41 protein-coding genes, 2 tRNA genes and 2 pseudogenes are annotated in these 50,535 nt (G+C 58.7%); 8 read left to right on the forward strand and 37 right to left on the reverse strand.

The window, feature by feature from the left end:
• On the forward strand, window positions 1-351 hold a 351-nt coding region (locus B3F77_RS13595), incomplete at its 5' end, for a hypothetical protein (protein WP_293605467.1).
• Between the two features lie 55 nt (window positions 352-406).
• Here the strand turns inward: B3F77_RS13595 and glgA are convergent.
• From glgA to dnaQ, 11 genes and pseudogenes are all read right to left on the reverse strand, one after another.
• Entirely contained in the window at window positions 407-1,921 is a 1,515-nt protein-coding gene (glgA, locus tag B3F77_RS13600; protein WP_293605468.1) for a glycogen synthase GlgA, read from the reverse strand.
• Window positions 1,918-3,188 (reverse strand): annotated as a pseudogene (gene glgC / locus B3F77_RS13605) (glucose-1-phosphate adenylyltransferase). Before glgC ends, glgA begins: the two are co-directional and overlap by 4 nt.
• 32 nt (window positions 3,189-3,220) lie before the next feature.
• Window positions 3,221-4,756, reverse strand: a complete 1,536-nt coding sequence (gene malQ, locus B3F77_RS13610; protein ID WP_293605469.1) for a 4-alpha-glucanotransferase — start codon at window positions 4,754-4,756, stop codon at window positions 3,221-3,223.
• Complete coding sequence (gene glgX, locus B3F77_RS13615) at window positions 4,753-6,981, reverse strand: glycogen debranching protein GlgX (protein ID WP_293605470.1); 2,229 nt, start codon at window positions 6,979-6,981, stop codon at window positions 4,753-4,755. Before glgX ends, malQ begins: the two co-directional genes overlap by 4 nt.
• A pseudogene (gene glgB, locus B3F77_RS13620) lies at window positions 6,978-8,849 on the reverse strand (1,4-alpha-glucan branching protein GlgB); the annotation flags it as partial. The pseudogene glgB and the gene glgX, both read right to left, overlap by 4 nt.
• 55 nt (window positions 8,850-8,904) lie before the next feature.
• A complete protein-coding gene (locus tag B3F77_RS13625) occupies window positions 8,905-9,219 on the reverse strand; it encodes a chaperone modulator CbpM (protein ID WP_293605471.1) in 315 nt (104 codons plus the stop codon).
• Complete coding sequence (locus tag B3F77_RS13630) at window positions 9,216-9,707, reverse strand: DnaJ C-terminal domain-containing protein (protein WP_293605472.1); 492 nt, start codon at window positions 9,705-9,707, stop codon at window positions 9,216-9,218. The genes B3F77_RS13625 and B3F77_RS13630 overlap by 4 nt, the downstream gene beginning before the upstream one ends.
• Entirely contained in the window at window positions 9,689-9,940 is a 252-nt protein-coding gene (locus tag B3F77_RS13635; protein WP_293605473.1) for a DnaJ domain-containing protein, read from the reverse strand. Before B3F77_RS13635 ends, B3F77_RS13630 begins: the two co-directional genes overlap by 19 nt.
• Window positions 9,941-10,801: 861 nt before the next feature.
• A complete protein-coding gene (locus B3F77_RS13640; protein ID WP_422662095.1) occupies window positions 10,802-11,569 on the reverse strand; it encodes an IS110 family transposase in 768 nt (255 codons plus the stop codon).
• A gap of 88 nt (window positions 11,570-11,657) precedes the next feature.
• Window positions 11,658-11,732: transfer RNA gene (locus B3F77_RS13645), tRNA-Val, on the reverse strand.
• 67 nt (window positions 11,733-11,799) lie between these two features.
• Entirely contained in the window at window positions 11,800-12,507 is a 708-nt protein-coding gene (gene dnaQ, locus B3F77_RS13650) for a DNA polymerase III subunit epsilon (protein WP_293605475.1), read from the reverse strand.
• Between the two features lie 252 nt (window positions 12,508-12,759).
• On the opposite strand from dnaQ, the gene B3F77_RS13655 reads away from it, so the two are divergent.
• Window positions 12,760-13,530: an FTR1 family iron permease gene (locus B3F77_RS13655; protein WP_293605476.1), complete on the forward strand. Its 771-nt coding sequence runs from the start codon at window positions 12,760-12,762 to the stop codon at window positions 13,528-13,530.
• A 244-nt stretch (window positions 13,531-13,774) separates the two neighbouring features.
• Here B3F77_RS13655 and fdx read toward each other — a convergent pair whose 3' ends face one another.
• The 8 genes from fdx to uvrB all read right to left on the reverse strand — a co-directional run bounded on the left by fdx (window position 13,775) and on the right by uvrB (window position 21,765).
• Window positions 13,775-14,113, reverse strand: a complete 339-nt coding sequence (fdx, locus tag B3F77_RS13660) for an ISC system 2Fe-2S type ferredoxin (protein WP_293605477.1) — start codon at window positions 14,111-14,113, stop codon at window positions 13,775-13,777.
• 41 nt (window positions 14,114-14,154) lie between these two features.
• Complete coding sequence (gene hscA / locus B3F77_RS13665; RefSeq protein ID WP_293605478.1) at window positions 14,155-16,017, reverse strand: Fe-S protein assembly chaperone HscA; 1,863 nt, start codon at window positions 16,015-16,017, stop codon at window positions 14,155-14,157.
• 32 nt (window positions 16,018-16,049) lie between these two features.
• Window positions 16,050-16,526, reverse strand: coding sequence for a Fe-S protein assembly co-chaperone HscB (gene hscB / locus B3F77_RS13670; protein WP_414703015.1), 477 nt, complete (start codon window positions 16,524-16,526; stop codon window positions 16,050-16,052).
• 183 nt (window positions 16,527-16,709) lie between these two features.
• The gene (gene iscA, locus B3F77_RS13675; RefSeq protein ID WP_293605480.1) at window positions 16,710-17,033 is read right to left on the reverse strand and encodes an iron-sulfur cluster assembly protein IscA; all 324 of its coding nucleotides are present in this window, start codon (window positions 17,031-17,033) and stop codon (window positions 16,710-16,712) included.
• A gap of 37 nt (window positions 17,034-17,070) precedes the next feature.
• Entirely contained in the window at window positions 17,071-17,457 is a 387-nt protein-coding gene (gene iscU, locus B3F77_RS13680) for a Fe-S cluster assembly scaffold IscU (protein WP_293605481.1), read from the reverse strand.
• Between the two features lie 66 nt (window positions 17,458-17,523).
• Window positions 17,524-18,741 (reverse strand): IscS subfamily cysteine desulfurase, encoded by a 1,218-nt coding sequence (locus B3F77_RS13685; protein ID WP_293605482.1) that lies wholly within the window; start codon window positions 18,739-18,741, stop codon window positions 17,524-17,526.
• Window positions 18,742-18,838: 97 nt separating this feature from the next.
• Window positions 18,839-19,375, reverse strand: coding sequence for a Fe-S cluster assembly transcriptional regulator IscR (gene iscR / locus B3F77_RS13690; protein ID WP_293605552.1), 537 nt, complete (start codon window positions 19,373-19,375; stop codon window positions 18,839-18,841).
• Between the two features lie 269 nt (window positions 19,376-19,644).
• Complete coding sequence (uvrB, locus tag B3F77_RS13695; protein ID WP_293605483.1) at window positions 19,645-21,765, reverse strand: excinuclease ABC subunit UvrB; 2,121 nt, start codon at window positions 21,763-21,765, stop codon at window positions 19,645-19,647.
• 172 nt (window positions 21,766-21,937) lie between these two features.
• Between uvrB and B3F77_RS13700 the strand changes: the two genes are divergently transcribed.
• Entirely contained in the window at window positions 21,938-23,134 is a 1,197-nt protein-coding gene (locus B3F77_RS13700) for an amino acid aminotransferase (protein WP_293605484.1), read from the forward strand.
• Window positions 23,135-23,251: 117 nt separating this feature from the next.
• Here the strand turns inward: B3F77_RS13700 and ygiD are convergent, their stop codons facing one another.
• Complete coding sequence (gene ygiD / locus B3F77_RS13705) at window positions 23,252-24,106, reverse strand: 4,5-DOPA dioxygenase extradiol (RefSeq protein WP_293605485.1); 855 nt, start codon at window positions 24,104-24,106, stop codon at window positions 23,252-23,254.
• A gap of 303 nt (window positions 24,107-24,409) precedes the next feature.
• On the opposite strand from ygiD, the gene B3F77_RS13710 reads away from it, so the two are divergent.
• Entirely contained in the window at window positions 24,410-25,861 is a 1,452-nt protein-coding gene (locus B3F77_RS13710; RefSeq protein ID WP_293605486.1) for a polyhydroxyalkanoate depolymerase, read from the forward strand.
• A gap of 53 nt (window positions 25,862-25,914) precedes the next feature.
• Window positions 25,915-26,619 (forward strand): electron transport complex subunit RsxB, encoded by a 705-nt coding sequence (rsxB, locus tag B3F77_RS13715; protein ID WP_293605487.1) that lies wholly within the window; start codon window positions 25,915-25,917, stop codon window positions 26,617-26,619.
• Window positions 26,620-26,639: 20 nt separating this feature from the next.
• Here rsxB and B3F77_RS13720 read toward each other — a convergent pair whose 3' ends face one another.
• The 10 genes from B3F77_RS13720 to scpA form a co-directional block, all read right to left on the reverse strand.
• The gene (locus tag B3F77_RS13720) at window positions 26,640-27,053 is read right to left on the reverse strand and encodes a cyclic nucleotide-binding/CBS domain-containing protein (protein ID WP_293605488.1); all 414 of its coding nucleotides are present in this window, start codon (window positions 27,051-27,053) and stop codon (window positions 26,640-26,642) included.
• 85 nt (window positions 27,054-27,138) lie between these two features.
• Window positions 27,139-28,194, reverse strand: coding sequence for a 2-oxoacid:ferredoxin oxidoreductase subunit beta (locus B3F77_RS13725; RefSeq protein WP_293605489.1), 1,056 nt, complete (start codon window positions 28,192-28,194; stop codon window positions 27,139-27,141).
• Window positions 28,191-30,041, reverse strand: coding sequence for a 2-oxoacid:acceptor oxidoreductase subunit alpha (locus B3F77_RS13730; protein WP_293605490.1), 1,851 nt, complete (start codon window positions 30,039-30,041; stop codon window positions 28,191-28,193). The genes B3F77_RS13725 and B3F77_RS13730 overlap by 4 nt, the downstream gene beginning before the upstream one ends.
• Window positions 30,038-31,876: an FAD-dependent oxidoreductase gene (locus B3F77_RS13735; protein ID WP_293605491.1), complete on the reverse strand. Its 1,839-nt coding sequence runs from the start codon at window positions 31,874-31,876 to the stop codon at window positions 30,038-30,040. Before B3F77_RS13735 ends, B3F77_RS13730 begins: the two co-directional genes overlap by 4 nt.
• A 185-nt stretch (window positions 31,877-32,061) precedes the next feature.
• Window positions 32,062-32,571 (reverse strand): VOC family protein, encoded by a 510-nt coding sequence (locus tag B3F77_RS13740; protein ID WP_293605492.1) that lies wholly within the window; start codon window positions 32,569-32,571, stop codon window positions 32,062-32,064.
• The gene (locus B3F77_RS13745; RefSeq protein ID WP_293605493.1) at window positions 32,571-34,619 is read right to left on the reverse strand and encodes an acetyl-CoA carboxylase biotin carboxylase subunit; all 2,049 of its coding nucleotides are present in this window, start codon (window positions 34,617-34,619) and stop codon (window positions 32,571-32,573) included. The genes B3F77_RS13740 and B3F77_RS13745 overlap by 1 nt, the downstream gene beginning before the upstream one ends.
• Window positions 34,619-34,930, reverse strand: a complete 312-nt coding sequence (locus B3F77_RS13750) for a cupin (protein WP_293605494.1) — start codon at window positions 34,928-34,930, stop codon at window positions 34,619-34,621. The genes B3F77_RS13745 and B3F77_RS13750 overlap by 1 nt, the downstream gene beginning before the upstream one ends.
• Window positions 34,927-36,459 carry an acyl-CoA carboxylase subunit beta gene (locus B3F77_RS13755; RefSeq protein WP_293605495.1) on the reverse strand — a complete coding sequence of 511 codons (1,533 nt, stop codon included), beginning with the start codon at window positions 36,457-36,459 and terminating at the stop codon, window positions 34,927-34,929. Before B3F77_RS13755 ends, B3F77_RS13750 begins: the two co-directional genes overlap by 4 nt.
• Window positions 36,460-36,480: 21 nt before the next feature.
• The gene (gene meaB / locus B3F77_RS13760) at window positions 36,481-37,518 is read right to left on the reverse strand and encodes a methylmalonyl Co-A mutase-associated GTPase MeaB (protein WP_293605496.1); all 1,038 of its coding nucleotides are present in this window, start codon (window positions 37,516-37,518) and stop codon (window positions 36,481-36,483) included.
• A complete protein-coding gene (gene scpA / locus B3F77_RS13765) occupies window positions 37,515-39,671 on the reverse strand; it encodes a methylmalonyl-CoA mutase (RefSeq protein WP_293605497.1) in 2,157 nt (718 codons plus the stop codon). The genes meaB and scpA overlap by 4 nt, the downstream gene beginning before the upstream one ends.
• 155 nt (window positions 39,672-39,826) lie before the next feature.
• Between scpA and B3F77_RS13770 the strand changes: the two genes are divergently transcribed.
• Entirely contained in the window at window positions 39,827-40,462 is a 636-nt protein-coding gene (locus B3F77_RS13770; protein ID WP_293605498.1) for a GntR family transcriptional regulator, read from the forward strand.
• Window positions 40,463-40,901: 439 nt separating this feature from the next.
• Here B3F77_RS13770 and B3F77_RS13775 read toward each other — a convergent pair.
• From B3F77_RS13775 to B3F77_RS13785, 3 genes are all read right to left on the reverse strand, one after another.
• Window positions 40,902-40,978 (reverse strand) — tRNA-Val (locus tag B3F77_RS13775).
• 94 nt (window positions 40,979-41,072) lie between these two features.
• A complete protein-coding gene (locus B3F77_RS13780) occupies window positions 41,073-43,334 on the reverse strand; it encodes a RelA/SpoT family protein (protein WP_293605499.1) in 2,262 nt (753 codons plus the stop codon).
• Between the two features lie 28 nt (window positions 43,335-43,362).
• Entirely contained in the window at window positions 43,363-44,292 is a 930-nt protein-coding gene (locus B3F77_RS13785) for an alpha/beta fold hydrolase (RefSeq protein ID WP_293605500.1), read from the reverse strand.
• Window positions 44,293-44,419: 127 nt separating this feature from the next.
• On the opposite strand from B3F77_RS13785, the gene B3F77_RS13790 reads away from it, so the two are divergent.
• Entirely contained in the window at window positions 44,420-45,202 is a 783-nt protein-coding gene (locus B3F77_RS13790) for a 3-hydroxybutyrate dehydrogenase (protein ID WP_293605501.1), read from the forward strand.
• Between the two features lie 2 nt (window positions 45,203-45,204).
• Here the strand turns inward: B3F77_RS13790 and B3F77_RS13795 are convergent, their stop codons facing one another.
• The 3 genes from B3F77_RS13795 to B3F77_RS13805 all read right to left on the reverse strand — a co-directional run bounded on the left by B3F77_RS13795 (window position 45,205) and on the right by B3F77_RS13805 (window position 48,278).
• Window positions 45,205-46,302 (reverse strand): NAD(P)/FAD-dependent oxidoreductase, encoded by a 1,098-nt coding sequence (locus tag B3F77_RS13795; protein WP_293605502.1) that lies wholly within the window; start codon window positions 46,300-46,302, stop codon window positions 45,205-45,207.
• The gene (locus B3F77_RS13800) at window positions 46,303-47,349 is read right to left on the reverse strand and encodes a histone deacetylase family protein (RefSeq protein WP_293605503.1); all 1,047 of its coding nucleotides are present in this window, start codon (window positions 47,347-47,349) and stop codon (window positions 46,303-46,305) included.
• 83 nt (window positions 47,350-47,432) lie between these two features.
• Entirely contained in the window at window positions 47,433-48,278 is an 846-nt protein-coding gene (locus tag B3F77_RS13805) for an N-formylglutamate amidohydrolase (RefSeq protein WP_293605504.1), read from the reverse strand.
• A 254-nt stretch (window positions 48,279-48,532) separates the two neighbouring features.
• Between B3F77_RS13805 and B3F77_RS13810 the strand changes: the two genes are divergently transcribed.
• Window positions 48,533-49,126 (forward strand): outer membrane beta-barrel protein, encoded by a 594-nt coding sequence (locus B3F77_RS13810; protein ID WP_293605505.1) that lies wholly within the window; start codon window positions 48,533-48,535, stop codon window positions 49,124-49,126.
• A 427-nt stretch (window positions 49,127-49,553) separates the two neighbouring features.
• Here the strand turns inward: B3F77_RS13810 and B3F77_RS13815 are convergent, their stop codons facing one another.
• On the reverse strand, window positions 49,554-50,417 hold the full coding sequence (locus B3F77_RS13815; RefSeq protein WP_293605506.1) for a metallophosphoesterase family protein: 864 nt from the start codon (window positions 50,415-50,417) through the stop codon (window positions 49,554-49,556).
• Window positions 50,418-50,535 lie beyond the last annotated feature (118 nt).

A 50,535-nucleotide genomic window follows, 5' to 3' on the forward strand; every position in this document is an offset into this window, starting at 1 on the left:
AGCCAGCATCGCGTTTCAAACTTTCTCTGTCAAAGCACTCAGCATAGACCAGCGGGCGGCTTGACCGTCAACGCGACAGAACCTTTTTCGAGTGGTAACGCTGTTCATTTTGAATCGGCACAATCAGCTTTAGATGGTCAATATGAGGTCGGCAGCAACCGTCCGGAGTCAATCGCTTCGCGATTCAACCCCGGTGGGAATTTGTTTGACTTTTGTGGGGAAGCCCTTGTAGCGACAGAACCTGCGGTCCCGCACCGCATAAAAAACCACAAACACCCAATCGCGCTGGATCGCCGAGCGCAGGTCTTTGCCGACCGCGTAAATCAGCCGGTTCGAGATGGACCGGCGTAACGCGTCAGCGCTGTCGACAGGCTTGTCATATTCAAAACAATGGCTGGGGACATGGCTAATTCCTCCTGGAAAGTACGCGTGCTCTTGATTTTGCACCCGGTTTGAGGGACTGGTAAATGGCGAGGTAGTGCTGCGCCGCAGTAAGCCAGTCAAATCGCAGCCCCATCCCTCGTCTTTGGGCCGCCGTCCATTCATCAGGGCGCCGGGACAAGGCAAAAGCCCGGCGCAAGGCGCTGAGCAACCCCTTTGCGCTCAAATCGTTAAACACAAAACCGGTGGCTGTGCCGTCGTCCAGATTCTCCAGCGTGCAATCGACCACGGTGTCGGCCAGACCACCGACTCGGCGAACCAGCGGCAGGGTGCCGTAGCGCAAGCCGTAAAGCTGGGTCAGGCCACAAGGCTCAAACGCCGATGGCACCAGAATCACATCGGCGCCAGCGATAACGGCATGGGCGGTGACTTCGTCGTAGCCGATCCGCACGCCGACCTGTCCGGGGTGTCGGATGGCCGCATCGACAAACGCCTGCTCCAGCGTGGCATCCCCCTGGCCGAGCAGGGCTAATTGCCCGCCAGCCTGAACCAGATCAACGATTACCTGGGGCAACAAATGCAGTCCCTTTTGTTCAGTCAGACGGCTCACGACACCAAACACCAAGGCATGCGGACGCGGTTCCAGTCCGAAGCTCAACTGAAGTGTGCGTTTGGCGCTTGACTTCTTCGCCAGCGCGTCTATATCGTAAGGTGTGGGCAGAAAACCATCCGTGGCTGGACTCCAAACTTGGTAGTCCACCCCATTGAGAACCCCTGACAGCAAATGAGCGCGCTCACGCAACAGGCCATCAAGCCCGCAGCCCTGCGAGGGATCAAGTATTTCCCGGGCATAAGTCGGACTGACCGTGGTAACCCGGTCGGCGTAGCGAATAGCCGCCTTCATGAACGAAACCTGACCAAAAAACTCAAGACCGCCGACATCAAAGTAGGCCGCAGGCAGCCCAAGTTGAGCGAACACGGCCCTTGGAAACAGGCCCTGATAGGCCATATTGTGAATGGTGAATACGGTCGAGGGCGTGGCGCCGCCCGCATCAGCGAAGGCGCGGACATAAGCGGGGGCTAGGCCGGTATGCCAGTCATGGCAGTGAATGACATCAGGCACCCAGTCCGGGTCAAGTCCCTGGCCCAGCGTAGCTGCAGCCCATCCCAGTGCGGCAAAGCGCCGCGCATTGTCGCCCCAATCTTTGCCATTCGGACCGAGGTATGGACTTCCAGGGCGCTCATATAAGGCGGGGGCCTGTAGCAGGTAAAGCGGCATTTTCAGACCTGGCAGGGTTGCCAAGGCCACCTTCGCTGTCGGCAGGACGGGAGCTTTGCCCCATGGCAGGGGTCCGTCAGGCAACAAGGCTACTGGCCGCGTCGAATTGACTGCACTGGCGATGGCGGGAAAGGCGGGCATTAGCAAGCGCACCTCACATCCCAAGGCCTGCAGCGCCGGGGGCAGGCCGGCACTGACGTCGGCCAGACCACCGGTCTTGAGAAACGGGAAAAGCTCAGCGCAAACGTACAAAACTTTCATTCCCGCCTCTCCCCCAACGCCTTCACCATGGCACTCGTCACCAGCACAACACCGTGCGGACTGCGGTAGAAGCGCCGCGCATCCGCCCCGGCGTCAAATCCGATCGTCATGCCATCGGGGATCCGGCAGCCCTCGTCAATCACCACCTTGCGCAAACGACAATGTCGCCCGATGTCCGCGCCGGGCAGGATGATGGCCTCTTCAACGCTGCTGAAAGAATGGACGTGAACCCCGGTGAACAATACCGAGCGCCGCACCTCAGAGCCCGAAACAATGCAGCCGCAAGCCACCAGGGAATCCACCGCCATGCCGCGCCGCCCGTCATCATCAAAGACAAACTTTGCCGACGGCAAGGTGTCCTGGCAGGTCCAGATCGGCCACTCCCGATCGTACAAATCGAGCTCAGGAATGGTCGCGGTCAAATCGATATTGGTCGCCCAGTAGGCATCTACCGTACCCACATCGCGCCAGTAGGAGGGTGCCTCGGGGCTGGTTTTGACACACGACAGGTCAAACGGATGGGCGATGGCCTCGCCACGTAACACCATGGACGGGATCAAGTCCTTGCCAAAATCGTGGCTGGATAACGGATCTTTGATGTCGGCCTCCAGCGCAGCAAAAAGATACTCGGCGTTGAATACATACACACCCATGCTGGCCAGCGCCAGTCCCGGCCGAACCAGACTGGCCTGGGGTTGGATGGGCTTCTCTTCAAACCGGGTGATGCGGCGCGCGGAGTCGACCGTCATGACCCCGCATGCAGAGGCTATCGCCAAGGGAACCTCAATACACGCCACCGTACATTGACCACCCTGTGCGACATGGTCTTCGATCAGACTGGCGTAGTCCATTTTGTAAACATGGTCCCCGGCCAAAATCAGGATGTATTTTGGTGATGACTGCGCAGGATGTCCAGATTCTGATAGACCGCGTCGGCGGTTCCCCGGTACCAGAACTCTTCGTCGACGCGTTGTTGCGCCGGCAGCAGATCAATGAACTCGTTGAATTCGTTGCGCAAAAATGACCAGCCATGTTGCAGATGACGCAACAAACTGTGCGACTTGTATTGCGTCAACACGCCAATGCGGTGCACGCCCGAATTCAGACAGTTTGACAACACAAAATCTATGATCCGAAATTTACTGCCAAAGAACACAGCAGGTTTGGCGCAATGTTCGGTCAGGGCGTGCAGCCTTGAACCACGGCCACCTGCCAGGATGAGGGCAATCGTTTGACGAACCGGTTGGTGTTGATCAGCGTTTTTCATGAGACTCCTCGCAAGCGAAAGGGTTCAGTTACTTAAGTCAGCACCGTCAGGTTGCGGCCGTGTGCACGGGTGAGATTTACCAGACGTCGGGCCGGCTCCTCCCCCACTTGACGCCAGTCAAAGCGCCATTCCCAGCACCCGTGCGCCACGCCGGGCGTGTTCATGCGGTGCGTGCCATCCAGACCCAACACATCCTGCAACGGAAAGATCACTGTGTTGGCTACCGATTGCGAGAGGGATTGCATCATGGCCCAATGAATTTCGACGTCGGCTTGAGGTCCAAGATAACAGCGGGCGGCGTGGCGTTCCGTGGCGCTGGCCGTCTGCCGCCATCCCAGTGATGTGTCGTTGTCATGTGTACCTGTGTAGGCCACGGTTTGCGTTTCGAAATTGTGCGGCAGATAGGGGTTGGCCGACGTGTCGCCAAAAGCAAACTGCATCACGCGCATACCAGGGAAGCCACATTCCTGACGCAAAGCGCTTACGGCCGGAGTGATTTGCCCCAAGTCTTCCGCAATGATGGGCAAGGGTCCGGTCTTTCCGCTTAGGTCATGGCCTGTGGTGAGTGCATCAAACAATGCTTTTCCTGGCCCATCACGCCAGTGACCAGCGGCTGCCGTGGGCTCGCTGGCGGGGATCTCCCAATAGGACTCGAAACCGCGAAAATGATCCAGCCGCACCACGTCCACCAGCGCCAGCAGGTGCGTCAGCCGGGCTTTCCACCAGGCAAATCCGTCATCTGCCATCACGTCCCAGCGGTACAAAGGATTACCCCAGCGCTGGCCCGTATCACTGAAATAGTCGGGCGGCACGCCAGCCACCACGGTGGGCTCACCCTGCGCATCGAGACGGTACAGGTCCGTATTGATCCATACGTCGGCACTGTGATGCGCTACAAAAATAGGAGCATCTCCAATAATAACGACGCCGCGTACACGGGCATATTCCCGTAAACGATGCCACTGCAAGCTGAAGCGCCACTGGATGAAACTGAGAAACCCCAGGTCGTCCGCCATTTGTCCCGCCACTTCAGCCAGCGCCACGGGCGCGCATTGCGCAAGCGCCGCGGGCCACTGCGTCCAGGGCTTGCCATGCCGTGCCTCCAGCGCCATGAAAAGGGCATAGCCCTCCAGCCAGTGCGCCTGCTGCGCACGAAAATTCTCGAACTCTGTCCAGTCGGATGGCTGCACTGTATGCAAAAAACCCTGCCACGCTTCACGCAACCGTCCCATGCGGTAAGGCGCCACGCGCTCAAAGTCGCAGCGCCCGGGCTCAAACTCGTTATCGGGCCGGGGTGACAGCCAGCCGCAACGCACCAGTTCATCCATATCCACCAGCAGAGGGTTGCCAGCGAAAGTCGAAGGGCTGTGATAAGGCGAGTTACCCGGCCCCACCGGGGAGAGCGGCAAGATCTGCCACAACCGCTGCCCAGCCGACACCAGCCAGTCCACGAAATGGTAGGCCTCGGCCCCCAAGTCACCCGAACCGTATGCGCCCGGAAGCGAGGTGATATGCAACAGCACGCCACTGGTACGCTGCGAAAAAATCGAAGCGTGTACCAGGTTCATGGGCTTTGCGGCGCAGTGGGAAAGACTGGCGCGCCCAGTGTCTGGACCAGTCCAAAGATCGAACGGGGTGACAGCGTGATGTCGTCAACGCATGCTTTGGCCGACCCCCATTGCGCTTGCGGCAACACCAGGGCCGCTGCACTGTCCAGCACGTGCAGCCAGCGCCCCGGCGGCAGCGCAAAAGACAGCGATTGACCGGACGCATGAAACATCAGTAACCACCGCTCTGTCGGCACCATGCCTTCGTCGGCAACCTCAATCAGGCAGGCGAAACTACGGGACTGCGGGTCTTCCCAGTCAGTGGCGGTCAAAGTGGACCCGTCCGGATTGCGCCATGTAATGTCCACACCCAGGCCTTCAATTTCAGGGGCAATGCCAAATGCAGCAGGCCCGGTGAGCGCACTGCCCGTGAACCAGCGCGCATAGCGCAGCGCCACATGGGCATGGCGCAGGTGAATCAGGCCCACCACAAAATCGGTCAGTCCGGGGTCAGCGCCCGGCCAGTCCAGCCAGGTCGTCTCGTTGTCCTGGCAATAGGCATTGTTGTTGCCCCCCTGGGAATGCCCGAATTCATCGCCCGCCAACAGCTGAGGAATACCCTGGGAACAGAACAGCGTCGCCAACAAGGCACGCCGCCATTGCCCGCGCACCGCTTGCGCCGCTTCTTGCTGCGTGGGACCTTCCACACCCGCATTGGCACTGAGGTCGTTGTCATGCCCATCGCGGTTGTCTTCACCGTTGGGCCAGTTGTGCTTGTGGTTATAGGACGTTAAATCGGCCAGCGTCATCCCATCGTGGGCCGTGATCAGGTTAATGCTGGACAAGGGGTTGCGGCCGCCATGGTCAAACAGGTCGCTTGATCCGGTGAGTCGCCGCCCAAAGTCGCCGCGCGCGCAGTCAAACCCCAACCAGAAGGCCCGGCTGGTATCGCGAAAACGGTCGTTCCATTCATGCCAACCAACGGGAAACTGCCCGAGTTTGTAGCCGTCCGGCCCGACATCCCACGGCTCGGCAATGCACTTGACATTGGCCAGTACCGGATCCTGCTCGATGGCCGCAAGCAAACCGGACATGGGGTGAAAATTGTGATGAAGGACCGGGTCGCGCCCCAAAACGGTGGCCAGGTCGAAGCGGAAACCATCCACACCGAAGGCTTGCACCCACCAACGCAGGCTGTCCATCACCAGCTGCACGGCACAAGGCTGCCCCAGATTGAAGCTGTTGCCACAGCCACTGAAATTGAGGTATTGGCCCGCCTGGTCAAGCGCATACCAGTTGGCGTTGTCCAGGCCGCGCCAGCTTAAGGTGGGCCCGAAGGTGTCACTCTCCGCGCTGTGGTTGTACACCACGTCCAGCACCACCTCCAGTCCGTGCTGGTGAAGCTGGTCAACCATGTGCCGGAATTCAGTGCGGTCATCAGAAAATTGGCCGCTGGCGTAGCTGGGCTCAGGGATGAAGTAGCCCAGCGTGTTGTAGCCCCAGTAGTTGCGCAGCCCTTTTTTGAGCAAGTGGGCCTCGGTGATGTGCAGATACACCGGCAACAGGCACAGCGTTGTGATGCCCAGACGCTGATAGTGCGCCAGCATGGGTGCGCTGGCTAGGCCGGCATAGCGCCCGCGCAGAGCGAGAGGCACGTCGGGGTGGCGTTGCGTCAGTCCCTTGACGTGCGCCTCATACAGCACCGTGTGCGTCAGCGGCACTTGCGGGCCGGGTGCGATGGCGGCACCCGCCTGCAACTCCGCCTTCAGGTTCAGCACTTGCGCTTTGGGAATGCGAGCCGCGTTGTCGACTGGATCCGGCAGGGCATCCAACACCGTTGCATAGTCAGCAGGGTGCCCCAGGTAGTCCAGCTCCAGCGACAAACGCTGCGTGTCACCCACAATGGCGCGCGCAAAAGGGTCAAGTAGCAATTTGGCAGGGTTGAAACGGTGTCCGACCGCTGGCTGAAAGGGACCATGCGCGCGCAGCCCATAGAGCTGCCCATCACCCAGACCGGCGATGAAGCCGTGCCAGACACCATTGGTGCATAGCGGCAAAGAAACGCGGTCGGTCTCCAGCATGCCCTGCGCGTCATACAGACAAACTTCCAGGCGCTCGGCGTGGCGCGAATAAACGGCGAAATTCACGCCGTCCTGTCCCTGCAAAGTCATGCAGTTTGCCCCCATGGGCCAAGCCTGCCCCGGCTCGCACAACAGCACTGGCGTTGGCGCACCTGCAGGATTCATGAACCTGCATCCGGTTCCAGCCACAGCACGCCCAAAGGCGGCAGGCGCAACACGACAGAGGCCGCATGACCCTGCCAAGATATTGGCTCGGACACCGCACCGCAGTCATTCCCAACGCCACTGCCCCCATAGCAGGCCGAATCGGTGTTCAACACTTCCTTCCAGACGCCGCCCTGCGGCACGCCCAAGCGGTAGCCATGCCGCACGATGGGCGTCATGTTGCACACCACCACGATCTGCTGTGCACTCGTATGGCCGTAACGCACAAAGCTGAACACCGAGTGTGCCCGGTCTTGCACGTCCATCCAGCCGAATCCCCCGGGCTCATCGTCGCGTGCATGCAGCGCGGGGCGGCTACGATATAGGTGATTGAGATCGCGAACCAATCGCTGCACACCCATATGATCCGGGTTGTCCAGCAGGCGCCAGTCGAGTTCGGTATCGTGGTTCCATTCGCGGAGCTGGGCCAATTCACTGCCCATGAAAAGCAGCTTTCGGCCAGGATGGGCGTACATCAGTGCGTACAAAGCGCGCAGATTCGCCCTCTTTTGCCATGGGTCACCCCACATCTTGCCGTACAGCGAACCTTTGCCATGCACCACTTCATCGTGTGACAGCGCCAGCACAAAATGCTCACTGTAAGCATACATCATGGCAAAGCTGATGCGGTCATGGTGATATGTCCGATGGACCGGATCCATCGAAAAATACGCCAGGGTGTCGTGCATCCAACCCAGATTCCACTTGTAATGAAACCCCAGCCCGCCAGTCCATGGCGGCGCCGTCACGCCGGGAAATGCGGTGGACTCTTCTGCCACCGTGATCGCGCCGGGCGCCTCCAACCCGAGCACGCGATTCACTTCACGCAGGAAATCCATCGCCTCATAGTTCTCGCGACCCCCATCACGGTTGGGAATCCATTCACCTGCGGGGCGACTGTAGTCGCGGTACAGCATGGACGCCACCGCATCGACACGCAAACCGTCAATGCCATAACGTTCAACCCAAAACAGCGCATTACCCACCAGAAAGTTACGAACTTCGTGGCGGCTGTAGTTATAAATCAGCGTGTTCCAGTCGCGATGGAAACCCTCCCGCGGGTCAGCATGTTCAAACTGCGCCGTGCCATCGAAGCGGGCCAGTGCATGGGCATCGGCGGGGAAGTGGGCAGGTACCCAGTCCAGCAGCACTTGCAACCCGGCATCGTGTGCTGCCGCGACAAAGTCCCGAAAAGCTTCTGGCGTTCCATAGCGGGCCGTCGGCGCATACAAGCCAGTGGGCTGGTAGCCCCACGAGCCATAAAACGGATGCTCATTGACCGGCATGAGTTCGATATGGGTGAACCCCATATCCACGACATAAGGCACCAAAGTTCGGGCCAGAGTGTCCCAGTCCGGCCATTGGCCGTTGGGGCGACGCCACGAGCCCACATGCACTTCATAAATGGCCATGGGGCCATTCAAGGCGTTGGCGCGTGCCCGCTGTCCGGGCGGTAGCAGCACCGGATCGGGTAACGTCATCACCACGCAGGCATGGCCTGACCCGCGCTCGATACGCAGAGCATAAGGGTCCGTCTTGAGAACGTGCCGGCCATCAGCTCCCAGCACGGCAAACTTGTAAAGTGCGCCCTCAGCCACGCCTGGCACAAAAATCTCCCACGCGCCGCACTCGGCATGACGCTGCATCACATGCTGTTGCGCGTCCCAGTGATTAAAGTCCCCAACCACGGACATTTGTTGAGCGTTTGGCGCCCACACGGCAAAAGCAGTGCCTGTAATCCCCCCCCGAGTGCAGGGATGCGCACCCAGCTTTTCCCATGGACGCAGGTGTCGGCCTTCCGCCAGCAGCCAGACATCATTCTCACCCAGCCAGGGCTCATTGCAATGAAGAATTTCTGCATCCTGCGACATGGCACGGTATCCCCTATGGGTGCTTGGCCTGAAGTGACTGCACTTGGCACTCCAAGGTCTCAATACGGTGCATATATTCCATGGGAATCACGACAGTAAAGAGGTCTGGGTCAAAGTCAAAATGCAACCTGCCCGCTGTGCGAAGCGGTGGGATGCATTTCGCTGCGAATAGGCGCTCTTGCTGACTTGAGTCCAATGGTGACAGCGCACCGTACTCCACCAATTCATTCAATTCCGCCGTGCTCATTTCGCAAACCCTTGATAGCTCAGTTAAATTCAAGGATTCGCCAGCGTCTAGCCAGTCCCGTTCAACTTGGAGGTTTGTCATAGAGATTCTCCTTGTTTAAGGCCCCGCGCACTGGTCACAGTTGGCCGGCCAGTGCGCCTGCCCGAGAGCACTGTGAGCAGCGCTTTCCCATCTAAGGTTGGAACTTCTAGCTCTGTTCCCAGTGCTGCCTCCCAGGGTGCCAGCGCGAGGTCGAAATACAGGTCATGGTGATAGGCGCGAAATAGTGAATTTGGGTTCAGCGCAATGTACAGATAGATGTCGCCATCGTCCCTACCATGGCGGCCCTTCCCTCCCTTGCCGCGCAGTTTGATCTTCTGGCCTTCTCTGACACCTGGAAGAATTTTGATTTCCAAGGTGCGCCCATCCTCGTGATCCGCCAGGTTCAGGCTAAGCGTGGTGCCGCGGTGCGCGTCGATGAGACTGATGTGAACCGTGTCTTCATAGTCACGGCCATTGGCCGGCACTGTGCCTTGCCGCGCACCACCCGGTCTGCGGCCCAACGCGGCCATTAGGTCTGCCAAGTCCATATCCTCGAACGCCTCTTGACCCGATTCGTGGTCATTGCGCCATTGGGGGGTGAGACCTCCTCACCGGCCGGCTGGCGTCCCAACTCGTCATAATCGGCACGTTTTTCAGAGTGCTTGAGAGTTGCATAGGTCTTAGCCGCCTCCTTGAATCGGACATTGGCATCGGCGGCCTTGGAAACGTCGGGATGGTATTGGCGCGCAAGTTTTCGACAGGCTCTGCTCAAGGTCAGCATCGCGCGGCACACCTAGAGCGGCGTAGTAGTCCTTGTACTTCATGCCGTTGACCTCGAAACTCCGGTCACTACGAAGCAGTTCATGGCGACACGTCCAATGGATTGGGAATGACCGTCCCCTTTGCGGTGACGATCTGCTACTGCTACAAACGAAGAAACCTGAAGCGAGCGCCTCATTTGCTCAATATATCACCGCATTGGCACAGAGCGTTGATCTAACTCAATGAAAGTACGAGCCTCGATCGCAGAATCGCCGCAGTGGACGGCGTCAGCCAGCCAAGTCGGAGCTCGATCAATGTGACTACTTGACCATTCACGTCGTAATTAGATCCGAGTCCGTTGCGGATATGAAAAGGCGATCTGGAATCACAATGTCGGCAGTAACACTTGAAGATAGCTGTCGCCTCATTCTTGCAGCCATTAGCTGAATATGCCCAACGCCCGCCTGCATCGCGACCACTGAATCACGCTCGGGGTTGAGTGTCACGACAACAATGGACGTCTAGTTCCTCGTGTGTGCGACCAGCGTACCGCGGGTATCGGTCATGGGCCTTGACGTATCTCGCATGACCAGCTGCCGGGATCGTGTGGTCCTTTCCAGCATGCCGCTGCGCCGGGCTCACGTAACGGCTACCACCGTGTCGATGGTCAAAGTTGTACCAATGCACGAAGCTGTTCGCACAGGCGTGTGACTCAATGAGGATGATGAAGTCCTTGACTGGGAACTCCGGACGGTAGTTGGCCGTGCGAAACAGCGCCTCGGCATAGGTGTTTTCGCCACTGACTAATGCGACACCCATTAGCCGGCCAGTGTCAAGCGAGCATACAAATTCATGGCGGCGCAAGCCGCCTGTTTTCAATCTATCCTTCCAATCCGTTCACAGTTGCCAACCGCACCTTCCCTATGCCCGGTGCGCTGGTTAGCAGTGCGTAGTTTGGGCGCTCCTTCATGTCCAAGAGCAGCCGTTTTTCCAGCAAATCTATCTGCGCAGAAAGAGTCTCGATGACCGCCACGTTGGCTTTCACCGCCAAGCCCACATCATTGGGAAACGGCATCTCATCGACCATCTCTGATGTCAACTGTTTGACTTGATTGCTGGTAATGCGTGCTCCATATTGACGAACCGTAATGTTCTCGACCGCCAGGATGTGAGAGGTGCGACTGCGTACCAGTTGCATGCGCTTTCGCGCCAGATCGCGTACGGCGCGGTGTTCCGGCGCCAGGATGGTTCCTGTTGGCAAAATCCCCAGTCGCAGCAAATGGGCAAGGTAGCGGGCATCGGCTTCGTCGCCGCTGTGTTTGAGACCCTCGTATTTCTTGATCGCAGTGGTGTTGGCCAAATGCACTGTGAAGCCCGCCTCTTTAAGCCCATCAACCAGCCAGTACCAGTTGAATGTGGACTCAACTAAGATTCCTGCCAACTCTTCTTGCCAGGGTTTGATAAGCCCAATGATCTTTGCAAGATCATTGGATAAACGTTTCTCGACCACAACGTGATCTTCCTCGTCGAGGACCGACACTACACTATTGTTCGAATGAATCCGGTTGCTAGGGATCAAATTGAGCCCCAGCAAATGCACATCCCCGCGCGCGAGGGGTGATCCTCGGTGGTACCTTTTTGGTACCACCGAGAAAAGTCTTTTCCGTACTTTTTCCGTACCGCCAAGAAAAAAGGACTTGCGATTTCCCGTAAGTCCTTGATTTATATTGACATTTTGGTGGGCGGTGGAGGCTTCGAACCTCCGACCCCTGCAGTGTGAATGCAGTGCTCTACCCCTGAGCTAACCGCCCTGTTGGTCAATTTTTAATTATATGCTGTTTCAGGGCGCCACTTCATTCAGAGTCCCAGAGTCCCGGTCTATATTCCTGACATCATGCGCCAAACAGTTTTTCCCTTGCTTACTTTGTCAAGATCGGCCAGCAATTTCTCGTGATCGGCGATTTCCTGGTCATTAGCCGCCAACAGGGGCAGCTCAAACGTGCTCAGGTTGATCAGCGGTGCACTGTCACCGTCCTGCGCACTACTGCCGACATCCATCATCAGCGAGTTTTGCCCACGTGTGAGGTTGATGTACACGTCAGCCAGCAACTCGGCATCCAGCAAAGCCCCGTGCAAGGTCCGGCCAGAATTATCGACGTCCAGCCGATCGCACAGGGCGTTCAGCGAGTTGCGCTTGCCCGGGAACATCTCTTTGGCCATCATCAAACTGTCGGTGACCTTACCCACGCAGTGCCTAATGGGCGCCCTGCCAATGAGCTCCAGCTCCTTGTCCAGAAAGCTCACATCAAAGGGCGCGTTGTGGATGATGATCTCGGCGCCCTGCAGGTAGTCCAGTAGCTCTACCACCACGGCGGAAAATCTGGGTTTGTCTTTCAAAAACTCATTGCTGATGCCGTGAACTTTGAGGGCATCCTCATGGCTGTCGCGCTCGGGGTTCAGGTAGAAGTGCTTGTTATGGCCCGTGAGCTTTCGGCCAACCAGCTCCACACAGCCGATTTCAATGATGCGGTCGCCGTTTTCAGCGGAGAGACCCGTGGTTTCAGTGTCTAGAAAAATTTGGCGCATGGTCCAACTATAGCGCGGCACTTCACCCAACTGGCGAGCGAGTCAGGATAACGCTACGGTCAACTCATCCAGATCTCCAAAAAGGTGCGCATTCTGAAGACCCAGCCGATTTTGCGAATTTACACCATCTTGCCCAAGTCATAGCATCACGAAGTTAGACATTGAGAACAAGAACGGTTATCATTTAGAATTAGAGTGCTAATTATCGAATACCAGCTACCGCAAAACCACCATCACATTCAAAGGTAAACCATGTTCGAAACACTGCTCGTAACTTTCCGCGAAGGCTTGGAGGCTTTCCTCATGGTGGCCGTCGCCACTCTGTACCTGCGCAAAACTGGGCGCGAAGCGCTAATCGCTGCAGTACGCAGTGGTTTGGGCGTCTCTGTTGCCGGTTCAGTTTTGCTGGGTGTTTTATTGGCACAGATTGGTTCTATGTCGCCTTTGTGGGAAGGTATTCTTGCATTGATCGCAGCGGCCACCGTGGTGTGGTGCGTGGGACACATGCGCAAGATGGGTAAGCACATGGGTGCCGAGATTTCGGGGGGCTTGGGCAAGGCATCTCTGCTAGACGGCACCAAAGCGTGGTGGGCCGTATTTGGCTTTATCTGCTTCATGGTGGGCCGTGAAGGAATAGAAACAGCCGCTATGTTGGCAGCACTCGCCGGTAACTCAGAGTTGCGCCATATGACGATGGGAGGCGTGACCGGCGTCGCACTTGCAGGCGCGGTGGCTTGGGCATGGGTCAGGTTTGGACGCACGGTGGATCTGTCGCGCTTTTTCAGCGTCACGGCCGTTTTCATGCTCGCCTTTGCTGTTCTGCTGGTCTTCAGGGCCTTTTTTGAGTTCACCGAAATCGCCTTGATACCGGGCATAGACAATACATTTTGGCACGATGCAGCCACGCCATTTGCGGAGGGGATTTACGCTCAGTGGGCTTCTGTGCTGCTGGTGCTGGCCCCCACCGTGTGGCTGCTTGCGGCGCACTTGATGGACCGGAATACCAAATTACAGGCCATCTAAGCCAAGCGGCCTGCCTCTGCGTAAGCCCTGTCCGCAGGGACACCCATTTTGTAGCACTAAAGCGCTGTCAGATTCCAATGGGAAAAGCGTCTCTAGCTACATTTTCAATAGCAAAATACTGACGCTCGCCGTGCGGTGGTAATGCTGTATTCCATGCTTAAGCTTGTATCCTCTGCAAAGACACCACTGCCCTGGCTCCTTCCGATTTCCGGCATTGAGAGCAGAACAATAGTAGCAACTCGCGTCAGTGGTTTTCCTTGGCGTGGTTGATCGAGTATTTGGGTATCTCAACCGTCACGTCGGTTTGCGCCAGAAAGGCCTGACAGCTCAGGCGGGAGTTGGGCTCCAGGCCCCAGGCGCGGTCCAGCAGGTCTTCTTCGCTTTCATCGAGCGCGTTCAGCGAGTTGAAACCTTCCCGCACGATCACATGGCAGGTCGTGCAGGCGCAGCTCATGTCGCAGGCGTGCTCAATGTTGATCTTGTGGTCGAGCAAGGCCTCACAGATGGACGTGCCAGCAGGCGCCGTGATTTCAGCGCCTTGGGGGCAGTATTCTGGATGGGGCAGTATTTTGATGATGGGCATGGTGTCAATCTGACTTTGTTGGGGCCTGGTGAGGACTTTGTTCAGACCGCCTCGATGTTTTTTCCGGCCAGTGCTTTCTGGATGCCGCGGTTCATGCGTTGCGCGGCGAAAGCCTCGGTGCCTTTGGCAAGCAGCCGGGTGGCCGCTTCAACGGTCGCCGCATCGCCATGCGCACGCGCATCGGTGACGCCGACCATCAGCTTGTCAATCTGCGCCCGTTCGTTAGGGCTTAACAGGTCTGCATCAGTCGCCAATGCGCTCTGCGTTGCCAAAATCATGCGGTCTGCATCCACCTGAGCTTCGGCCAGTGCGCGCGCCTTCATGTCTTGCTGGGCTGTGGAAAAGCTGTCTTGCAGCATGCGGGCAATCTCATCGTCCGACAGGCCGTAAGAAGGCTTCACGTCGATACGCGCTTCGACCCCGCTGCCCTGCTCCTTGGCATTGACGCTGAGCAGACCATCGGCATCCACGGTAAAGGTTACACGGATGCGCGCAGCACCCGCGGCCATTGGAGGGATGCCGCGCAACTCGAAGCGGGCAAGGCTTCGGCAATCGGCTACAAGATCCCGCTCGCCCTGCACCACATGCAGGGCCAACGCAGTCTGGCCGTCCTGGTAGGTGGTGAAGTCCTGCGCCATGGCCGTCGGTATGGTCTGGTTGCGCGGCACGATGCGTTCAACCAGCCCCCCCATGGTCTCAATGCCCAGCGAGAGCGGAATCACGTCGAGCAGCAGCAAATCTGCACCGGTGTTATTGCCCACCAGTTGGTTCGCAGAAATGGCCGCGCCCAATGCAACCACCTCGTCAGGATTCAGATTGGTCAAAGGCTCACATCCGAAAAAGCTGGTGACCGCTTTACGCACCTGCGGCATGCGTGTGGAGCCGCCCACCAGCACGACCCCATCAATGGCGTCTTTGGCCAGCTTGGCGTCGCGCAAAGCCTTGCGCACAGCCAACAGGGTACGCTGGGTGAGATGGGCGGTCGCGGCCTCAAAATCCGCCGCTTTCATCTCAAAATTGACCGACGCCTTGGCCAGTCGTACAGAAAACGGTACAGAATCTGCAACCGAAAGCGCTTCTTTGCAGGCACGCGCCGCCTGTTGCAGGGCCGCCTTGTCCGAGGGTGTCAGGGTATCTGTCGACAGACCAGCTTTGGCCAGCACCCACTCCACCAGCGCACGGTCATAGTCGTCACCACCGAGCGCGGAATCACCACCGGTAGAGACAACTTCAAACACGCCTTGTGTCAGGCGCAGGATGGAAATATCAAAAGTACCCCCGCCCAGATCGTAGACGGCATAAACGCCTTCGCTGGCATTGTCCAAGCCGTAGGCGATGGCAGCTGCGGTAGGCTCATTGATGAGACGCAGCACATTCAGGCCGGCCAGTCGTGCTGCATCTTTCGTCGCCTGGCGCTGGGCGTCGTCGAAATACGCGGGCACCGTGATCACGGCGCCGTAAATATCATCATTGAAGCTATCTTCGGCCCGATAGCGCAGCGTGGCCAGAATTTCAGCGCTGATCTCGACCGGACTTTTTTCGCCGGCGATGGTCTGCAGCGTAACCATGCCGGGCTTGCCATTGAGCTGGTAGGGCAACTGCGCGTGATTGCCAATGTCGTGAATGCCCCGTCCCATCAGGCGCTTGACTGATGAGATGGTATTGCGCGGGTCTTCTACCTGGGCCGCCAGCGCTTCGAAGCCTATCTGGCGCCGTTCAGCGTCCAGGTAGCGCACCACGCTTGGCAATATCACGCGCCCCTGCTCGTCAGGCAGGCATTCGGACACGCCATTGCGCACACTGGCCACCAGTGAATGCGTCGTGCCCAGATCAATGCCGACTGCGATGCGTCGCTGGTGCGGGTCTGGTGTCTGACCGGGTTCAGAAATTTGCAGAAGTGCCATATCGCTTTTTTTATCGTATTTCTAGTAATGCTTTATTGTCCCAGCTGGTCGATGCGGGCATCCACCTCACTGGCAAAACGCTCAATAAACATAAGGCTTCTGACCTGCTGGGCCGCCGCCGCAAAGTCTCTGCCCATGTCGAGCATATGCTCTATTTTTGATAGCAGCTCGTGCCCTACAGTATTGGACTGCAAGGCTATTTCTTCCATATCCTGAACGGTTTTTGCCTCGTCCAGTGCTTCGCGCCACTGCATTTGCTGCATCAGGAAATCGGTCGGCATAGCCGTGTTGTTTTCAGCATGGATGGGCGCGCCGTGCAGCTCGCATAAATAGCTGGCCCGCTTCATGGGGTCTTTGAGCCGCTGGTAGGCCTCATTGATGCGCACCGACCATTGCATGGCGATACGCTGGGCGGCTGCACCCTGGGCCGCAAACTTGTCGGGGTGCACTTCACGTTGCAACTCTTTCCAGCGTGCGTCAAGCACAGCGCGGTCCTGTGCAAACTTCATCGGCACGTCAAAGAGTTCGAAGTCGTTGGATTGGAGTGATGCCACTTATGGAAACGGGTTTCGTGATGGAAAGCGTAGCGAGCAGTCGTCAGCCACGCGCACCGAGCGCAGAAACCGGAACCTACTCAGGTACGTGAGGAATTCGAGCACCAGGCAACGACGTATGACGGCTGCGCAGTCGCTTTACACACGAAAAGACTCGCCGCACCCACAGCGATCACGCTCATTGGGATTGATGAACTTGAAGCCTTCGTTCAAACCGTCGCGTACAAAGTCGAGTTTCGTGCCGTCAATGTAGGCCATGCTTTTAGGGTCTACCAGCACCTTGACACCATTGTCTTCGAACACCACGTCTTCGGGTGCAATCTCGTCGGCATATTCAAGCTTGTAAGCAAGGCCCGAGCACCCAGTGGTCTTGACGCCCAAACGCACGCCCACACCCTTGCCGCGCTTGGTGATGTAGCGGGTCACATGGCGGGCAGCGGCATCGGTGAGCGTAACGGACATTTAAATCACTCGAAAACTAAACAATCAAACAAGTCAATCAGTGCGTGTGCTTTTGCTTATAGTCGTTCACGGCGGCCTTGATGGCATCTTCCGCCAAAATGGAGCAGTGAATTTTGACAGGCGGCAGCGCCAGCTCTTCAGCAATGTCGCTATTTTTAATACTGGCCGCTTCGTCCAGGGTTTTACCCTTGACCCACTCGGTCACGAGCGAGCTGGAAGCAATCGCCGAGCCGCAGCCGTAGGTTTTAAAGCGCGCGTCTTCAATAATGCCTGTGCTCGGGTTGACCTTGATCTGCAGCTTCATCACGTCGCCGCAAGCCGGCGCACCGACCATGCCGGTGCCTACCGTTTCGTCGCCCTTTTCAAAAGAGCCTACGTTACGGGGATTTTCATAGTGGTCTACCACTTTTTCGCTGTATGCCATGATTTACTCCTGAGTTCCGATTTCCAGGCAAATGACTCATAGCAAGCCACCTGGACGCCTGTTTGTTTAATGCGCCGCCCACTGGATGGTGGACAGGTCAACACCATCCTTGAACATTTCCCACAAGGGAGACAGTTCACGCAGCTTGGCCACGTTTTCCTTGATCGTCGCGACTGCGTAGTCGATCTCTTCTTCGGTGGTCCAGCGGCCAATCGTCATGCGCAGACTGCTGTGCGCCAGTTCGTCGCTGCGACCCAAGGCGCGCAGCACATAGCTGGGCTCCAGGCTGGCCGAGGTACAGGCTGAACCGCTCGACACAGCCAGACCCTTGATGCCCATGATCAGCGACTCGCCTTCAACGAAGTTGAAGCTCATGTTCAGGTTATGCGGCACGCGTTGTTCCGCATGTCCATTGAGGAACACTTCCTCAACATCCTTGAGGCCGCCCAGCATGCGCTCGTGCAGGACACGGATGCGCTTGTTCTCTTCGTGCATTTCGGCCTTGGCAATGCGGTAGGCCTCGCCCATGCCCACGCACTGGTGTGTCGGCAAGGTGCCAGAGCGCATGCCGCGCTCATGGCCGCCGCCATGCATTTGCGCCTCTAAGCGCACGCGCGGTTTGCGGCGCACGTACAGCGCACCAATGCCTTTGGGGCCGTAGGTCTTGTGCGAGGTCAGGCTCATCAGGTCAACCGGCAATGTCGCCAGATCGATGTCCACCCTGCCCGTTGCTTGCGCTGCGTCCACATGGAAAATAATGCCCTTCTCACGGCACAAAGCGCCGATGGCGGGAATATCCTGGATCACGCCGATTTCGTTGTTGACGAACATGACGCTTACCAAGATGGTGTCGGGCCGAATGGCTGCCTTTAGCGCATCCAGATTGAGCAGACCGTCAGTCTGCACGTCCAGGTAGGTCACTTCAAACCCTTGGCGCTCCAGCTCACGGCAGGTGTCGAGCACCGCCTTGTGCTCGGTCTTGACCGTGATGATGTGCTTGCCCTTGGTCTTGTAGAAATGGGCGGCGCCCTTGAGCGCCAAGTTGTTGGACTCGGTCGCACCGCTGGTCCAGACGATCTCGCGCGGATCGGCGCCAATCAGGTCGGCAATCTGCTCGCGCGCTTTTTCAACTGCAGCTTCGGCTTCCCAACCCCAGGCATGACTGCGGGAAGCGGGGTTGCCAAAATGCTCACGCAACCAGGGAATCATGGCGTCCACCACCCGCGGATCGCAGGGGTTCGTGGCACTGTAGTCCATGTAAATGGGGAAATGTGGGGTATCCATTTGGCTAGCTCTTTAATTCACAGGCTGGCTGGCAGCTCAAAATAATGACATCAATGCAATCCGATCCAAACCAGGCGATATTCAGGTATCAGCCCCATCAAGACTTGGAAAATGCATTACCCAGGGCAAATACGGAATTCGGCGCATTCACGCGAATGGGCTTGACGACGGGCGCGGTGAAAATGGCTTTTTTCACTTGTGGGGTGTTCTCGATCACCACGCCTTTGGCCAGCTGGTCTTCCACCAGTTTTTGCAAAGTCACGGAATCCAGAAATTCCACCATGCGGCTGTTCAGCGAGGCCCACAACTCATGCGTCATGCAGCGGCTGCCTTCACCCGTGCAGTTTTCCTTGCCACCGCACTGGGTTGCGTCAATCGGCTCATCTACAGACACGATGATGTCCGCCACCGTAATCTCGGAGGCTTTACGGCCCAGCGTGTAACCACCGCCAGGGCCACGGGTGGACTCCACCAGTTGATGGCGGCGCAGCTTGCCGAACAGCTGTTCAAGGTAAGACAGGGAAATCTGCTGGCGCTGGCTGATCGCAGCCAGCGTGACCGGGCCATTATTCTGGCGCAGTCCCAAATCAATCATTGCAGTGACCGCAAAGCGGCCTTTGGTCGTGAGACGCATGACAAGCTCCTTAAAATTGGCTTGACTGTCTTTTTGACCCTGAAAGCTTGCGGCCCTCAGGGAACTTTTCCTCCAGTTGCCCGGGTCAGTCAACCGGTTATCGCGGAGGCTTTTCTTGTTGTTGGATTGTTGTTGACTAATTTTGTCAAGTATAACACAAGCTAGAGTTTTGCCGAGAGCGGCGGCCAAAACATGGGACTAACCCGGATAGGCCAACTCTCTTGCGCCAGATTGGTGCAAGAGAGTTGGCGAAGGAAGTGGCAAAAACCCTAGATCCGGGTCGAGCCAGCGGCGGAAATCAGCATGACATTGTCAGAGCCCGGAGCGCCGAACGCCTGCTCTTTCAGAACATGCAATTGATCCCGCACCTTGGCAGCTTTTTCGAACTCGAGGTTCTTCGCGTGCTCAACCATCTGCTTTTCAAGCCGCTTGATCTCACGGGCAATGTCTTTCTCGCTCATGTCTTCCACCAGCGCCTTTTGCATTTCGAGTTTTTCGGCTTCCTTGCCGGATTTCTCGCTGTACACGCCGTCGATCAGGTCCTTGATGCGCTTAACGATGCTGCGCGGCGTGATGCCATGCTCAAGGTTGAACGCGATCTGCTTGTCGCGACGGCGCTCAGTTTCGCCCATGGCTCTTTTCATGGAGTCCGTGATGCGGTCAGCATAGAGAATGGCACGGCCGTTCAAGTTTCGGGCAGCCCGGCCAATGGTCTGGATCAGGCTGCGCTCTGACCTTAAAAAGCCTTCCTTATCAGCGTCCAGGATGGCCACCAGCGAGACCTCAGGAATATCCAGTCCTTCGCGCAGCAGGTTAATTCCCACCAGCACGTCAAATGCACCCAGCCTCAAGTCACGAAGAATCTCCACGCGCTCGACCGTGTCCACGTCGCTGTGCAAGTAGCGCACCTTCACGCCGTTTTCGCTCAGGTAATCCGTGAGCTGCTCGGCCATGCGCTTGGTCAGCGTGGTGATCAGCACCCGTTCGTTCTTCTCGACCCTGATGCGGATTTCCTGCAGCACATCATCCACTTGGGTAGCGGCCGGCCGCACTTCCACCTCCGGGTCCACCAGTCCTGTGGGCCTGACCACCTGCTCCACCACCTGCCCTGCATGTTCCTGCTCGTAGGCGGCTGGTGTAGCAGATACAAAGATGGCCTGCCGCATCTTGGATTCAAACTCTTCGAACTTGAGCGGCCGGTTGTCCAGCGCACTGGGCAGGCGAAAACCATATTCCACCAGGGTGGTTTTGCGCGCCCGGTCACCGTTGTACATGGCGTTAAGCTGGCCAATCATTACGTGGCTCTCGTCAAGAAACATCAGCGAATCTTTGGGCAGGTAGTCACAAAGGGTTGATGGCGGTGAGCCCGGAGGCGCGCCGCTCAGGTGGCGGGTGTAGTTTTCAATGCCCTTGCAGTGCCCGATCTCGCTGAGCATTTCAAGGTCAAACCGGGTACGCTGCTCGATACGCTGGGCTTCGACCAGCTTGCCGCTGGCTACAAACTGGCCCACCCGCTCGGACAGCTCGAGCTTGATCGTTTCAATGGCCGTCATGACCTTGTCTCGCGGCGTCACGTAGTGGCTTTTGGGATAAACCACAAAGCGCGGGATTTTCTGCCGGATGCGCCCCGTGAGTGGGTCAAACAGTTGCAGGGATTCGATCTCGTCGTCAAACAGCTCGATGCGGAGGGCCAACTCGGAGTGCTCGGCCGGGAAAATGTCGATCACATCGCCGCGCACCCTGAAAGTGCCCCGTGCGAAGTCCTGATCGTTGCGGTTGTACTGCATGCGAATCAGGCGCGCAATGATGTCACGCTGCCCTATTTTGTCGGCAATACGCGCAATGAAACGCATCTGTGTGTAATCCTCTGGCGCACCAATACCGTAGATCGCGCTGACGGTCGCGACGATGATGGTATCGCGGCGTTCCAGCACGCTCTTGGTGGCCGAAAGGCGCATCTGCTCAATGTGCTCGTTGATGGCGGAATCTTTCTCAATGAAAAGATCGCGCTGTGGCACATAGGCTTCTGGCTGGTAGTAGTCGTAATAGCTGACGAAGTACTCAACCGCATTCTTGGGGAAAAACTCACGGAACTCGCTGTAAAGCTGCGCCGCCAGCGTTTTGTTGGGCGCGAACACGATGGCGGGGCGCCCCAGGCGCGCGATGACATTGGCCATCGTGTAGGTCTTGCCGGAACCGGTCACCCCCAGCAGTGTCTGGAACATTTCGCCGTCGTTGACGCCCTCCACCAGCTTCTCGATGGCCTGCGGCTGGTCGCCGGCCGGCAAGTAGGGCTGAAACAGCTCAAACGGCGAGTCCGGGAAACGAATGAACTGGCCGACGCCGGGCGAAATCTCCAACTCGGCAATACCTTCTATAACATCTAGCATAAAACCTCGATCAAGCCCCGCTAAAATTCAGGGCAACCAAACACAATACGACATACGGGCGAAAATGGAAATTGCAATCCCACAATCGCCCCATCAAGCACGTCACTCCCGGCAAAAAGGCTGGCGTAACCCGCCTGCTTCAAGCTAATTTTTTACTTTCTGAGGATATTCCATGTCTTTGTTTACCGCTGTCGAAATGGCCCCGCGTGACCCGATTTTGGGTCTGATCGAGCAGTTCAATGCCGACCCCAATCCCGCCAAAGTCAACCTGGGCGTAGGCGTGTATTACGACGACAACGGCAAACTACCCCTGCTGGAATGCGTGCAGGCTGCTGAAAAACAGATGATGGAATCCCCAAAAGCGCGCGCCTACCTGCCGATTGATGGCATTGCCGCCTACGATGCCGCCGTCAAGGGCCTGGTGTTTGGTGCCGACAGCGAGCCCGTCAAATCGGGCCGTATCGCTACCGTACAAGGCATTGGCGGCACCGGCGGCCTGAAAGTGGGTGCCGATTTCCTCAAACGCCTGAATCCCGGAGCCAAACTGCTGATCAGTGACCCGAGCTGGGAAAATCACCGCGCACTGTTCACCAACGCAGGCTTCACCGTTGAAAACTACGCGTATTACGACGCGGCCAGCCGGGGCATCAACTTCGCGGGCATGCTGGCGGCGTTCAATGCCGCTGCAGCCGGCACTATCGTGGTGCTGCATGCCTGCTGCCACAACCCGACCGGCTACGACATCGCCCCTGCGCAGTGGGATGAGGTGATTGCAGTGGTCAAAGCCAACAATCTGGTTCCCTTCCTGGACATGGCTTACCAAGGCTTTGGCCACGGCATCACCGAAGACCGCGCCGTCATTGGCAAGTTTGTGGCTGCCGACCTCAACTTTTTGGTGGCAACCTCTTTCTCCAAGAGCTTCAGCCTGTACGGTGAGCGCGTCGGTGCCCTGAGCGTGCTATGTACCACCAAGGAAGAAGCCGAGCGCGTGCTGAGCCAGCTCAAGATCGTGATCCGTACCAACTACAGCAACCCGCCCACGCATGGCGGTGCCGTCGTCGCCCTGGTGCTCGGGACGCCCACGCTACGCGCACTGTGGGAAAAAGAGCTGGGCGAGATGCGCGTACGCATCAAGGCGATGCGCCAAAAGCTCGTGGATGGCCTCAAGGCAGCGGGCGTGAAAGAAGACATGAGCTTCATCACCACCCAGATCGGCATGTTCAGCTACTCCGGCCTCACAAAAGACCAGATGGTGCGACTGCGCAATGAGTTTGGCGTGTATGGCACCGACACGGGCCGCATGTGCGTGGCTGCGCTCAACAGCAAAAACATCGATCACGTCTGCGCATCGATTGCCAAGGTCATGTAAGGTCAGCCAAGATACGCAGCTCCTGAAAAAGCCGCTTTCGAGCGGCTTTTTGCATAAAATCAGCCTCTAGCCCAATAAAGACGGGCGTAACCAGCTACTTTTTTAATAGCATTTTTCTCAACCCCAGACGACCGAGCGCATTGAAATAGAACCGCCCTGAAAACTGGTGTTGAAAAACCGCATGGGCTCCCGGACATCGACGGCGCCAGCCGCATACAGCAGGGGTAAATAGTGGTCATGGGTAGGATGTGCCATTTTGGCCACCTGCCCCAATTTCTGAAAATTTTGCAAGGCGTCCAGGTTGCCCTGCTGCAGGTAGCCGCCAATGGTCTGGTCAAACTCCAGCGCCCAATCGTAAGCCTGGCTACCCGTCGCACCACGCTGCATCTGGCGCAGGTTATGCACGATGTTGCCGCTGGCCACGATCAGCACACCCCGGTCGCGCAAGGCCTTGATTTGTTTCGCCAGGGCGTAGTGCTCTTCGGGCGCGCGGCCATAGTCCATGCTGAGCTGGATCACCGGGATATCCGCCTTGGGAAACATGGGCTTGAGCACCGACCAGGCGCCGTGGTCCAAGCCCCACCCGCCCCTGTCCAGCCCCAGCGGCGCCGAAGCCCTCTGCCTGACCAACTGGCTGATTATCTGCGCAGCCGCCGGATCTCCTGGCGCGGGATACTGCTGGTCAAACAGTTCCTGCGGGAAACCGCCAAAGTCATGGATGGTTTTAGGCTGGTCCATGCCGGTGAGCCACCAGCCTTCCGTGAGCCAGTGGGCTGAAATGCACAAAATGAGCTGCGGCCGGGGGAGTTTCGAGCCAAATTCGGCGCCCAGGGCCTGCCAGCTGCGCCGGTATTCGTTGTCACCAATGGCGTTCATGGGACTGCCATGACCGAGAAAGATTACTGGCATTCTTTCTGATTTTTTGAGAGATGCCAGACGGTCAAGCGCGGCGACTTCGGTGGTGGGAAGCATGGTCTTTCCTGTGACGGGCTATTGCAGCGTCCGCAGTCTGCGGAGGCCTTGGGTTGGGTTGAGATGTTAAGCGTTACTTAAGCTAAAGGACCACAGCCGAGCCACTCCGGGAGCTAGCCCAACGAGAAAAAGAGCCCGCCGACCTTGTTTGTCGGCGATCCGGCGCCATTTTTCATGAGGCAACCGCGTAAAAACAGCCTGGAACTGGTAGTTATCCTCCAACCGACCCGGCCAACGCCTGTTATATTGCACTGCAACATATTACGATATTGTCCAAAATTTACAGTACGAAGATTTGACCCCATGCTATACAAAGTCTATGAAACCCAGCGCACCTTGATGGAGCCTTTTGTTGACTTTGCGCAAGCAGCTGCGAAGCTCTACAGCAACCCCTTGTCGCCTCTCGGACAAAACCCGTTTTCCCAGCGCGTGGCTGCCGGCTACAGCCTGATGTACCGCCTCGGTAAAGACTACGAAAAGCCGACCTTTGACATCCAGACGATCGATATCGATGGCACCAGCATCGCCATTCACGAGCGGGTGGAAATTGACAAGCCCTTTTGCGAGTTGCGCCGTTTCAAGCGTCTTACGGACGACCCGGCCACGCTGACCAAGCTCAAGAACCAGCCGGCTGTGCTGATCGTGGCACCTTTGTCGGGCCACTACGCCACCTTGCTGCGTGACACCGTCAAAACCATGCTCAAGGACCACAAGGTCTACATCACCGACTGGAAAAATGCGCGCACCGTGCCCCTGTCCGAAGGCACCTTCCACTTGGACGACTACGTTAACTATGTGCAGGAATTCATCCGGCACCTGCAGGCCAAGTATGGCAACTGCCACGTCATCAGCGTGTGCCAACCTACCGTGCCGGTATTTGCCGCCATTTCACTGATGGCCTCCCGCGGGGAAACCACGCCGCTGTCAATGATCATGATGGGCGGCCCGATTGATGCACGCTTGACTCCGACGACCGTCAACGAGCTCGCCACGACCAAGAGCTACGAGTGGTTTGAACGCAATGTGATTTACCGCGTGCCGAGCAACTTTCCAGGTGCGGGGCGGCGCGTTTATCCCGGCTTTTTGCAGCATACCGGCTTTGTGGCCATGAACCCCAACCGCCACGCCAGCAGCCACTACGACTATTTCAAAAACCTGGTCAAGGGCGACGACGCCAGCACGGAGGCGCACCGCAAGTTTTACGACGAGTACAACGCCGTGCTCGACATGGACGCCGACTACTACCTTGAGACCATCAAAACCGTGTTTCAGGAGTTCAAGCTCGTCAATGGTACCTGGGACGTGATCTCCGCCGAGGGCAAGACCGAACGCGTGACGCCGGGCGACATCAAGACCACCGCCGTGATGACGGTGGAGGGTGAGATCGATGACATTTCAGGTGCCGGGCAAACCAAGGTGGCACTGGAAATGTGCAGCGGCGTGGCAGCGAGTCAGAAAAAGCACTTGGAAGCCAAAGGCGCAGGCCATTACGGCATTTTCAGCGGACGCCGCTGGCACGGCGTGGTCTATCCGGCCGTCAAAGCCTTCATTATTGAACACAATCAGCTCCCAGCCCAGGCAAAACAAGCAGTCTTAGCTGCCAAAAAGATAGCAGAACCGGCTCCGCTTGTAACCGCCAAACCGGTAATCAAGACAGTAGCTAAGACGGCTGCGAGGCCGACTGGGAAGGCCGCCGCGCCATCCACCGCACGGCCCACCAGCAAGACGGCAAAAAAAACCACGCGCAGCAAGTGATTTGAAGGGTGCAGCGCGACTGACAGGAATCTATCTGGTGGGAGAATAGGCGGGTGAATTCACCCACCGAAAACACTCTTTTTGCCCGCATCAACGCCGCGTTGCCGCAAACCCAGTGCACCCGCTGCGGTTATCCCGACTGCGCAGCTTACGCGCGATCAATAGCGTCAGGCAACGCCGCCATCAACCAGTGCCCGCCAGGCGGCGCTGAAGGTGTGCAGCGCCTTTCCGCCATCACCGGACTGCCCGCACTGCCCCTGAACCCCGCTAATGGCATCGAAGGGCCGCGTGCAGTGGCCATCATTGACGAAGCTTGGTGCATAGGCTGCACGCTATGCATCAAAGTCTGCCCGACCGACGCCATTATGGGCAGCAACAAAATGATGCACACCGTGATTGAGCCGTATTGCACGGGCTGCGAGCTTTGCGTGCCGGTGTGCCCGGTCGACTGCATCGGTCTGAAAAACGTCACAGGGGAGAAGACCGGCTGGAGCGCCTGGTCGCAGGAGCTATCGGATCTGGCGCGTTCTCGCTATGCTTTCCATAGCGCCAAAGCAAAGCGAGAAAAGACTGAGAGCGACGAAAACCTCGAAAAAAAGGCGCTGGAGAAACTGACCGATCTCTCCACCCATTCATTGCACACGGACCCGGTGGCGTTAGGAAAAAAACGCGCCATCATCGAAGCCGCCGTGGCGCGGGCTCGGGAGCAACGAGCTACGCTGTCACCCGATACTTCCGCCCCAGACAAGCCATGGTAGGATGGCATGTCCAGCAGGCCTCATCCCAGCGCGTCGTTCACCTGCTCGTGAAACTCCGCCAGGCTGACGGCATTGCCGATTTCGCGTGGTAACGCGTCGCGCACCGAGAAGACGCCCAGGATTTTCGAACCCGCGCCCATGATCGGCAGATGACGGAATCCGCGCTCGATCATGATGAGAACCGCGTCCGACACCTGCATCTCCGGCGCAACGCAATAAGGGTTGCGCGTCATGACCTCCGACACCTGAGTTTTCTCGGGAATGAGCGCCTTGGCCAATACCCGCGTCATCAGGTCGCGTTCAGTGACGATGCCCAACAAGGTGCCGGGTGTGTCCACAATCAGCACGCTGCCACAGTTGGCCCGGGTCATGACGCAGGCGGCCTCCCAAGCGCTGGCGTGCGGACCCAGACTGATGACATGCTTTTGAGACATGGATTGGAAAACAGTACGTTCCGGCATGATGGCGACCCCTTTCAAGTGACGATATGAACCCGGCTCCCCTGCCCATCCTAGCAGCCTAGCGCAGCGTAGCGTTCATTTTTTCCAGTTCCCCGGCACCGGGACAAAGCTGCGCCGCACCCAGCGTGTTGAGAGGCTTGTCGCTGGTGTTGAGTGCCGTGTGCAGATCGGTGGCCAGAGAATCCAGGTAGAGCAGGCCCGTGACGATCTCACCGCGTGCCTGGTGCACCTGCATGTAGCTCATGGCAGCGTAGCGGTCGGTGGGGTCGTAATCCGGGTGCAGCTTGCGCAGGCGCAGCATGGAGCCGTCGTGCTGCTGCACTTCCACCATCTCGCCAGGGGCATATTCCGTAGTGATCTCGCTGCGCGGCGTGATGAAGTCGATACGACTCACGGCGTCGTTATGCTGGCGCACGTAGTCGTAACTCTTGGTGCTACCGCTGTGGTTGTTGAAGGTCACGCAGGGGCTGATGACGTCAATGAAGGCGGCACCGCCATGCGCCATGGCACCTTTGATGAGCGGCACCAGTTGCGCCTTGTCGCCGGAGAAGCTGCGCGCCACATAGGTGGCACCCAGTTGCAGGGCAAGGGCCACCAGATCCACCGGGCTGTCGCTGTTAATGACGCCCTTTTTGCTCTTTGAGCCTCGGTCGGCCGTCGCGGAAAACTGTCCCTTGGTCAAACCATAGACGCCGTTGTTCTCCACAATGTAGGCCATACACACGCCGCGGCGCATGGCGTTGGCGAACTGGCCCAGGCCAATGGACGCCGAGTCGCCGTCGCCCGAGACGCCCAAATACAGCAGATCGCGATTCGCCAGGTTGGCCCCGGTCAGTACCGAGGGCATGCGGCCATGCACAGTATTGAAGCCGTGCGAGGCACCCAGAAAATAGTCCGGCGTCTTGGAACTGCATCCAATGCCGGACAGCTTAGCCACACGGTGCGGCTCGATGTCCAGCTCCCAGCAGGCCTGGATGATGGCTGCAGAAATCGAGTCATGCCCGCATCCGGCGCACAGCGTGGAGATGCGGCCTTCGTAATCACGGCGGGTGTAGCCGACCTTGTTGGTGGTCAGCGTGGGATGGTGCAGCCGGGGTTTGGCGATGTAGGTCATGCGAGCTCCTTGTGCCGGGGCAGGTCAGCGGCCTGCGGCGCCGCCGGATGCACACTTTGGCGAATGGCGCGTGCGATGAAGCGCGCGGTAATTGGGGTGCCGTCATAGTGCAACACACGCACCAGCCGCGCCGGGTCGATATCCATCTCATTGATCAGCATGGAGCGCATTTGCGCATCGCGGTTTTGCTCCACCACAAACACCTTGTCATGCTCGGCGATGAAGCGTTTGACCGACTCGGGGAACGGAAACGCGCGCAGCCGCAGTGCGTCCAGGTGCACGCCCTCTTCTTCCAGCACGTCCAGTGCCTCGCGCATGGCCGGGCTGGTGGATCCGAAATAAATCACGCCCAAAGAAGTTTTTTGGGAGGCGTTGCGCAACACCGGTTGCGGCACCAGGTCAGCTGCGGTTTTGAACTTGCGCAGCAAGCGCTCCATGTTGTAGATGTAGTCCGGGCCGCGCTCGGAATAGCGGGCATAGGGGTCACGTGTGGTGCCGCGCGTGAAAAAGCTGCCCTTGGTCGGATGGGTGCCGGGCAGCGTGCGCCACGGAATGCCGTCACCGTCCACATCCTTGTAGCGGCCAAAGTCCTTGCCGGCTTCGAGTTCGGCCGCGGTCATGACCTTGCCGCGGTCGTAGTCGCGCGCGTCATCCCACACAAAGGGCTTGCACAGGCGCTGGTTCATGCCGATGTCCAGATCGGTCATCAGAAAGATCGGTGTTTGAAGGCGCTCCGCCAGATCCAGAGCCTCTGCAGCGTGTTCAAAGCACTCGTGCGGGTCCTGCGGAAACAGCAGCACATGCTTGGTGTCGCCGTGCGAGGCATAGGCACAGGAAAGTAGGTCGGACTGCTGTGTACGCGTTGGCATGCCGGTGGAGGGGCCGCCCCGCTGCACGTTGACGATGGTCACCGGAATTTCGGCAAAGTAGGCCAGACCGATGAACTCGGTCATGAGCGATACGCCTGGCCCGGAGGTGGCGGTAAAGGCTCGCGCCCCGTTCCATCCAGCGCCCACCACCATGCCGATGGAGGCCAGCTCGTCTTCGGCTTGCACGATGGCGTAATTATGCCGACCGGTTGCGGGGTCCACGCGGTACTCGTCGCAATACTTCTGGAACGCCTCGGGCACCGACGAGGATGGCGTGATCGGATACCAGGCGGCCACCGTAGCCCCGCCATAGATGCACCCCAGCGCGATGGCACTATTGCCGTCGGTAAAAATCTGATCCCCCACCTTGTCGGACTTGCGCACGCGAATGCCCAAGGGGGCATCAAGGTGCTCTTTGACAAAGTCCCGTCCTAGGTGCAATGCCTGAATGTTGGAGTCCAGCAGCCGCTCCTTGCCCTTGTATTGCTCGGCAAAAAGTTTTTCAAACACATCGGCATCCATGTCGAGCAGCACTGACAAGGCGCCGACGTAGATGATATTTTTGAACAGCTGGCGTTGCCGGGGATCCCCGTACACGGCGTTGGTGATTTCCGTGAGCGGCACGCCAATGACGTGCACGTCGTCGCGAAACCTGGATGGCGGCAGCGGCCGCGTACTGTCATAGAACAGGTAGCCGCCGGGCTCGATTTCGGCCACGTCGGAATCCCAGGTCTGCGGATTCATGGCCACCATCATGTCGACGCCGCCGCGCCGCCCGTGATAGCCTTTTTCACAGACCCGCGCCTCATACCAGGTAGGCATGCCCTGGATGTTGCTCGGGAAGATGTTGCGCGGGCTCACCGGCACGCCCATGCGCATCACGGCCTTGGCGAACAGCTCGTTGGCCGATGCCGAACCGGAGCCGTTGACATTGGCAAACTTGATGACGAAATCGTTGATGGCTTCTATGCGTTTCATGCGGCCTCCGTTTGGAGCGTGCGACTGGAATGGTGCGGGTCGCGGCAGCGCGGCCCCGCTTGCGCGGTGTTGAGCAGGAACTTCTGCATGTCCCACGCGCCGGTGGGGCAGCGCTCGGCACACAGTCCGCAGTGCAGGCAGACGTCCTCGTCCTTGACCATGATGTGCCCGGTTTTTAGCTCGGTTGACACATACAGATCCTGGGTGGTGTGCAGCGCCGGCGCCTTGAGCCGCGTGCGCAAGTCGGCTTCTTCGCCATTGGTGGTGAAGGTGATGCAGTCCATGGGACAGATGTCCACACAGGCATCGCACTCGATGCAGGTGTCGCGGTTGAATACCGTCTGCACGTCGCAGTTCAGGCAACGGCTGGCTTCCTTGAAGGCCGTGGCGGCATCAAAGCCTAGCTCTACTTCCACCCGAATGCTGGCCAGGGCCTGCTCAGCTTTGGCCCATGGCACCTTGAAACGCGTATCGACCGACACATCGTTGTGGTAACTCCACTCGTGGATACCCATCTTCTGCGACATCAGATGGGTCAAGGGCGCGGGACGCACTTCGACCGCTTCACCATGCAGGAAGCGGTCAATCGACACCGCCGCCTCATGCCCGTGAGCCACGGCGGTGATGATGTTCTTGGGTCCGAACGCCGCATCGCCGCCAAAAAAAACTTGCGGCACAGTAGACTGAAAAGTGTCCTTGCCCAGCACCGGCAGACCCCAGCGGTCAAACTCGATGCCGCAGTCGCGCTCGATCCAGGGGAAAGAGTTTTCCTGCCCCACGGCGACCAGCACCGTGTCACACGCGAAAAACACGTCCGGTTCGCCCGTGGGCACCAGACTGCGACGGCCTTTGTCATCATAAACCGCGCGCACCATCTCAAAGGTCATGCCAAGCAGCTTGCCGTCCTGGTGCTGGATGCTCTTGGGAACGTGGAAATTGATGATGGGAATGCCCTCGTGCAAGGCGTCCTCTTTCTCCCAGGGCGAGGCCTTCATTTCCTCGAAACCGCTGCGCACGATGACCTTCACGTCAGAGCCACCAAGGCGCCGCGCAGAACGGCAGCAGTCCATGGCGGTATTGCCGCCACCCAACACAATGACGCGTGGTGCCACGCTGGTGATGTGGCCGAAGGAGACCGACGCCAGCCAGTCGATGCCAATGTGGATGTGAGCCGCAGCCTCTTTGCGCCCGGGCACGTCCAGGTCGCGCCCGCGCGGTGCGCCGCAGCCCACAAACACGGCGTCATAGCCCTGCGCCAGCAAGCCCTTCATGGATTCCACCCGCTGACTGCTGTTGAACTGCACGCCAAGGTCGAGCACATACCCGGTTTCTTCGTCAATCACGGACTCGGGTAAGCGAAAACGCGGAATCTGCGACCGGATGAAGCCACCCGCCTTGGCCTCACCATCGAACACGGTCACTTCGTAGCCCAACGGCATCAGATCGCGCGCCACCGTCAGCGACGAAGGCCCCGCCCCGACGCAGACCACGCGCTTGCCGTTGCGTGGTGCCACTGCGGGCATGCGCGCCTTGACGTCGCCCTTGTGATCTGCCGCCACGCGCTTGAGACGACAGATGGCCACCGGCTCGGGCTTGTCGCCGTTGTTTTCTTCGACACGACCGCGCCGACACGCGGGTTCACAGGGCCGGTCGCAGGTGCGACCCAACACCCCGGGGAAGACGTTGGACACCCAATTGACCATGTAGGCATCGCTGTAGCGACCCTGACCAATCAGTCGGATGTATTCAGGAACAGGCGTGTGGGCCGGACAGGCCCATTGACAATCGACGACCTTGTGGAAATAGGCCGGTTGGGTGATGTTGGTGGGTTGCAAAAAATGCCTCCTTAACCTGCGAAGGCACCGGAAACAGCGCCACAGGTGAAAGGAGTTTAAAGCGTCAGGCCCTCAATGCACTCCGGGAAATCCAGAAACTTGCGGTTTTCATGACAAATGTCAAAAAATTCGATGGGATCATGAGGCCGCTTTGCCCCGCCTGCACCACGGCACGACTCCTTGCGTCAGCGCCAGTCGAATGCTACCAGCCGGGAAAAGGCCAACACCACTTCGGGCGGCGCCTGCACCATTTCGATGAGAACACCCTCGCCCGAAACTGGAAACTCATCATTTGATTTGGGGTGCAAAAAACAGATGTCGAAGCCGGCAGCCCCCTTGCGGATACCGCCCGGTGCGAAGCGCACGCCCTGTCCGGTCAACCATTGCACCGCCTTGGGCAGATCGTCAATCCACAGACCCACATGGTTGAGCGGCGTGGCCTGCACAGCCGGTTTTTTATCCACATCAAGCGGCTGCATCAGATCAACCTCCACCTTGAACGGGCCGCTTCCCATGGCGCAAATGTCTTCGTCCACGTTCTCGCGTTCGCTCACGAAATTGCCGGTGACTTCAAGACCCAGCATGTCCACCCACAAGGTGCGCAGACGGTCTTTGCTGATACCACCGATGGCGATTTGCTGGACGCCCAAAACCTTGAAAGGCCTGTCCTGAGCTTGTCGAAGGGGACGGCTCATTATTCAAACTCCACAATCGGCTGGTCGACCACCAGTGACTCGCCTATGGCGGCCAGCACCTTGCCCACCACGCCATCGGCCGTGGCAAACAGCACGTTTTCCATCTTCATGGCTTCAATCACCGCTACACGTTCACCCGCCAGAACTTTTTGCCCCAGTTGCACAGCCACTTCAACCAGTAAGCCAGGCATGGGCGACAGCACGTAGCGGCTCATGTCCGGCGGCGCCTTGTAGGGCATCAAGGCATGAAGCTGGGCGGCGCGCGGCGACAGTACCAGCGCATCGAGCCGGGTTCCGTTGTGAGCAATGCGGATGGCCAGCGGGTTCCTGCCCACACCGCGTTCGACCTGGGCAGCGAAAGGCTGGCCATTGACCGTGCCGCGAATGCGAGCGCCACCCAAATGCCAGTTGCTACATATTTCATAACGTTTCCCGCCCGTCTCTACAGCACTGGAGCCTGATTTTGCTTGAAAATCTCTTACCAGCGTCGGTCGTGGGGTGTTCTGCCCGCCTACGCCCAGGCCAACAACCACAAACTCCTCGCCCACCGTCACGCCGTGGCCCGGTAACTGCCCGCTGATACCCGCAGCGCGACCCAATATACGGCGGTTCACATAGGCCGCCAGCGCAGCCAAGAAGTCTGTATCTTCATGCGGCACATCTTCGGCACAAAAACCCTGCCCATAATTTTCCGCAATGAAACCGGTATTGAAGTCACCCGCGACGAATTTGGGATGCGCCAGCAAGGCCGCCTGAAATGGGATGTTGCTGCTGATGCCGCGAATCACGAAGCCGTTGAGCGCCTCGCGCATTTTTGCAATCGCTTCATTCCTGTCTTTGCCGTGAACGATGAGCTTGGCAATCATCGAGTCGTAAAACATCGGGATTTCGCCGCCATCCTGCACGCCGGTATCGACCCGCACGCCGAACAGATGCAACGTATCCCCCGCAAACATGGTTTCCTTGGGTGGTTGAAAGCGCACCAACCGGCCGGTGCTGGGCAAAAAACTACGAAAAGGGTCCTCAGCGTTGATGCGGCACTCGATGGCCCAGCCGTCGCGCTTGACATCCGCCTGCGTGAGCGGCAGCTTTTCGCCCGCAGCCACGCGGATCATCAACTCCACCAAGTCCAGGCCAGTGATGCATTCGGTCACCGGGTGCTCCACCTGCAGGCGGGTGTTCATTTCCAGAAAGTAAAAACTCTGGTCCTTGCCGACCACAAACTCCACCGTACCGGCACTCTGGTATTTCACGGCCTTGGCCAGCAGCACGGCCTGCTCGCCCATGGCCTTGCGCGTGGCCTCAGAAATGAAGGGCGATGGCGCCTCTTCAATCACCTTCTGGTGACGGCGCTGGATCGAGCACTCGCGCTCGTTCAGGTAAACCACATTGCCATGGCTGTCGCCCAGCAGCTGAATCTCGATGTGCCGCGGTTCTTCAACAAACTTTTCGATGAAGACGCGGTCGTCGCCAAAACTGTTGCGCGCTTCGTTGCGGCAGCTGGTGAAGCCTTCCAGCGCTTCCTTGTCATTGAAGGCCACGCGCAAGCCTTTGCCACCGCCGCCAGCGCTAGCCTTGATCATCACCGGGTAGCCAATGCCTTTGGCAATTTCCACCGCTTTCTCGGCACTTTCAATCGCCTCATTCACGCCGGGAATGCAGTTCACACCCGCCGCACCCGCCAGTTTTTTGGATTCAATCTTGTCGCCCATCGCCGCGATGGAGTGGTGCTTGGGGCCTATGAAGACGATGCCCTCTTCTTCCACCCGTTTGGCGAACGCCGCGTTTTCGCTCAAAAAACCGTAGCCAGGGTGCACGGCTTGCGCCCCCGTCTGCTTGCAGGCGGCAATGATTTTTTCGGCCTGCAAATAGCTGTCGCGACTGGGCGCCGGGCCAATGTGGACCGCTTCGTCGGCCAGCTCCACATGGCGCGCATCCTTGTCGGCATCGGAATAAACTGCGACCGTCTTGATGCCCATCTTGCGGGCGGTCAGAATGACGCGGCAGGCGATTTCACCGCGGTTGGCAATCAGAATCTTGGTAAACATTACACACATCCTTCTTTTTCAATCACGAGAATGCGCGCCTCACCCTGCGGATGCGCCACATGCTCGGTACCCACATCGGCATAAAAAATATCGCCGGCATTGAGTAGCACCACCTCTTCCTTGCCGCTTACCCTGTAATGCATGGCAACCATGCCGTCCATCACGGCAAATACTTCCTCGCCATCGTTCACATGCCATTGGTAGGGCTTATCTGTCCAGTGCAGTTTGACCGTGGTGCCATTCATATTGGCGATATTCAGACTGCCCCAAGCCCGGTCAGCGGTAAATGTTTTGCTGCAGATGATGTTCATAACGGAATATTGCCGTGCTTGCGCCACGGGTTTTCCAGCTTTTTGTCGCGCAGCATCACCAGCGATCGGCAAATGCGTTTGCGCGTTTCGTTCGGCAGGATCACATCGTCGATAAAGCCGCGTGCGCCAGCCACAAACGGGTTGGCGAAGCGTGCCTTGTACTCAGCTTCCCTGGCGGCCAGCTTGGCCGGGTCACCCTTGTCTTCGCGGAAGATAATTTCCACCGCGCCCTTGGCGCCCATCACGGCAATCTCGGCATTGGGCCAGGCAAAGTTGACGTCGCCACGAAGGTGCTTGGAGGACATCACGTCATACGCACCGCCGTAAGCCTTGCGGGTGATCACGGTGATCTTGGGTACAGTGCATTCGGCATAGGCATAGAGCAGTTTGGCACCGTGCTTGATGATGCCGCCGTATTCCTGTGACGTGCCAGGCATGAAACCCGGCACATCCACAAAGGTCAGTACCGGAATGTTGAAGGCATCGCAAAAACGAACAAAACGCGCGGCCTTGATGGAGCTCTTGATGTCCAGGCAGCCCGCCAATACCAGCGGCTGGTTCGCGACGATGCCGACCGACTGGCCTTCCATGCGTGCAAAACCGATGATGATGTTCTTGGCGTACTCGGGCTGGATCTCAAAAAAGTCGCCATCGTCCACCGTTTTGGCGATCAGCTCTTTCATGTCGTAAGGCTTGTTGGCATTGTCCGGTACCAGGGTATCCAGGCTCATGTCCAGGCGGTCGGCGGGATCGCCGCTCAAACGAACCGGGGCTTTTTCGCGGTTGTTCAGCGGCAGGTAGTTGTACAGCCTGCGCAGCATCAGCAGGGCTTCCACATCGTTGTCAAAGGCCAGGTCAGCGACGCCGCTGCGCGTGGAGTGGGTGATGCCACCGCCCAGTTCCTCGGCCGTCACTTCCTCGTGCGTCACGGTTTTCACTACCTCGGGGCCTGTCACAAACATGTAGGAGCTGTCCTTGACCATGAAGATGAAGTCGGTCATGGCCGGAGAATAAACGGCGCCGCCCGCGCAGGGGCCCATGATCATGCTGATCTGCGGCACCACGCCCGAAGCCATCACGTTGCGCTGGAACACGTCGGCATAGCCGCCGAGCGACGCCACACCTTCCTGGATGCGCGCGCCACCCGAGTCGTTCAGACCAATCACCGGCGCGCCAACCTTCATGGCCTGGTCCATCACCTTGCAGATTTTTTCGGCATGGGCTTCAGACAGTGCGCCGCCAAACACCGTGAAATCCTGGCTGAAGACAAACACCAGGCGGCCATTGATCATGCCGTAGCCGGTGACGACGCCGTCGCCGGGGATTTTGTTGTCCTGCATACCGAAGTCGGTACAGCGGTGTTCAACAAACATGTCCCATTCTTCGAACGTGCCTTCGTCCAGCAGCAGTTCCAGACGCTCGCGTGCCGTCAGCTTGCCTTTGCCATGCTGCGCGTCAATGCGCTTTTGGCCACCGCCCAAGCGGGCCGCAGCGCGCTTTTTTTCCAGTTGTTCAAGAATTTTCTGCATGGTTCGCTTTCTTTACGCTCTTTATTTAATAGCTGCCTGCGCCCGTGTTGATTGGGCTGCAAGCAGATTTCTTGCTGCTATTGAGGCTGGGATGTGGTCGCTCGACACCTGGGCTACCAGCGTCGGCAGCAAGGCGCTAACCGCCGGGTCTTGCCGGAAAGCCTGCTTCAGGCCCGCGTCAATGCGTTCCCACATCCATGCGAGCGACTGCTGCTGACGGCGTGCGGTGAGCCTGCCATTGGCGGTCTGCAAATTTTTGAACTGCGTTACCGCCGCCCAAAACGCATCGACACCCTTGTTGTGCAGCGCGCTGAGCTGCATCACCTGAGGGTGCCAGTTTTTGTCAAAGTTGGCCGCCTGGTCGCGGCCCATGGCATTGTTGACGAGGCCAAACAGACGCATGGCCGAGGCGATTTGTGCCTCGGCGCGCATGGCGGCATGGGCATCAATGTCGGCCTTGTTGATGATGACCAGATCGGCCAGCTCCATCACGCCTTTCTTGATCGCCTGCAAATCGTCACCAGCGTTGGGGAGCTGCATCAGCACAAACATGTCGGTCATGTTGGCCACAGCAGTTTCACTCTGGCCCACCCCGACGGTTTCGACAATCACCACGTCATAACCCGCCGCTTCGCACACCAGCATGGCTTCGCGCGTTTTTTCGGCCACGCCGCCCAGCGTGCCGCTCGATGGGCTGGGGCGGATGTAAGCATGATCGTGCACCGACAGCTTTTCCATGCGCGTCTTGTCACCGAGGATGGACCCGCCAGACACGCTGGACGACGGGTCAATGGTGAGCACCGCGACACGATGGCCCTGCGCTATGAGGTACAGACCCAGCACTTCAATGAAGGTGGATTTCCCGACACCGGGCACGCCGCTGATGCCGAGACGAAAGGCTTTTCCAGTATGCGGCAGCAAGGCTGTGAGCAGTTCGTCGGCCTGCGCGCGGTGGTCGGCACGGGTCGATTCAAGCAGCGTGATGGCTTTGGCGATGGCGCGGCGCTTCACGGTGGTCTCACCGTGCAGCACTGCGGCCACCAATGTGCCCTGGTTCACTTCAATGCAGCCTTGATCTGCTCCAGCACATCTTTGGCACTCGCAGGAATCGGCGTGCCCGGGCCGTAAATGCCTTTCACACCCGCTTCATAAAGCATCTCGTAGTCCTGCCGGGGAATCACTCCGCCGACAAACACAATAATGTCGTCGGCCCCTTGCGCTTTCAATGCTTGGATAATGGCGGGCACCAGCGTCTTGTGGCCAGCGGCGAGTGTGCTCACACCCACGGCATGCACGTCGTTTTCAATCGCCTGCCTCGCGCATTCTTCGGGCGTCTGGAACAGCGGGCCCATGTCCACGTCAAAGCCCAGGTCGGCAAACGCGGTGGCCACGACTTTTGCGCCGCGGTCATGGCCGTCCTGGCCAAGCTTGGAAATCATCACCCGCGGGCGGCGGCCTTGCGCTTCGGCAAAGGCGCTGATTTCATCCTTGAGCGTCTCCCAGCCTTCGGCCGAGTCATAAGCAGCTGCATACACACCAGTCACCTTTTGCGTATCGGCGCGGTGGCGCCCGTAAACTTTTTCCAGCGCGTCGCTCACCTCGCCCACCGTGGCGCGCAAGCGAACGGCCTTGATGCTCAGGTCCAGCAAATTGCCGTCGTTATTTTGCGCCGCAGCCGTCAGTGCGTCCAGGGCGGCCTGCACCGCGGCGCCATCACGCGTTGCCTTGATGGCTTTGAGGCGTGCAATCTGCCCGTCGCGCACGGCCACGTTGTCGATGTCGCGCGTCTCAATCGCGTCTTCCGTTGTCAACTTGTATTTGTTGACGCCCACAATCACGTCTTTGCCGCTGTCAATGCGGGCCTGCTTTTCTGCCGCTGCGGCTTCAATCTTCAGTTTGGCCCAGCCGCTGTCCACGGCTTGGGTCATTCCGCCCATGGCTTCGACTTCTTCAATGATGGCCCAAGCCGCATCGGCCATGTCCTGTGTGAGCTTTTCCATCATGTAGCTTCCGGCCCAGGGGTCGATCACGTTCGGGATATGGGTTTCTTCCTGGATGATGAGTTGGGTATTGCGTGCAATGCGCGACGAAAATTCTGTGGGCAGTGCGATCGCTTCGTCAAACGAATTGGTGTGCAGGCTTTGTGTGCCGCCGAAGACGGCCGCCATGGCTTCGATGGTGGTGCGCACCACGTTGTTGTAGGGGTCCTGCTCGGTCAGGCTCCAGCCGCTGGTCTGGCAGTGCGTGCGCAGCATCAGGCTCTTGGGGTTCTTGGCTTCGAAGCCCTTCATGATGCGGCACCACAGCAAACGGGCGGCGCGCATCTTGGCCACTTCCAGGTAGAAGTTCATGCCAATGGCCCAGAAAAAACTCAGGCGCCCGGCAAAGCCATCGACATCCAGGCCCTTGCCCAGCGCGGTTTTCACATATTCCTTTCCGTCCGCAAGCGTGAAGGCCAGCTCAAGCGCCTGATTGGCGCCCGCCTCTTGCATGTGATAACCCGAGATCGAAATAGAGTTGAACTTCGGCATGTTCTGGGCCGTGTATTCAATGATGTCGCCAATGATGCGGATACTGGGCAGGGGCGGATAAATATAGGTGTTGCGAACCATGAACTCCTTGAGGATGTCGTTCTGAATGGTTCCACTCAATTTATCCTGGCTCACGCCCTGCTCTTCAGCGGCAACCACATAGCCCGCCAGCACCGGCAGCACCGCGCCATTCATGGTCATGGAAACACTGATCTTGTCGAGCGGGATCTGGTCGAAGAGGATTTTCATGTCCTCAACGCTGTCAATTGCCACGCCGGCCTTGCCCACATCGCCCGTGACGCGCGGGTGGTCGCTGTCATAGCCACGATGCGTAGCCAAATCAAACGCGACCGACACGCCCTGCCCGCCCGCGGCGAGCGCCTTGCGGTAAAACGCGTTGGACTCTTCTGCGGTGGAAAACCCGGCATATTGCCGGATCGTCCAGGGCCGCACCGCGTACATCGTCGCCTGGGGACCGCGAATGAAGGGCTCAAACCCCGGCAAGGTATTGGTGTAAGGCAGGTTTTGGATGTCCTCAGCGGTGTACAGCGGCTTGACACTAATGCCATCCGGCGTTTGCCAGTTCAGGACATTTACATCGCCGCCAGGCGCTGATTTGGCAGCCGATTTAGCCCAGGCTTCCAAGCTGGAGGGGTTGAATTCAGCGGGCTTTGAGCTCATGGTGGTGTCGGCTGTCCTAGTTGAGCTTGGCAGAATGTTCAAGCCTTGGCAAGGCGGGAGCAAGCTGCGCAGGATGGTTTTATGGCTCTAGCGAGGAGTTTACATTATTTATAATTATTGATTCAAAATATTCCATTGAGCTTACAATTTAACGTATGGCTGAACTTTCCTTGTCTCACCGAGCGCTTTATGAAGAAGTCGCCGAACTTTTGCGCCAGCGCATTTTCACCCGCGAACTGGTGCCGGGCAGCTGGATTGATGAGCTTAAGCTGGCCGAGGAATACGGTATCAGCCGCACCCCCCTGCGTGAAGCCCTGAAGGTGCTGGCCACTGAGGGTCTGGTCACCATGAAAGTGCGGCGCGGCGCTTACGTGACCGAGGTATCCGAGCGCGATCTGACTGATGTCTACCACTTGCTGGCTCTGCTTGAAAGCGATGCCGCCGGGGTGGTGGCCGCCCAAGCATCGGAATCCCAACTCAAGGAACTGCAGGGCCTGCACAACGAACTGGAAAAGGCGGTGAACAACCGGGAACGCTTTTTTGAAATCAATGAAGCATTTCACATGCGCCTGCTGGAAATTGCCAACAACCGCTGGCGCGACCAGATGGTGGCCGACCTGCGCAAGGTAATGAAGCTGAACCGCCACAACTCACTGCTCAAGAGCGGGCGCATTGAAGAGTCACTGTCCGAGCACCGCGCCATCATGGCCGCGCTGGCTGCGCGCGATGGCGACGCCACCGCGCAGCGCATGCGCGAGCATTTCAGGAATGGACTGGAGGCGGCGGCTTGAGGTTCAACATGGGAAGCATGGCCCAGCTTACCGGCGTAAGTCCGCTGGATGGCGGCGGCTAAAACTCTCTTTGGTGATCTGCGGTTCCTCGCGTCTGGTTCATTCGCTGCGCTGTACCACCCCCATGCGTGGAGGCTTAAACTCAATTTGGCGTTGGCGGCCACATGCTTACCGCACGCGGAACACGTTTGCCTCGCTGCTGCAGGTTGGCGCGCGTGTGGCGTATGTTTCGTCGCAGCGTCGACACACTACACCGAGCCAAGTCGAGGAGACCTACTCACGCTGGCTGCCTGACGCGGATGGCAGCTATGCCCGCCAGCGTCTGGATGAAGCTTTCGCTGCCGTGCAATAAGGCCACAATAAAGCCCATGGACTTCGACGCATAAATGAAAAAGTCTCGTAAACCGTTGTAAATCAACAATTTACGAGACTTGATATTTGGTAGGCGCGATTGGACTCGAACCAACGACCCCCACCATGTCAAGGTGGTGCTCTAACCAGCTGAGCTACGCGCCTAAGGATTGTCCGAGCCGTGATTGTAGCAGGGCAAAACGCCGTCTTGCCCTGCTACCAAAAATTGCCAACAATAAATATTCTCACCCTGTCGGCGTCAGCGTCTTCGGGCTGTTCGCACGCCCGGAACCTCCGCCACGATGGCCAGCACCTGATTAAGACGGCCAGATTGCGCCACCTCCACCGTGAAGGTCATCCACGCCGTGCCACCGCGATTGTCCTTAACAGACTGCGTTTGCACACCGATCACGTTCATTTTTTCTTTGGCGAACACCTCGGAAATATCGCGCAGCAGCCCTTGCCGGTCGGCGGCTTCCACCGCCACATCCACCGGATAAACCGAGCCGTCAGGCGTTTTGGGCGAGCTCCATGCCACCTCAATCACACGGTCAGGGCTGCCGCTGGCCATATTGCGGAAATTACTGCAGTCGCTGCGATGAATGCTCACGCCTTTGCCCTTGGTCACAAAGCCGAGAATCGCATCAGGTGGCGCGGGTTTGCAGCACTTGGCCAGTTGCGTCAACAAGGAGTCAACCCCCACCACGAGCACGCTACCCTTGCCGCGCTGGTTGGACTTGTCGGGTTGGCGTGTTTTTTTGGCCAACACATAGTCGTCCGCAGGCAAAACGGGCTCCTGCGGCCGCAGCATGTTTTCAATGGTGCGCAGGGACAACTCGTCTTTGCCTACAACTTCAAACAGGTCATCCGCCGTTTTGAAACCCAGTTGAAGGGCCAGGGCATCCAACTTCATCGCGGTTTTGCCTTCGCGCTGAAGCAGCTTTTCAACCGCTTCCCGACCCTTCGCCACGGTTTGCGCCATGGCCAATGCGTTGAACCAGGCACGCACTTTCGATTTCGCACGGTGGCTGGACAAGAAACCCAGCTCAGGATTGAGCCAGTCACGGGAAGGTCCACCCTCCTTGGCCGTGATCACTTCAACTGTCTGGCCGTTTTGCAGCGGCGTGTTAAGCGGTACCATCGCCCCGTCAATACGCGCGCCGCGGCAGCGGTGCCCCAAGTTAGTGTGCACGCTGTAGGCAAAGTCCACGGTCGTTGCGCCTTGGGGTAATTCCACAATGGCGGCATCGGGTGTCAGCACATAAATGCGGTCCTCGAACAAGCCCTGATTGGCATCGCGCGCACGCTGTCCAGCCGGGCCTGACAGGTCGCGCTCCCACGCCAGCAATTGCCGCAGTACGGCGATCTTGGCGTCGTATTCGCTGCTGGCCGACACCCCGCTGTAACCCTTGGTGCCCGCCTCCTTGTAAGCCCAGTGCGCCGCCACACCGTGCTCGGCATAGTCGTGCATGGCTTGCGTACGTATCTGGATCTCGACCGCCCGACCTGCTTTATCACGCACCACAGTGTGCAAAGACTGATAGCCGTTGGTTTTGGGTTTGGCGATGTAGTCATCAAACTCACCCTCTACCGGTGTAAAGCGCGAATGCACAAACCCCAAAGCCGCATAGCAGCCATTTACATCGGCTGCGATCACGCGCAAGGCACGAATGTCAAACACCTGCTCAAAGTCAAGCGACTTGCCGCGCATTTTCTTGACAATACTGTAGATGTGTTTGGGCCTGCCCTGCACCAGCGCGGCAATGCCGTTCTGGTTCAGCTCGCGTTCGAGTTGCGCACGCAGAGCCTCCATGAATTCCTCGCGTTCCACACGTTTTTCATCGAGCAGGCGGGCCGTTTGCCTGTAGGTATCAGGCTCAAAAAAACGGAAGGCCAGGTCTTCCATTTCCCATTTGACCTGCCATATCCCCAAGCGGTTGGCCAGCGGTGCAAACACATGCAACGATTCGTGGGCCAGCGCCGCCGGGGCTGCCTGCCTGGTCGCGGCGTAATAGCGCAAGGTCTGCAGGCGCGAGGCGAGCCGCAACATGACCACCCGCAAATCACGCGAGAACGCCAGCAGCATCTTGCGCACGTTCTCCGTCTGTGCCGCAGGATCGTCCAGCAGTTGCGCTTTGGCGTCTGCGGTGCGCGCCTGGCGCTGCACCTGGACCAGCTTGGTCGTTTCTATCGCCAGAGCGGCATAGTTGGCGCCGAAGGCCTTGGCGATCACTTCCTGTGGTTTGTTCAGGTGCTGGCACGCATGCACCAGGTACGTGGCGGCCTGCATGGCTTCCGAGCCGCCAATCGACTTGAGGATGGCCGCCACCGCATCGGCATGTGCCAGGATGTTTTCGCCGGTGTCCAGCGTTTCGCTGGCAATCAGCGGCTCGGCAAAAGCGCGCGCCCGCGCCAATGCATGCGGCTGGTCCGGCAGGCTGTCGGCCGTGGCCGTCACGATGGAGGCGTTGGCACTTTGGGAGGCCGTTGGGCCGTGCGGCCCAAGCACATTGCTTTTCATGAAAACTCAATCAAATTGTTGCCCGGCATTAACCAAGCAGAAAACCCGCCACTGCAGCGACCTGATCTTTTGCGATCAGCGTGGGCACATGCCCGACCCCTTCAAACTCCACCAGGCGGGCATGCGGCCCGCGTTCAGTCATGGCGCGGGCCGTCTCGGGACTCAGCAAATCCGAAAGCGCGCCGCGGATCAAGAGCGTCTCGGCCTTGATATGGTCGTAAAGCTGCCAGAGCGTGGCCTCGTCCTGCTGCGCAGAAGCTTCGGTAGCCAGTTTGAACGGCACCGCAATAGCCGGGTCGTAATGCAACCGAAACTTGCTGTCAGCAGCGGCTGACACAGGCTTGACCATGGGACGAGACAACGCCAGCCATTGTTCCGGGGTGTGGGGTCCAAAGCTTTGGGAAACCGCCCACATGGCGTCGGCCGCGTCTTGCAGGGTGCTGAAATACCCCGCCTCCCCCAAGTAAGCGCCAATGCGCACAATCGCCTGCCACTGGAGGGTCGGCCCGACATCGTTCAGCACCAGTCGGCGCACAGGCACTGCCAAAGGCAGATCGGGCTGACCGCACACCACTATGCCCATCAACCCGCCCATGCTGGTACCTACCCAGTCCAGCGTCGTAATCGGCGACTGGGCGTGCAGACGAGACAGCAAAACCAGCATGTCCGCCACATAGGCGGGCACCTGGTAGCCCATGGGGTCTTTCAGCCAGTCACTTTCACCGCGGCCCACCACATCGGGACAGACCACACGAATGCCGGTCGGTCGTTGCGCAGACTGTTGAACCTGCTCGCATAAAGCCTGCGCCAACACGTCAAAATCCCGTCCCTGGCGGGTCAGACCATGCACACACACCACAACATGTCCGCTATCCGGCTGGCCCCATTGCCAATAGGCCATTCGATGCTCGCCTTCGGCATCGGGACAGGTGACGTATTTCAGCGTAGGTTCAGTCATGGTGCATGCAGTCCGCATAAAAGGCTTGATAAGGCTTGATAATCACTTGAGAAAATTTTTAGGCGCACTGGCTGCTGGCGCGATTTAAATCTCACACCAACTATCGTAAATCATCCGGAGAATCATCATGCTCAAAGGCAAAACAGCGCTCGTCACCGGCTCCACCAGTGGTATCGGTCTGGGTATCGCCAAATCCCTGGCTGCTCAGGGTGTCAACATCGTTCTCAATGGCTTTGGTGATGTGGACGGTCCCAAGGCTGCGATTGCAGCGCTGGGCGTCAAAGTGGCTTACCACGGCGCTGACATGAGCAAGCCCGCCGACATTGAAGACATGATGAAGTTTGCCGCCGCCCAGTTTGGCCGGGTCGATATTCTGGTCAACAACGCGGGCATCCAGCATGTGGCCAGAATCGAAAATTTTCCGGTTGAAAAATGGGACTCTGTGATCGCCATCAACCTGAGCAGCGCCTTTCATGCCACACGCCTGGCGCTGCCCGCCATGCAGGCCGCCAACAACGGGAAAGGATGGGGCCGCATCATCAACGTCGCCTCGGTTCATGGCCTGGTGGCCTCCGCAGAAAAATCAGCTTATGTGGCCGCCAAGCACGGCATTGTGGGCTTGACCAAAGTCACCGCGCTTGAAAATGCCACCACCGGAGTCACCTGCAATGCCATCTGCCCGGGCTGGGTGCTGACTCCCATGGTGCAAAAACAGGTGGATGCCAAAGTCGCGGCGGGTGGCCTCTCCAATGAAGCGGTCACGCAGCAACTGCTGGGTGAAAAAGAACCCTCCCTGCAATTCACCACGCCTGAAGAGCTGGGTGCGCTGGCAGTGTTTTTCTGCTCCCCTGCGGGCAACAATGTGCGCGGCGTCGCCTGGAACATGGATGGCGGCTGGACCGCGCAGTAAACTTATGACAGCAGTCGGCGAACATGCTCGCCGATGGCCAGTGCGCTGGTCAGGCCCGGCGATTCAATTCCAAACAGGTTGACCAGCCCAGCCACACCATGCACGGCTGAGCCCTGGATCAAAAAGTCTTTGGCCGGCTCGCCAGCCCCTTGGATTTTGGGACGCAGGCCCGCATAGCCCGGAATCAGGGCGCCGTCTTGCAGCGCAGGCCAGTACTTGCGCACTTCCGCATAAAACGCTTCGCCGCGCGCCGGGTCAACCACCAGATCATCGGGTGAGCTGACCCATTGCACATCAGGGCCAAACTTGGCCTGCCCACCCAGGTCAATCGTGAGATGAACGCCCAGGCCTGCGGCCTCGGGCACCGGATAAATCAACCGGCTGAACGGTGAGCGGCCAGAGAGGGTGAAGTAATTACCTTTGGCGTAATGGCTGGGCGGCACAAGGTGCGCAGCCAGCCCCGCAAAGCGCCGGGCCAGGGCCTGGGCATGCAAGCCTGCCGCGTTGACCACGGTGTTGGCTTGCAGTTCCGTGCCGTCTTTTGCTATTAAAATAATAGCGCCCTGTGCAAATATCGCATGGGCCAGCGGTGAATTCAGCACTACAAGACCACCGGCATTCTCCAGATCACCCTGCAGCGCCAGCATCATGGCATGGCTGTCCACAATGCCCGTACTGGGTGAGTGCAGCGCAGCCACGCATTCAAGTTGCGGCTCCAGCGCCCTCGCCTGCTCGCGCGTGAGCAGCACCAGGTCCTGCACACCATTGGCCGCCGCCTTGGCCACAATGCCTTGCAGCTGCGCCAGCTGTGCGTTATTGGTTGCCACAATCAGCTTGCCACAGCGGCTGTGGCCAATGCCGCGCACGGCGCAGTAGCCGTACAGCAACTCTTTGCCCTCAACACAAAGCCGGGCCTTGAGAGAGCCTTGCGGGTAGTAAATGCCCGCATGAATGACTTCGCTGTTGCGCGAGCTGGTGCCGGCACCAATCGCGTCGGCGGCTTCCAGCACCATCACCTCCCTGCCCTGCAGGGCCAGGGCGCGCGCCACCGCCAGCCCCACTACACCCGCGCCAATCACCACGCAATCGATCTGATCCATTCAGGAGCCCTCAAAACTTTCAATCACATTGACCGCATTAGTGCCCAGCGCCGCTTTGGCGTAACCGCCCTCCAGCACAAACACGGTCGGCAAGCCGAGCGCGCCAAGGCGTTCTCCCAGACGGCTGAAGTCACTGGTCCGCAGGGCAAAGGTGGAGATGGGATCATCGGCGAAGGTATCCAGCCCCAGCGAGACCACCAGCGCATCGCTGCCGGAAGCGCCAATACGCAGGCAGGCCTGCTCTAGTGCCTCAAACCAGCGCGCCGCAGTGCAACCGGCAGGCAGCGGCAGGTTCAGGTTAAACCCGGCGCCAGCGCCTGCCCCGGTCTCATCGGCGTGGCCGAGGTAAAACGGATATTCGGTCAGCGGATCCCCGTGCAGGCTCACAAACAGCACGTCGGCGCGGTCGTAAAAAATACTTTGCGTGCCATTGCCGTGGTGGTAGTCCACATCGAGCACGGCCACGCGCCCAGCCCCGGCGTCGCGCAGGGCCTGTGCAGCCACAGCCGCGTTGTTCAAAAAACAGTAGCCGCCCATGAAGTCGGACCCGGCATGATGGCCCGGCGGCCGACTACAGCAAAATACAGCGCGCCCGCTGCTTCCGCCAGCCGCGAGCAAATGGGCGGCGCTGGCGGCGGCATCTGCGCCAGCTTTGGCGGCTAGCCAGGTCCCCGCTGCCAGCGGCGAGCCGTTGTCCATGGAATACAGGCCGAGCCGGGCGATGAAATTCACGGGTTCGCGGTCGCTGCGCAAGGTGCGCACCGGCCAGACGGAGGGAAAAGGCTGGCGCTGGTCATTGCCAGGCTCCAGCGCGGTCCAGTCGCGCCAGGCGTTTTCCAGAAACGAGAGGTAGCGTGCCGCGTGCACCTTGGCCAGTACCGCACAGCTGTCGGTTTGCGGCGTGCGCAGGGTATGGCCGCGCGCAGTCAGGCGGGCTTTGACGTACTCGGCGCGCGCCGGGGTTTCAAAGCACGGCACGCGTTCTCCCCGGAAAAACTCGAACTCGGGGGCATGGGCCTGGTGGCTGTCGTTAAAGAAAGTAATCATGTTGGGCAGGCTGTGGAATAGAGCGTAAATCACCGGCTAAGCACCGCCAGGCACCGCAAGACGCCCGCCATTCTGGAAAAAATTCAAAGCGCCCGGGGATCCGTGTTCAGCAGCAGTTCGACGAGTGAGCGCAGGGTGGCCTTGAGGGTCTCAGAACCCGGCGTCATCGCCAGCGTCTCTTCGCTCATGTAGAGCTTGCGGTTGATCTCCAGCTGGATGCTGTGCCGGTGCTGCGCAGGGTTGCCGTAGCGGCGCACCAGCTCCACGCCCTTGTAAGGGTGGTTGTAAGACACGCTGTAGCCCCGTGCACCCAGATGCTGGCACACCAGCCTGGACAATGCCGCGCTGGCCGTGCTCCCCTCGCGGTCACCCACCACAAAGTCCGCGTGCGCCTCGCCCGGAAAATCGGTGGCCTTGCTTGAAGCAATGGCGGGCATTGAGTGACAGTTCACATGAATGCTGCAGCCGTGCTGACGGTAGGCGGCATCAATGGCTTGCGCCACGGCAGCATGGTAGGGCTTCCAGCACTGTTCAATGCGCGCCTGCACCTCGGCCACACTCAGCTTGCGCCCGTAAATCGGCACACCGTCGTCGGTGGTGCGCCAGATCAGCCCCTTGCCGAGGCGAACCTTGGAAAGTATTTTGGGGTCCGTCTCCACCGGGTCCGGCCAGGGCGCGTCAAACAGCGAGACGTCCATCTCAGTGGTGTTTCGGTTGGCGTCGAGGTAGCTGCGCGGAAAGTGTGCTTCGATCCAGTGCACGCCCAATGCGGGGGCGAAGTCATAGAGTTTTTCGACATGGGTGTCTTCGGCACTGCGCAGCGCCGTCATCTCACACGCGTACAAAAAATCTGGCGGATAAGTGGTTCCGCTGTGAGGGGAGTCGAGTACCAGAGCACTGCTTCCTGGCAGATGGGTGATGAACTTCATGACGTGACTTTAGCAGCAGGCTTTTGACCATCCCACATTAACCATTTTCAGCGAATAACAAACCGTTGACATTGAAAACACGTGCCCCCCCTGCAGCTCGGTGCCTTCCAAATTTCTGTTTGTCCTACAAGCAGTTACTTCGTTTACCCACAGACGCATCGACATTTTCTCTCTTAAATTTGAAAATGAAGATCAACAACAGGCGGCCTCTTTTCGAAGCAGAGCCCCCAGATTCATCCACGAAAGGAAGCACCATGCAATCATTAACCCGAACCTTTTCAGCAACCGTTTTCGCTGTGGCCGCACTGGCGGCGGGCACAGGCGCGCATGCCCAAAGCAGCAACTACTCCCTCTACGGGCCGGGCTCGAGCTACATCGGTTTCAACGCAGGCCAGTCCGACTTTTCGCTCGGCAGCGGCGCAGGTGCCTTCCCTTTCGACAAGCGGGACACGACCTACAACATTTCCGGCGGTAGCTACTTCAACAACAACTTTGGCCTTGAGTTGGGCTACACCGACTTCGGCAAGATCGCCCGAGCTGGCGGCACCACCAAGGCAGAAGGCTTCAACCTGAGCCTGGTCGGCAAAATGCCGTTGTCCCCATCGTTCAACCTGCTGGGCAAATTGGGAACGACCTATGGCCGAACCGACGTTTCTTCCGACCCCGCGTCTGGCGTCCTGCCGGGCAGCGAGAGCGGCTTTGGCGTGTCTTATGGTCTGGGCGCCGAATATGTATTCAACCCCAATTGGTCGGCCGTGCTGCAGTATGACGGGCATGAACTGAAATTCGCTGGCAGTGGCCGCGACCGCATCAGCGCCACCACAGCGGGCCTTCGCTACCGGTTTTAAACGACTGGAGCGCTCACGGCGCCTGTAACCGAAGTCTGCAAGCCCTTGGGATTGCAGGCTTTTTGCAAGGGCAAGAGCGCCATCAGGCGCTACAAAATAGATAGCTTCTTTCATCCGTCCTTATTGGGCTATCGCTTGATTTCATCTATAAAATAAACCCTGCAGGCGGTGCCAGTACTTCCTGCAGCAGCCAGCTTCTTGCGCGGCCCAGCCAAAGCCCAGCGCCGCATGGCTTCAAACGAATTCTGGTGGCCCGCGCCGTTCTTGCCCTGCTGTTCGAAATTGGCCTGATCATGGCCGTGGTACCGCTGGCCGCCTGATGACTGGGCGGCCTTTGGGAGGCGCTTGTGCCGGACATCGGTATCGCGCTGTTTTTCCTGCCCTATACCTTTGCCTTCAACTGGACCTACCACCATGTGCGCGCTCATCATCGCCCGCAAGCGCCGCCTTTGCGCACCCCGAATCCGCACTGTCCAGACATCATCGGACCGAGCGGCAGCTGGCTGGCCTGCACCATCTCAAACCGCCCTGCCGCGGCCAGGTAGTCCCAACGCTCCAGCTGACACTGCTCGGGTAGGCCGGCCGCGTCGTAACGCAGCAGGTTGACCGAGTTGGGTGCCTCCCGGCGCACCCGTGACGACAGCGCGGTGCCCGCCTGCACACACCAAAGCCGGCGGTCCAGGCCTGCAACACGGGCCGACAGCTCGCAGACATAGGGCAGGTGAATATGGCCACCCATCACGAGGTCAGCCCCCGCCGCAGCCCACGCGCGCACCGCCGGCTCCCAGCCGCGCAGGCGATCATGCTCGTCTTGAGCCCGCAAAACATACACGGGCTGGTGAACGACGACCACGCGCAACTGTTCGGGTTCCGCCGCTCGAAGGTAGGCCACAACCCGCGCAATCTGGGTGCTTGAAACTTCACCGTTTTTATGCCGCCAGCGCCGCGTGGTTTTGACGCCAATCACTTGCAGCCACAGTGTCTGCAAACAGGTTTCCACGTTCGGGCCAAACATCTGAAGGTAGCGCGCATAGGGGCTGAACATCCTCTGGTAAAGGTTGAACAGGGGAATGTCGTGGTTGCCCGGCAGCGACAGCATGTGCGGAATAGCCAACCGGTCACAAAATTCCCGGGCCTGCCTGAACTGCGAGGCGCGCGCGCGCTGCGTGATATCGCCCGACAGCACCAGCACATCCGGACGCTGCTCGCACGCCATGCGGACAAGCGCCTCCATCACAGGCGGCTGTGTGGTGCCGAAATGAGGATCGGAGATGTGTAGCAGCCTGTTCATGCGAACTTCATTCGACCTCATACGACATTTATGCCACTTCAGCCCGATCAGCAGGCGCAGGGACCAGCAACATCAGGGGCTCGGCAGCGACCTCAAACACCAGCGGCGTCTGCATCCG

The sequence above is a fragment of the Polaromonas sp. UBA4122 genome (assembly GCA_002381615.1).
In the GTDB taxonomy this organism is placed as follows: Bacteria; Pseudomonadota; Gammaproteobacteria; order Burkholderiales; family Burkholderiaceae_C; genus Polaromonas.

Bases quoted from the DNA above. Each gene is read 5' to 3' on its own strand.
- glgX (WP_293605470.1), bottom strand. From the start codon at position 6,981: ATGAATCCTGCAGGTGCGCCAACGCCAGTGCTGTTGTGCGAGCCGGGG.
- B3F77_RS13655 (WP_293605476.1), top strand. From the start codon at position 12,760: ATGTTCGAAACACTGCTCGTAACTTTCCGCGAAGGCTTGGAGGCTTTC.
- fdx (WP_293605477.1), bottom strand. From the start codon at position 14,113: ATGCCCATCATCAAAATACTGCCCCATCCAGAATACTGCCCCCAAGGC.
- B3F77_RS13730 (WP_293605490.1), bottom strand. From the start codon at position 30,041: ATGAAACGCATAGAAGCCATCAACGATTTCGTCATCAAGTTTGCCAAT.
- uvrB (WP_293605483.1), bottom strand. From the start codon at position 21,765: ATGCTAGATGTTATAGAAGGTATTGCCGAGTTGGAGATTTCGCCCGGC.
- B3F77_RS13790 (WP_293605501.1), top strand. From the start codon at position 44,420: ATGCTCAAAGGCAAAACAGCGCTCGTCACCGGCTCCACCAGTGGTATC.
- hscB (WP_414703015.1), bottom strand. From the start codon at position 16,526: ATGAAGTTTGCACAGGACCGCGCTGTGCTTGACGCACGCTGGAAAGAG.
- scpA (WP_293605497.1), bottom strand. From the start codon at position 39,671: ATGAGCTCAAAGCCCGCTGAATTCAACCCCTCCAGCTTGGAAGCCTGG.
- malQ (WP_293605469.1), bottom strand. From the start codon at position 4,756: ATGAACCTGGTACACGCTTCGATTTTTTCGCAGCGTACCAGTGGCGTG.
- B3F77_RS13635 (WP_293605473.1), bottom strand. From the start codon at position 9,940: ATGCTGACCTTGAGCAGAGCCTGTCGAAAACTTGCGCGCCAATACCAT.
- B3F77_RS13770 (WP_293605498.1), top strand. From the start codon at position 39,827: ATGGCTGAACTTTCCTTGTCTCACCGAGCGCTTTATGAAGAAGTCGCC.
- iscA (WP_293605480.1), bottom strand. From the start codon at position 17,033: ATGTCCGTTACGCTCACCGATGCCGCTGCCCGCCATGTGACCCGCTAC.
- B3F77_RS13685 (WP_293605482.1), bottom strand. From the start codon at position 18,741: ATGGATACCCCACATTTCCCCATTTACATGGACTACAGTGCCACGAAC.
- ygiD (WP_293605485.1), bottom strand. From the start codon at position 24,106: ATGCTTCCCACCACCGAAGTCGCCGCGCTTGACCGTCTGGCATCTCTC.
- iscU (WP_293605481.1), bottom strand. From the start codon at position 17,457: ATGGCATACAGCGAAAAAGTGGTAGACCACTATGAAAATCCCCGTAAC.
- B3F77_RS13725 (WP_293605489.1), bottom strand. From the start codon at position 28,194: ATGACCTACATCGCCAAACCCCGGCTGCACCATCCCACGCTGACCACC.
- B3F77_RS13700 (WP_293605484.1), top strand. From the start codon at position 21,938: ATGTCTTTGTTTACCGCTGTCGAAATGGCCCCGCGTGACCCGATTTTG.
- glgA (WP_293605468.1), bottom strand. From the start codon at position 1,921: ATGAAAGTTTTGTACGTTTGCGCTGAGCTTTTCCCGTTTCTCAAGACC.
- iscR (WP_293605552.1), bottom strand. From the start codon at position 19,375: ATGCGTCTCACGACCAAAGGCCGCTTTGCGGTCACTGCAATGATTGAT.
- B3F77_RS13740 (WP_293605492.1), bottom strand. From the start codon at position 32,571: ATGAGCCGTCCCCTTCGACAAGCTCAGGACAGGCCTTTCAAGGTTTTG.
- dnaQ (WP_293605475.1), bottom strand. From the start codon at position 12,507: ATGCGCCAAATTTTTCTAGACACTGAAACCACGGGTCTCTCCGCTGAA.
- B3F77_RS13795 (WP_293605502.1), bottom strand. From the start codon at position 46,302: ATGGATCAGATCGATTGCGTGGTGATTGGCGCGGGTGTAGTGGGGCTG.
- B3F77_RS13720 (WP_293605488.1), bottom strand. From the start codon at position 27,053: ATGTCTCAAAAGCATGTCATCAGTCTGGGTCCGCACGCCAGCGCTTGG.
- B3F77_RS13800 (WP_293605503.1), bottom strand. From the start codon at position 47,349: ATGATTACTTTCTTTAACGACAGCCACCAGGCCCATGCCCCCGAGTTC.
- B3F77_RS13785 (WP_293605500.1), bottom strand. From the start codon at position 44,292: ATGACTGAACCTACGCTGAAATACGTCACCTGTCCCGATGCCGAAGGC.
- B3F77_RS13780 (WP_293605499.1), bottom strand. From the start codon at position 43,334: ATGAAAAGCAATGTGCTTGGGCCGCACGGCCCAACGGCCTCCCAAAGT.
- B3F77_RS13815 (WP_293605506.1), bottom strand. From the start codon at position 50,417: ATGAACAGGCTGCTACACATCTCCGATCCTCATTTCGGCACCACACAG.
- B3F77_RS13710 (WP_293605486.1), top strand. From the start codon at position 24,410: ATGCTATACAAAGTCTATGAAACCCAGCGCACCTTGATGGAGCCTTTT.
- B3F77_RS13805 (WP_293605504.1), bottom strand. From the start codon at position 48,278: ATGAAGTTCATCACCCATCTGCCAGGAAGCAGTGCTCTGGTACTCGAC.
- B3F77_RS13755 (WP_293605495.1), bottom strand. From the start codon at position 36,459: ATGCAGAAAATTCTTGAACAACTGGAAAAAAAGCGCGCTGCGGCCCGC.
- hscA (WP_293605478.1), bottom strand. From the start codon at position 16,017: ATGGCACTTCTGCAAATTTCTGAACCCGGTCAGACACCAGACCCGCAC.
- B3F77_RS13630 (WP_293605472.1), bottom strand. From the start codon at position 9,707: ATGGACTTGGCAGACCTAATGGCCGCGTTGGGCCGCAGACCGGGTGGT.
- B3F77_RS13625 (WP_293605471.1), bottom strand. From the start codon at position 9,219: ATGACAAACCTCCAAGTTGAACGGGACTGGCTAGACGCTGGCGAATCC.
- B3F77_RS13750 (WP_293605494.1), bottom strand. From the start codon at position 34,930: ATGAACATCATCTGCAGCAAAACATTTACCGCTGACCGGGCTTGGGGC.
- B3F77_RS13745 (WP_293605493.1), bottom strand. From the start codon at position 34,619: ATGTTTACCAAGATTCTGATTGCCAACCGCGGTGAAATCGCCTGCCGC.
- B3F77_RS13810 (WP_293605505.1), top strand. From the start codon at position 48,533: ATGCAATCATTAACCCGAACCTTTTCAGCAACCGTTTTCGCTGTGGCC.